The sequence below is a fragment of the Streptomyces sp. NPDC107500 genome, from assembly GCF_055582785.1.
On record NZ_JBVJPF010000008.1, the window covers coordinates 505,233 to 559,729 of the forward strand.

The window sequence follows — 54,497 nt, forward strand, 5'->3', positions numbered from 1 at the left end:
TGCTCAGCGACGACCCGGGCGACTTCCTGGACGGCAGCGGCCGGGTGCTCCAGGGGCAGCGGGCGACCAAGGGCCTGCTCGGCGAGTTGTCCCGCGCGCAGGAGGACCTGAAGACCTACGCGGCGGACGCCTCCGCCCGCTTCAAGAAGCTGGAGGCGAACCGCAAGGCCAAGGCCACCGCCCAGAAGAAGATCGAGAAGCAGATCGCGGCGGCCGAGAAGCTGGAGTCCGAGCTGGCGAAGGAGGAGAAGGAGCGCCTCGCCAAGCTGGAGCGGGAGGCCCAGGCCAAGGCCCAGACCGCGTGGCTCGACTCCGGCATCCTCAAGGACCTCGACCGCGAGGCGACCGAGCGGGGCCGCAAGGCGGTCGAATACGCCACCGCCCAGATCGGCAAGCCGTACCAGTGGGGCGCCGAGGGCCCCAAGTCCTACGACTGCTCCGGCCTGACCTCCCAGGCCTGGATCGCGGCCGGGCAGACGATCCCGCGCACCTCGCAGGAGCAGTGGAGGCAGCTGACGCGGGTCGACGTCGAGGACATGCGCCCCGGCGACCTGATCATCTACTTCGACGACGCCAGCCACGTCGGCATGTACGTCGGCGACGGCTCCATGGTGCACGCCCCGCGCCCGGGCCGCTCGATCACGATCGCCGGAGCGGGCACGATGCCGATCCTCGGGGTGGTCCGGCCGGACCCGGCAACAGCGGATCAGTGACGCGTGCCACGCGCCCAGCGCCGGGGACGTGAAGCGGGCCACGTGACCCACCGCACGCCCCGGCGCACCCCCCGCGTGACGTTCGTCATCCCCGGTCGGGGGGCGACCTGTCCAACTGCGGCCGATAACGCGGCATATGACAGTGGCCGATGGCGGACCGGCGTGTGCTGGACCATTCCGCAGCGGCGCCGTCACCCGTTATGGTCCCCGTCGGTGGGTCGAGGTCCCTCGCCCCGCCATGCCCTCGGGGGGAGGGAAGGAAACCAAGACAATGCCCGTACCCGTACCGCGGCAGAGGGCGATCCCGGCCGTGGAGTGTGGTCAGGCGCCCGCCGCGTCCCCGGACAGCGGCCCTTCCAAGGAACAGGCCCCGCCCGGGACGAACCCGGCCGACAACCCCACCAGTCAGCGAGAGAACACGACGGAGAAGAGCGAGAGCCCCACCAGCCGCCGTGGGAGCACCATCCCCACGAACCTGACGCTGCTGCTGATCGAGGACGATCCGGCCGGCTCGCCACTCGTGCCCGACCTGATCGACCAGACCGGCAAGCCGATCCGCGTCCGCACCGCCCGCAACCTCACCGAGGCCGCGCGGCTGCTGACCGACGACGTCCACTGCATCCTGCTGGACCTCGCCCTGTCGGCTCCTGCCCCGGCCCGCGCCAACGCGGACACCGACGGCGACGGGAGCGGGGAGGGCCACGACGAGCTGGCGGTGCTCAGGCACGTACTGGAGCTGGCGCCCCGGCACGCCGTGCTCGCGCTCACCTCCTCCAGCGACGCCGAGCGCGGCGCGGAGGCCGTGGCGGTCGGCGCGCAGGACTACCTGTTCCGCGACGAGCTGGACGGCCGTCTGCTGAGCCGGGCTATCCGCTACGCCGTGGAGCGCAAGCGGTCCGACTTCGCGGAGCGGCGCCTGGCCGAGGGCCGGCTGCGGGCGCAGGAGAACCGCCGTCTCGAGCGCGGCCTGCTGCCGACCCCGCTGCTCGCGGGCTCCTCGCTGCGTTTCGCCGCCCGCTACCGCCCGGGCCGTTCCCGGGCGCTGCTCGGCGGTGACTTCTACGACGTCGTGCGCACCCCCGACGGCACCGTGCACGCCATGATCGGCGACGTCTGCGGGCACGGCCCGGACGAGGCGGCGCTCGGCGTGGAGCTGCGGATCGCGTGGCGCGCGCTGACGCTGGCGGGGCTCTGCGGCGACGAGCTGCTCGGCACCCTCCAGCAGGTGCTGGAGCACGAGCGCGCCGACGACGAGATCTTCGCGACGCTGTGCGCGGTGGACATCTCCCCGGACGGCCGCCGGGCCGGCCTGTGCCTGGCCGGGCACCCGTCCCCGCTGGTCGCCGCCCCGGGCCGGCCCGCACGGCTGCTGCCGTACGACAACAACGGACCGGCGCTGGGTCTGCTGCCGGGCGCCCGCTGGCCGCGCATGCAGGTTGAGCTGGGTGCCGAGTGGAGCCTGATGCTCTACACCGACGGCCTGATCGAGGGCCACATCGGCGAGGGCCGGGAGCGGCTGGGCCAGGACGGCATGGTGGAGATGGTCCGCCGCCAGTTCGCCGAGGGGCTTCAGGGCGAGCAGTTGCTGCGGGCGACCGTCAACGAGGTCCGCGAGCTGAACGGCGGCGAGCTGGCGGACGACCTGGCGGTGGTCCTGCTGGACCGGACGGCCTGAGCCGCCCGATCCCGGTGACCACGCGCCGTGGGGGCGTTCAGGCCCGTCAGCGGCCGCCGTTGTACGGGCCGTAGGGGCCGTCGCTGCTGGAGCCGCGGCGGCTGCTGCGGCCGCCGCCCGGCAGTCCGCGCAGCGCCGGCCGCACGTCGACCATGTACACGATGGTCGCGATGAGGCCGATGATCGGCAGGAACGACAGGATGTTGAAGATCAGGTTCACCACGAAGGCGAGTGCCAGGATGATCAGCCAGAAGGGCTTGGTCTTCTTGTCGGCCGCGCGGTAGGCGTCCTCGCGGCGCGTGGCGGCGTCGATCAAAGCGAAGCCGCTGAAAAGGATCAGGGCGATGCTCAGCAGCCACATGAAGCCTGCGAAACCCTGCATCAGCACAACGTCCACCACCAGACTCGGGTCGTCATTACGCGGTCACCGTACCCGCAGGCGGTCACCGTACCCGTAGAACGGGCCGGACACCCCAAGGGTGCCCGGCCCGCTCCCGGTGACCGGTCCGTCGCCTACTTGGCGGGCGGGGTCGTCTTCTTGGCGGCGGGGCTCTTCTTGGCCGGGGCCTTGCGCGGAGCCGGGGTCTTCTTCGCCGCGGCGGCCTTGTCGTCCGTGAGGCGGACGGGCTCGGACGGGGCGGGCTTGGGCTTCGCCGGCTCGACGGCGACGGCCAGCTCCTCCACCTCCTCGGCGATGTCCTCGATGCCGTCGGCGGCCTGGCCGCGCCAGGTGCGCACCGCGTGCTCGCCGCGCTCGGCGACCTTCTCGTAGGTCTCGCGGGCCTTGACGGCGTACTCGGCGGCCACGCCGACCGAGCGCAGCGCGAGGTCCTGAGCGGTCTCGCCGAGCTTCTTGAAGTCGGCGTCGAGGTTGCCGAACAGCTCGTTGGCCTTGGCCTGGAGGCTGCCCTGGGTCTCCTTGACGCGGGCGGTCGCCTTCTCCTGGACGGCCTTCGGGTCGGTGTTGCGCACGGCGTCGATACGCGCCGGCGCCTCGGTGCGCAGCTGCTCCACCAGCACCGGCACCTTCTTGGCCTGCTGGAAGGCCAGGTCGGCGGTGCCCGCGGCGAAGTAGAGCGGGGTGGGGTCGCTGAGGGTCTTGCGCAGGTCGTCGGTGATGGCCATGGTGCTGGTCCTCCGGAATGACGTATTACTGAGGGTTTTGTGGTGCTTTGGCGGTCGGCGGGCCCGGTATGACGGAGCCCTCGCCGTCCGCGTCGGTCCCGAACCCGTTCTCCCTGCGGAACGACTCGTAGACCTGGAGCAGGACCTGCTTCTGTCCCTCGTTCAACGAGGGGTCGGCGAGGATGACCGCGCGGGTCTCCACGTCGTCCCGGTCCCGCTCGGCGTCGAGGATCCCCGCGCGGACGTACAGCGTCTCGGCGGAGATGCGCAGCGCCTTGGCGACCTGCTGGAGCACCTCCGCGCTCGGCTTGCGCAGCCCGCGCTCGATCTGACTCAGGTACGGGTTGGACACGCCCGCGGCATCGGCGAGCTGCCGCAACGACAGCTGCGCGTTGCGCCGCTGCTCGCGCAGGTACTCACCGAGATTGCCGACGTTGAGCGAGGCCATGCCTCCACCATGCCCGACCGTGCTAACTATTGCAAGCAAGCTGCTTGCAATAGTGCGCCATTCGGCCCACGCACCCACTTTTTTGTGCGTACTTGGCAGCGGCGCCCCCCGCGCCGAAGCTGATGAGGCGGGTGGACGTCAGGAGGTCGCGCGGGCGGCGGCGTCCGGGCCGGCCTCTCTGGCCATGCGCCGGTAGCCCCAGTCGGAGAGAGGAGAGAGAGCCTCGGCGAGATCACGGCCGAACCCGGTGAGGGAGTACTCGGTCTTCAGCGGAAGCACGTCGTACACCCGCCGGTCCACCAGCCCGTCCGCCTCCATCTCGCGCAGCGCCTGGGTCAGCACCTTCTCGCTGAGGCCGGGCACCAGCCGCCGCAGTTCGGCCGGGCGGCGCGGGCCGGACTCCAGCAGCCACAGCAGCGTGGTCTTCCACCTGCCCTCGATCACGGCGATCGCGGCGGCCACTCCGCAGACGTTCGCGTCCTGACGCCGGTGCGCCATGCCGTACCCCTTCCGTCGGCCTTCGGCCGTCAACCGCCGCCGCGGCATGTGCGGCACGAGCCTCACGTGCACCAATTTCTCATCACATCACGGGAGTTCATCCAATGACCATGCACACCGACCAGTCTGCCGCCGCCGTCACCGTTCTCGGGCTCGGTCCCATGGGCCGGGCGCTGGCCGGCGCGTTCCTGGACGCCGGGCTGCGCACCACCGTCTGGAACCGCACCCCGGGCCGGGACGGCGACCTCGCCGGCCGCGGCGCGGCCGTGGCGGCGTCGGCCGAGGAGGCGGTCGCCGCCTCGCCGCTGACCGTCGTCTGCGTGGTGAACTACGACGCCTCGGACGCCGTCCTGCGCCAGGAGCCCGTCGCCGCCGCGCTCAAGGGCCGTACGGTGGTGAACCTGAGCGCCGACACCCCCGAGCGCGCCCGGGACACGGCCGAGTGGGCCGGGCGGCACGGCGTCCGCTACCTGGACGGCGCGATCATGACGCCGACCCCGGCCATCGGCACGGACGACGCGGTGTTCCTGTACAGCGGCACCGAGGAGCTGTACCGGAAGCACCGGCCCGTGCTGGCCGCGCTCGGCGGCAGCCACACCCACCTGGGCGAGGACGCCGGGCGGGCCGCCGCCTACGACGTCGCCCTGCTCGACATCTTCTGGACGGCGATGGCGGGCTACGCGCACGCGCTCGCGGTGGCCCGGGCGGAGGGTGTCACCGGCGCCGAACTCGCCCCCTTCGCGCACGGCATCGCCGCGATCCTGCCGCCGCTGTTCACCGAGTTCGCCGCCGACACCGACGCCGGCACGTACTCGGGCGAGCTGAACCCGATCACCTCGGCCGTGTCGACCATGGCGCACATCGTCCACGCCTCCGAGGCGCACGGCATCGACGCGAGCCTGATGCGCGTGATCGAGGGGCAGGCCCGGCGGGTCGTCGCGCTCGGGCACGGCACCGACGGGTACACCCGGGTCGCGGACGTGATCACCCGGCGCTGACTCCGGCACCAGGGCGTTCAGAACGGCAGGGGCCGCCCGTGCACCACGTCCAGCCGGGACACCGCGCGGGTGAGCACCACGTAGAGGCGGTGCAGGCCCCGCCCCGAGGGGCCCTCCGCCGCGATCGCCGCCGGTTCGACGGCGACGACGTGGTCGTACTCCAGGCCCTTGACGACGCTCGCGGGCAGCAGGGCCGCACGGGCGCTGGGCACCTCAGGACCGGCCGTTTCGATCCCGGCCGCGTCGAGGGCCTCCCGCAGGCGGGGCACGTCCGCGTCGGCGGCGACGACACCCACCGAGCCCTCCCGGGTGAGCGCGTGCCGCACGGCTTCCACGACCGCCCCGGGCACCGCGCCGGGCGCCACCTCACGCAGGGTCAGCTCGCCGTCCCCGCGCAGCGAACGGGCGGGCGGTACGTCCACGTCCAGCCGGGCCAGCAGCCGGTTGGCGAGGCGCACGACCTCCCGGGGCACCCGGAACCCGGTGGTCAGCGGCACCACGGCGGCGTCCGGCCGGCCCAGGTGGGCGAGGGTCCCGGTCCAGGACCGCGCGGCCCACGGCGTGGTCCCCTGGGCGAGGTCGCCGAGGACGGTGAGCGAGCCGAAGGCGCAGCGGCGGGCGATCGCCCGGCACTCCATCGGGGAGAGGTCCTGCGCCTCGTCGACGACGATGTGGCCGTAGCCCTCGGGATGTTCGAGGAGCCCGGCCACCTCGTCGAGGAGGACCAGGTCGGCGGCGGACCAGCGCGCCGACCTCCACGACCGCGGCGCCCCCGCGGGCCACAGCAGCGCCCGCTGCTCGTCGTCGTCCAGCAGTCCTCCGGCGGCCCGCGCCAGCGCGCCGGGGTCGCCGAGCAGCCGTGCGACGACCTCCTCCGGACGCACCCGGGGCCACACCGCGTCGAGGTGGGCGCCGACCGGCCGGGCCCGTTCGACGCGCCGCACCCAGGCGTGCGGGCGGGGTCCGGCGCGGCGTTCGGCCTGGTCCTGGACGTACCGCACGATCCGGGCCCGCACCCGCTCGCGCCCCACGGTGTACGGCGGCTCCTCCTGGCGTACGTCCGCGACGATCCCGGCCAGCGCGTCGGCGGGGACGCGCCAGCGGTAGGACCCGTCCGGCACGACGAGGTCGCCGGCCTCCTCGGGCGCCACGCGCGCGTACAGGGCGCGGCGCAGCACCTGTGCCGTCCGGGCGTCGTGCTTGACGGCGGCGGCCCGCTCGCCGTCGGTGCCGGTGACCGGGTGCCGGGCGATCTCCGCCAGGAGGGTGGACTGCCGTACGCCGGTCTCACCGAGGGCGGGGAGCACCTCGGCGATGTAGGAGAGGAAGGCGGGGTTGGGACCGAGGATCAGCATGCCGCCGCGCCGGATGCGCTGCGGGTGGGTGTAGAGCAGGTACGCGGCCCGGTGCAGGCCGACGGCGGTCTTGCCGGTGCCCGGGGCGCCCTGGACGCAGACGGTGGTGGTGAGGCCGGCCCGGACGAGGTCGTCCTGCTCGGGCTGGATGGTGGCGGCGATGTCCCGCATGGGCCCGACGCGGGGCCGCTCGATCTCCCGGGCGACGAGGGCGCTGGCCCGGGACTCGCCCCGCCCGAGGTGCTCGTCCTCCAACCCGGTGAGGTCGGCCGAGTCCCCGCGACTGCCGGGCGCCCAGCCGAAGCGGCGCCGGACGGCGACGCCCCGGGGGTCGCCGGCGGTGGCCTGGTAGAAGGCGCGCGAGACGGGGGCGCGCCAGTCGACGACGAGGGGCGGGGAGGCGGGATGCTCACTGATCCGCAGCCGCCCGAGATGCAGCACCCGCACCTCGGCCTCCGACGCCCCTGCCCGTCCTGCCGCCGCCGCGAAGTCCAGCCGCCCGAAGAACAGCGGGCCCTCGGGCAGCTCGCGCAGTTCCTTGGCCCGGCTGCGCAGCCGGTACCCCAGCACCTCGGCGTCGGCGCCCGAGGCGGAGACGTCCTCGCCGGTGACGACGTGCTCCCGGGCCCCGTCGATCATGGCGGCGAGGACGTCCCGGCAGCGCTCGTGGTGGGCGCGTTCGAGGGCGAGGGCGTGCTGGAGGGCGGGCTCGGTCGACGTCATTCCAGCAACCGTACCGGAAGACGTAACCGAGTTACATTTATTACTGAGTAATGACCAAACCCGGCAGCCCGGCCGACAGCCCTCGGAACGCCCGCTCCGCCGCCGCCACCGCGTCCGGCCGCACGTCCGCCACCCGCTCCCCGGCCGCGATCCGCCGCCAGTTCTCCAGCGCGAGGATCCGCTGTACGGCGATGATCTGACCGGCGGCCAGCCGGGCCTCCAGGTCACCGCCGAGCACCCGCGCGAGCGCGGCCTCGGACCGTTCGAGCTGCGTGTGCATCCGGGCGACGAGGGCGGGCGTGCCGTAGAGCAGCCGGTGGAAGTCCAGTACGGCGGGATGGTCGTTGAGCCCGGTCACCGGATCACCCTGCTCCAGACCCGCCAGGAAGTGCCGCCGCAGCGCGTCGAGCGGGTCCGGCCCCTGCCCCGCGACCCGGGCCGCCTCGTCCTCGTGGTCGGCGATGCGGTGCAGGACGAGGTCCTCCTTCGCCGGGAAGTACCGGAAGAGCGTCGGCTTGGACACCTCGGCCGCGGCGGCCACCTCCGCGACGGACACCGCGTCGAACCCCTTCTCCAGGAAGAGCCCGACGGCGACGTCCGACAACACCTGCAACGTCCGCTGCCTCTTCCGCTCCCGCAGCCCGCTCTCCGCCATGCGACGACCCTACGCCGGGGGCGCCGCCCTCCCGCTCACGCGGCGGGCCGCCGCCCGCCGGGGACTGCCGGACATACGCGACCCCCCGTGGCCGTCGCGTCGGGAGCGGCTCAGACGTCCGCCGGGAACCTGGACGCTCGCGACCTCCCGTGGTCGCCGTGGGGCAACGCGCGGGCAAGGTAGGGATTGGCCATGGACTTGTCGGGCAGGCCCAGGGCCGCGGTGGCCTCGGCGAGGGTCATGGCGTAGCTCTGGACGGCACGTTTGACGTTCGGGGCGCCCAGACTCACGCCGCCCACCAGACGGTCGAGGTCGACGTAGGCGGACCGGACGGTCTCGATCCACCGGTACACCCGCCAGTCGTCCCGCCAGTGATGGGTGCAGTCGGGCGGGAGCAGGCGCTCCCAGCGGCGGAACATCCGGTCGCGGATCTCCGGCCGGGTGGGTGTGAGGTGCATGTGGCGGACGAGGTCGTACAGGGGATCGCCCACCATCGCCATCTCCCAGTCGATGAGCGTCAGGCCGCCGCCGTCCGGGCGGCGCACCAGGTTCCACGGGTTGAGATCGCCGTGCAGCAGCACGGATCGCCGTCGGCTCAGGGTGTGGCGGGCGAGGATCTCGGCGAGCCGCACGTTGTCCGGCAGACCCAGTTCGCGGGCGAGTTCCATCGTGGCCTTGGGCAACTCGCTCACCAGGCGGACCAGCTCGCTGCGCAGCCAAGGGTAGAAGGCGGCCCCCTTCAGCGGGTCCAGCCGCCCGCACCCCACCCGGGTCAGCTCGCCCAGCTGGTCCACGAGATCGTCCGCCTCGTACGGCCGCAGCCCGTGCGCCGGATGTTCGGGCGGGGCGAAGCCGTCCGCCGGCCCCTCGTAGGAGTGGATGGCGAACTGTTCCCGCAGCCCGCTCCTGCCCAGGGCCAGCACGCGCGGAGCCTTGACGCGGGCCCCGGAACTCTCGATCTCCCTCAGGACGGCGTGTTCGCTGAGGAACCTGCGCTCCCGGGAGTCCGCGGCGCCCACCTTGCGGCGCACCACGACCGGGAAGTCGATGCCCTCCACGTCCACGGCCGTGTTCAGGTGGGCCGTGCCCTTGAAGACCCGGTCGGCGGAGGCGGCGCCCTCCTCCAGCAGGGCCCGGTTGACGGCCCACAGCGGGAAGTCGCTGCGGACCGGGAGCCTCGAATCGCGCTGCCACACGATCTGCGACAGCTTCCGTTCGCGGCTGGACCGCACCCCCCGGGACTCGTGCCACCGGAAGAGGATGCGCTCGATGGCCGGCTCGTCCGGCACGCTCTTGAGGCGCAACGGTTCTTCGGCCGCCAGCAGCGCCCTGCGCACCGCCCGGGTCGCGGCGTCCAGGTCCCGCTGGTCGAAGGAGTCCCCCAGCGACTTCGCCGCCCGCATGACGTCCGGGTAGACCGACTGGGCCCGCTCGAAGGCGACGTAGTGCCTCAGGTCCCGGTCCAGGCCGTTGACCGCCTTGCCGCGCCGCTCCCCCATCACCTTGCGCCAGGCCTCGACGACCTCCGGCCACTGGTGATCGGGGTAGCGCATCCGCACCAGGTGCGTGGCGAGGTCGTGCAGGGGGTCGCCGTAACTGGCCAGCTCCCAGTCGACGCAGATCAGCGGCGGGTCCCCGGCGTAGGACACGATCACGTTGTCGCGGTGCAGGTCCGTGTGGACCAGGCTGAACGGCCGGCTGACCAGCGTGGGCACCCGCTCCGCGAACCGGACCAGGGCGTCCTCCGGAATGCCCAGCATGGCGAACAGGCCCCCGAAGTCGGCCCGGTTGCGCCGCCTGATCTGTTCGTCCGCCGCGAACGCCAGCGCCCTCAGGAAGGCCCCGCCGTCCCGGCTCGACCGCGGCCAGTACGCGGGCAGCGGCGGCAGGTGCTGCCGGCGTACCTGCGTCATGTCCGCCAGCAGCCCGGCCAGCGCGACGATCAGGTCGTAGTCGACCGGCGTGTCGTTGGGGCAGATGGTCGACAGGGGCACGCCCTCGACATAGCTCAGGACGACGACGTCGCGGTGCTTGGCCAGGCAGCGCGGCACGTTGTGCAGCACTCCCCAGATCCGGTTGAGCAGGTCGGCCTCGTCCTGCCAGGTGCGGATCACCACGGGCAGCGCCGAGGGGATGCGCTTGCGTACGGTGACCCGCGCGCCGCGCTCGGCGGCGACCAGCCTGGAGTCCCCGTCGGTCAGCGGCCGCACCATGTAGTTCAGGTTGTGGTGCCCGCGGCCGAACTTGCCGAGCGCCGTCGCCGAGGCCAGGAACCGGTCGAACGCGTCGTCCGCCGCCCGCTCCAGCGCCGGATTGCCAAGCGGGGAGGGACGACTCACAGAGTGCTCCAGGAGGGACGTGCCACGCGCCAGATCTTCGCTGCGACGAAGAAAGTGGCCACACAGTACAGCCACGTCCCACGGTCCGCTGTGAGTACTCCAGTATTCGGGACGCCCAGGGGCAACTCGGGTGACCGGAACGGGCGAACCACTGCTCCCAATGGCCACTCCGCCTATCAGACCGGGTCGGCCGGCAGCTCCCGGCACGAGTGCCGTCGTCCGGCAGGACCGTCCTCTCCACGACTTGGCGCGGCCTGTGGCCTACGACCGCAGCGACCGCGGCTCACACGTGTACCCGCCCCGCCGCGTCCTTCCACAGCAGTCGCAGGACCGGCTGGAGGGAGTCGACGACCGTCTCCGCGCCCGCCTCCCTGAGGGCCTTCGCCTTCTCCTCGTTGCGCGCGTAGCCCAGGAACGGCACCCCGGCCCGGCGGGCGGCCGTGAGGTCGGAGGTGGTGTCGCCGACCATCAGCGCCTGCTCGGGGGCCACCCCCATGGCGCTGAGGGCGCGGTTGAGGCAGTAGGGGTCGGGCTTGAGCAGGTGCAGGTCCTGGGTGCGGCCGTAGATGTGCGGGGCGAAGCAGTCCAGCAGGCCGCGCGTGGCGAGGTACTCGCTCACCACGCGGGGCGAGTTGTTGGTCGTCACCGCCAGCCCGACCCCGAGCGCCGACCAGGTGCGGATCAGCGGGTCCGCGTACGCGGTCGGCCACGCGGTGGGTACGGCGCGCAGCTCCTCCCGGGTCAGCCGCTCCTCGAAGTCGGCGACCAGGTCGCTGTCGTGGCGCCGGCGGTTGACCGCGCCCAGCAGGACGTGCGGGTCGGGGTGGACCTGCTCCTCCTGGGTCAGCATCCCCTTGAGGCCCAGCCGTTCCAGCCAGTCCACCAGTTCGCCCGCCACCCGGTCGGCGGAGTAGCCCGCGAACAGTCTGCAGACGGGGCCGTCGAAGTCCCACAGGACGACGCGGGCACCCCCGATCAGGTCCCGCAGGCCGGCCTCCTCGGTCACCGCTTCCGCCGGGTCCGTGGGGCCCGCCTGGTCCGCCCGGTCCATCTGATCCGTCTGGTCCGTATCAGGAGTCACTAGGAGAGTGTCATGTCAGTGGTGATGGTTTCCCAGAGGGCGTCGAACCACTTCTGTGATTCCTCCACGAACACGGCGTCCCGATGACCCGCCCGCTTCAGGAAGGAGAAGAGCAGCGACTGGGAGCCGAGGGCGTCGTACATCTCCAGCGTCCGGCTCTCGTACTCCTCCTCGCGCCGGGTCAGCATGTAGTAGCCGAGGAGCGCCTCCTCGCCGTTGAGCAGGTAGAGCTTCATCGGCGGGGTGAACGGCAGGGCACGGAAGGCGATGTGCACGTCGACGCGGTGGGTGGAGCGCACGGCGTGCAGGTTGTGCTGGAGCACCCGGGCCTGGGCGTTGCGCATCTGGAGCCAGCGCTGGTGGACCGGGTCGTCCTCCTCGTCCTCCACCAGGACGGGGAAGGCCAGCTCGATGTCGCGCGAGGGCATCAGGACGCGGAAGTCGATGGCCTCGGGCCGGATGCGGCCCTCGTGGATCAGACGGAGCGGCTCGCTGAGGGCCAGCATCAGCGTCTCCGAGGTGTGGCACACGACGTCGACGCGTACGCGCGGTGCCGCGAACGCCGCCGCCAGCCGCGGCCCGAGCGAGACCATCGTCGGCTGCGGCTCGCCCCGGGAGGTGGCGGGCTCGGCGATGCGCGGCGGGCTGCCCTTGCTGACGTTGGTGAGGAGACCGTCCTCCTGGAGGGCGCGCAGGGCCTGGCGCACCGTGCCGCGCTCCACGCCGAACTCGTCGGCCAGCTCGGCCTGGGTGGGCAGGCGGTCGCCCGCCTTGAGGTCTCCCCCGCGGATCCGCTCCCGCAGGACGTCGGCGATCTCCTGGGCCGAGAGTCTTCTGCTGCCGTTCACGGACACGTTCTCCTGAGTCACGACCAAACGCTACAACTCCGACCTACCTACGGGGAGTTGTTTGAAACTTGTTTATAGGTAGTCGCCAAGTGGGGACAACATAGACAGAGTTGGTTGCCAACTTAGTCCAGTTGGCGGAAGTTTACCTTCCAGAACTTGCCGGACTTCCCGAAGGGGGGAGAAACACCATGCCTGTCCTCGCCCTGGTCTCCACGGTCTTCGTCATCGCCTTCGAGCAGTTCGTCCAGTGGCGGTACGGCGCCACCGGGATCGTCGGACTGCTCATGCTCACCATAGGCATCAAGGCCAAGAGCCCGTCCGTCAGCTCCGCCGGCGCGGTACTGCTGGCCCTCCTGGTCGCGGGGCCCGCGCTGTGACCGGGGGCGGTCAGCCCGTGAGCGATAGCTCCGAGCTGATCGTCCCCCACAGCGCGTCGAACCACAGCCGGGACTGCTTCACGAACACGCCGTCGCGCAGGCCACCGCGCTGGTCGAAGGCGAACAGCGTCGAGCGGACGCCCTCCGCGTCGTACATCTCCAGTTGCTCGTGACCGATCTGCTGCTCGCGCCGGCTGAGCGTGTAGTACGCGAAGAGCGCCTCCTCGCCGTTGAGCAGGTAGAGCTTCACCGGCGGGGTGAAGGGCAGCGCGCGGAAGGAGACCCGCACGTCGATGCCGTGCGTGGCCCTGAGGCTCAGCAGGTTGTGCTGGAGCACCTGGCCCTGGGCGTTGCGCATGGCCAGCCACCGCTCGTGCACCGGGTCGCCGGCCCCGCCGCCGCCCACCGGCACCGGGAAGGCCAGGTCGATGTCGCGGCTCGGCAGCAGGACGCGGACGTCGACCTTGGCCGGTTTCAGTCGCCCCGCGTGGATCTGGCGCAGCGATTCACCGAGGGCGAGCGTCAGGGAGACGGAGGTCAGGCACAGGGCGTCGATCTCCACGTGCGGGGCGGCGAAGGCCTCCGCGATCCGGGGCGCGAGGGCGACGGTGGTGGGCATCGGCGGCGCCGGAGGGCCGGTCGGGGCGCCGTGGAGGTCGGGCGCGACGGTCGCGGGGCTCCCCTTGGACACATTGGTGAGCAGACGTTCCGACTGGAGGACGCGCAGGGCCTGGCGTACGACGCCGCGCTCCACGCCGAACTCGTCGGCCAACTGGGCCTGGGTGGGCATGCGCTGGCCCGGCCGCAGCCGACCGGACCTGATCCGGGCGCGCAGCTCGTCGGCCACCTCGCGATGTGTTGTCTGTGGCCGCTGCGGTCTCTTCCGCCCATTGACGGAGGCATGTTCCCGCTCCACGACCAAACACTACAACTTCTCGCCATCTTTGGGCAGTTCACGGAAAGGTGGTTATGAGACGCGTCCAAGCGGAGATAAGTACAGTGAAGTTGGCAGCCAACTTGAGCAACGTGGTCGGACCTCACGGGGGTTGGCCACCACGGTGAACAGGGGGTCCACCATGCCGCTCATCGCCATCGTCGTCGCCGCTCTGGCCATCGGCTTCGAGCAGCTCGTGCAATGGAAGTACGGGCCGATGGGCATCATCGCGTTCGTCGCGCTGTCCGTCGGCATCAAGGCGAAGAACACCATGATCGGCGGTGTGGGCGCGGTGATCCTCGTGATGCTGCTCGCCCAGTCCGGCTGACAGCGACGTACCGACCGGCCGGGCCCCCTTCCGGAGGGGAGCCGGGAGCCCGACCGGTCGGTAAGCACCACGCACAACAACCACAACTGAAGAGCACGTTGAAAAGCACGCGCTACGGATGCGCACGTCCACCGTCACCGGCAGAAGGGAGCCTCCTCAGAACACGTCCGGGCACCAAGGCCGCCTGGAGGTACGCAGCAGGGCGTCGACCACACGGGCGGCGCCCGCTCGTTCTTCCCGCACCCGGCCGAGCGCCGCCAGCCGCACCGCCGACTCGTCGCCCAGCCACAGCGCCCCCAGCTCGCCCACGTCGAGCACGAGATGGGCGCTCTCGGTGGTCGGCGCGCAGGACGCCCCGTCCGGCCCGGCCTCCAGCCGCCACAGCCCGCCGGTCAGCCCTCCCCGGTCCACGGTCTCCAGCACCACCGACCCGTGCCCCTCGTACGTCCGCGCCTCCAGCGCCCGCGCGACGTCCAGGATCCGCACCCACAGCCAGTCCGCCTGCGTGACGACCCTCGCCGCGCGCGGGTCGGGGAGGAGGTGCGGGAGCAGGTCGTCGGGGGCCCGCCAGCCGCTCTTCACCGTCGTGATCCAGTCGATCGAGCACAGGTAGTGCCACAGCGAGCGCTCGGCGGCGGGCGTCGCGGCCAGCAGCCAGTCGACGGTCGCCGTCTCCATCGGCTGCTTGGCGTCGCCCCAGTGGTCGTCCGCCCGGTACGAGACCATGCCCTCGACCTCGCCGTCCGCCGCCCGGTACACGGCGTAGAAGGGCTCGGTCCACGGGGCGCCGTCCGTGGAGACGACACCGGTCCGCGTCCGCCACCACAGCTCGGGCCGGCTGACCGCGCCCGGCTGGGACCGGCGCACCCGCTCGTGCAGCCCGGGACCGAGCTTGCGCACGTCCTCGCCGTCCACCAGGTCGATCCGCCCGCCGTCCGCCGGGCCCGCCCAGCGCGGGTCGAGACCGGCCCGCGGCACGTCGACCGCCCACTCGGTCATGGTGGTGGCGGGCCCGAAGCCGTACCGGCCGTAGATCGGGTACTCGGCCGCGATCAGCGTGGCGACGACGTCCCCGCGCTCCTTCGCCGCCGCCAGGTCCTGCGCCATCATCCGGGTCAGCAGGCCGCGGCGCCGGTGGGTCGCGGTGACCGTGACGTTGGAGACCGCGTCGGCCTGGACGAGGGCGCCCCCGACGGCGGTGACCTCCTGGCTGAAGGACCGGAAGGTCGCCACACAGCGCTCCCCGTCGAAGGCGCCGAGCGACCGGCCCGGCACGAACAGCTCGCGACGGGCCTCCACCTGCGCCGCCGCCACCGCGGGCGGCATGAGGAAACCGGTGTTCAGGGCGCGGTTCCAGTCGGCGAAGTCGGCCTCGGTGATGGGACGTACGTCTATGTCGGTGCGGCGGGTCATGGGCTCACCGTAGGTCGGCCGGCGCACCGGCGTCGCGCCAATTTGCGGCCGGTGCGGGCGGCCGGCGAGAGCCTCAGAAGGCCGCCCTGATCTCCCCCACCTCGCGCCCGCCGCCCAGCAGCGGCGTACGGCCGACGCGGTCGACCACGTCCCCCTCCACACCCAGCAGCCGCAGCGCGCGGGCCAGGACCGGGCCCAGGGCCCGCGTCGCGCCGTCCTCGACCTTGAAGGCCAGGGCGCGGCCGTCCGGCAGGGCCACCGCCTGGACGGCCTCGGCGCCCATCTTGGAGAGGCTGCCGGGCACCTCCCGCATCAGCCAGGTGTCCGCGCGGCGGGTGCCGGCGACGTACTCGGGGTGGGCGCGCATCGCGTCGGCGACCCGGCGCTCCGCCGTGCCGGGCTCGGCGCCCACGAAGGAGCGGAAGGCGCGGGCGAGACCCACCAGGCTGATCGCCATCAGCGGCGCCCCGCACCCGTCCGTGCCGACGGCGGCGACCGGCTCGCCCGCCGCGTCCTCCACAACCCTGTGGATGGTGCGCTGGAGCGGGTGCTCGGGGTCGAGGTACGTCTCCAGCGGCCAGCCGCGCTGCGCGCAGACCGCGAGCATCGCGGTGTGTTTGCCGGAGCAGTTCATGGTGACCCGGTCGGGCACCGCGCCCGAGGCGAGGTAGGTGTCCCGCTCCTCGGCGTCCAGCGGCAGGTCGGGCGGGCACTGGAGCTGGGCCGGGTCGAGGCCGTACTCGGCGAGCATCTTGCGGACCAGGTCGCGGTGAAACGGTTCTCCCGAGTGGCTCGCGGAGGCCAGCGCCAGCCGCTCCTCCGCGAGGTCGAGACCGGCCCGCAGCACGCCCGCCGCCTGCATCGGCTTGTTGGCGGAGCGCGGGAAGACCGGCGCCGTCACCTCGCCGAGTGCCAGCTCCACGGCCCCGTCCGAGCCCAGGACGACCAGACTGCCCCGGTGCCGCCCCTCGACGAAGCCGGACCGGACGACCTCGGCGAGGACGGGCGGCACGACGGGCGAGAGGGCGGAGGTGGGGGCGGGCTGGGACGGTTGCGACGGCTGGGGCGCGGGCATCGGCGGTGGCCTTCCGGACGGGTGACCCGCCGCGGCGACGGCCCGGGATCACCGGACCGGCGGGCGGCGCGGATGGCCGCCCCCCGCGTCACACGAGCAGGTCGTCGACTTGTGCTTCCCCCTCACGGTACCGGCGCGCGATCTCCGCGCTGCAGCCGTCCGCCGTGCGCTGAAGCCGCTGCCGGTCCCGGGAGACCCGCTGCTCGTAGCGGACGAGCCGGCCCATCCCGTTGGTCAGCTCGGTGTCGGTGCGGGCCGTCAGGTCCGACAGCTCCACCTCGCCCAGCATCTCCGCCGCCAGCCGGCTGCACTCCTCGCTCCGCGGTGTGCCCAGCGTCACGTGCCGGGCGGAGGAGCGCTGCCGCGCCGGGGCGTCGGCCAGGATCTCCGACAGCCGTTCCACCACGGAACCGGTCACCGCGGTGGTCACCACGGCCGCCGGTCCCCTCCCCGCCAGCTCGGCGCGGAGGATGTCGATACGCCCCTGGAGCAGTCGGCGTACATAGCTGAGGTCCGCCTCCTCGCGCTGCGCGTCCCGGCGGAGCGTGCGCAGCTCCGGCAGGCTCAGCGCGGTCAGGTCGTGCTCCGGGGGCTCGGCCGGCAGCTCCGGGCTGTCCGTGCGCTGCACGGGCGGCCGGGGCGCCTCCAGGCCACCCGGACATGTGAAAGCGACTGTCCCCAGGGACCGTCCCGTACTCGGTGTGCTCATGTGCCCTACCGTCCCCTCGCCCGGCGTCTGGGAAGCATCGTGCCACCCCGGATGGACGCTATGTGACCGAGTGCCCACGATCCGCCCCAGATGGGGGGTTAGGTGACAGAAAAAGGCCCCGTACGGGCCCGCCCGTCCCGGCCCTGGGGGCGCACGGCATCATGGCGGGATGCGTGCAGTGGTGCAGAGGGTGGACGGCGCGAGTGTCGTCGTGGACGGCGAGACCGTGGGGGCGATCGACGGCGCGGGGCTGTGCGTCCTGGTCGGCGTCACCCACGAGGACACCAAGGAGAAGGCGGCCCAGCTGGCCCGCAAGCTCTGGTCGGTGCGGATCCTGCCCGACGAGAAGTCGTGCAGCGACCTCGGCGCACCGCTCCTGGTGATCAGCCAGTTCACCCTTTACGGCGACGCCCGCAAGGGACGCCGCCCCACCTGGAACGCGGCGGCGCCCGGCGACGTCGCCGAACCGCTCGTCGACGAGGTCGTCGCACAGCTGCGCTCGCTGGGCGCGACCGTGGCGACGGGCCGGTTCGGCGCGCAGATGCGGGTGTCGCTGACGAACGACGGCCCGTTCACGGTCCTGGTCGAGGTCTGAGCGCCAAGGCTCAGGGTTCCACGACCGTCTCCTGGGCGGCGGCCGTGCCCTCGGCCGTCAGCCGGGCGTCCACCGGCACGTTCCGCTTCACCAGGGCGAGGGCGACCGGGCCCAGTTCGTGGTGGCGTACGGACGTGGTGACGAAGCCGATCTTGCGGCCCTCGGGCCCGTCGTCCGCGAGCCGGATCTCCGCCCCGGCCGGCGGCAGGTGCACCTCGCTGCCGTCCAGGTGCAGGAAGACCAGGCGGCGAGGCGGCTTGCCGAGGTTCTGCACCCGGGCGACGGTCTCCTGGCCGCGGTAGCAGCCCTTCTGGAGATGCACGGCCGTGCCGATCCAGCCCAGCTCGTGCGGGATGGTCCGGTGGTCGGTCTCGAAGCCCAGCCGCGGCCGGTGCTGCTCGACCCGCAGCGCCTCGTGGGCGAGGATCCCGGCCGCGGGTCCGGCGCCGTCGGCGAACGCCTCGAGCCGCTCCCTCGGCAGGAAGAGATCACGGCCGTACGGCGTCTCGCGGACGGCGACGCCCGCGGGGACCTCGGCGATGGAGCCGGCGGGCAGGTGCACGACCGCGGTGTCGGCGGTGCGGTCGGCGACCTCGACCCGGTAGAAGAACTTCATCGACTCCAGGTAGGCGGTCAGCGCCTCCTGGCTGCCGGGCTCCACGTGGGCCCAGGTGGTGGTGCCGTCGTCGACGAGGTACAGGGCGTGCTCGATGTGGCCGTTCGCGGAGAGGATCAGCGCCTCGGTGGCCTCGCCGGCCGGCAGGTCGCTGACGTGCTGGGTGAGCAGCAGGTGCAGCCAGGCCAGCCGGTCGTCGCCCGTGACGGTGAGGACACCGCGGTGGGAGAGGTCGACGAAGCCGGTGCCGTCGGCGAGGGCACGCTGCTCCCGGAACAGGTCGCCGTAATGGGCGGCGACGCCTTCGTCCACACCCTCGGCGGGGACCGCGCCGGGCAGGGACAGCAGGGGGCTCTTCATACGCCTAGCCTACGACTCGGTAGTTGAACCCTTCAGGGAGCAGTCGCGGCACCGGCCGAAGATCGCGAAGTGCTTCATGTCGGTGTCGAAGCCGAACTCCTCGCGGAGCTTCGCGGTGAAGTCGGCGGCCACCGAGACGTCGGCCTCGATCACCTCGGTGCAGTCCCGGCAGACCAGGTGGAGGTGGTGGTGCCGGTCGGCCAGGTGGTAGGTGGGCGCGCCGTGCCCGAGGTGGGCGTGGCTGACCAGCCCCAGCTCCTCGAGCAGCTCCAGCGTGCGGTAGACGGTGGAGATGTTGATACCCGACGCCGTCTTCCGCACCTGGCCGAGGATGTCGTCGGGTGTCGCGTGTTCGAGGGTGTCGACGGCTTCGAGCACCAGCTGCCGCTGCGGGGTCAGCCGGTAGCCGCGCTGTCTCAGGTCGCTCTTCCAGTCGGTGCTCACCACACCCATGAGTCTAGGACTACTTGAAGAAAGCGATCCCGTCGTCGGGCATGTCGTCCGGCAGGGCCTTGGCCCAGCGCTCGACGTCCTCCGGGGTGACGACCTTCTTCAGGTGCGCCGACATGTAGGGGCGCAGCTCGACCTCGGGGGTCTGCTTCTCGCCGACCCACATCAGGTCGCTCTTGACGTAGCCGTACAGCCGCTTGCCGCCGGTGTAGGGGCGGGAGGCGGCGGTGCGGGCCACGGCGTCGGTGACCAGGTCGATCTGCGGCTTCTGGTCGGCCAGCTCGCCGTACCAGATCTCGATGACGCCGTCGTCGCGGGTCATCGTGGCCTCGACCCTGCGGTTCGCGTCGATGCGCCAGAAGCCGTACTCGGACTCCAGCGGGCGGACCTTGTTGCCGTCCTGGTCGAGCACCCAGGTGTGGGAGCGGTACTCCAGGAAGTCCCGACCGTCGTGGGTGAAGGAGACCTCCTGCCCGAAGTTGCACTTCTCGTCGCCCGGGAAGTCGTGCACGCCCGCGCCGGCCCAGTCGCCGAGCAGGAAGACGAGCGGGACGAGGTCCTTGTGGAGGTCGGACGGGATCTCGATCATGAGCGGTACTTCCTGGCGTCGGTGATCAGCGCTGGCCCTGGTACAGCTTCTTCACGGTCAGACCGGCGAAGGCGAGAACGCCGACGCAGACCAGGACCAGCAGGGCTTCGAAGAAGATCTCCACGGGGTGCTCCTTGAGCGGGGGGCATACGACAGGGCCGGGGCCCAGCTTACGCGGCCGGGCCCCGGCCTTCCCTGCGAGGTACTCCGTCGCGGTCAGGCGAGCAGCCGGCTCTGCAGCGCGACGGTCTGCTGGAAGGGCACGGCCGGGGCGCCCCCCTTCCGGCTCTGCAGCACGAGGGCCAGCACGTCCCCGGCACCGAGGTAGGCCTGCCGGACCTGCTCGGCGCCGTAGGGCTCGGGTTCGGCGTAGACGGAGTACAGGATGTCGTCGACCAGCGCCCGCTCGGGGAAGTCCTTGTCCGGCAGCACGGCTTCCTCCGTGCCCCGCGTGGCATAGGCCGGCTTGTCGTACGGTGCGAAGACCAGGCTGTGCAGCCCGTCCACGACGGCGGCGGTGTCGAACTGGAGCAGGTAGATCCGAGTGTGCGTGCCGTCCGGGGTGGTCCAGCCGCGGGCGGCGATGTGGCGCAGTCCTTCGTCGGCCAGGGTCCGCCGCAGACCGTCGTACTCCTCCTCGTCCCGGTACTCCTTGAGGAAGACGTCCGTGGCCAGCCAGCCCTCGGTGCCGCGCAGCGACTTGGCGGTCGTGGCGCCCTCGGGCGCCGGCGCCAGAAGTGCCCGCAGGTCGGCGTAGTGCGCTCCGGCGGGGTTGGAGTCGGCGAACGGCCCCGGGCTGCCGGAGGGCAGTGGCGCGGCGGTGGCCTCGGGAAAGGCCCAGCGCCCGTCGGACTCCGTCGCGAGACCCGGCAGATCCGTGCGCTCGACGCTCGTGACGCCGTACGCGGTGGCCGACCCGACCGCCGCGAACACGGCGACGGCGGCGGTCCAGCGCAGGACGGTCCGCAGCAGCCTCCGGTCCTTGCGCGCGGGCACCTCCGTGGCGGTCGGGGGCGCGGCGGGCAGCGCCTTGGTGACGACGGGACTCACGGCGGACGGCTCCTCCATGAGAGGCCGCGGTGCGGTCTGCTCGCTCACACGGCCTCCCCGGTCTCGGCGATGCGATTCAACTGCTGGGTGAAGAGCGCCGTGACGCTCTCCGTGGCGAAGGGCCGACCGCCGTCGGCGGAGACCGTGATCAGGACGTCGTCGCGGTGGGCGGTGCAGAACATCGCGTCGAGACCGCCCTCGGACTCGGCCGGCACACGGAAGCACTTCGCGTCCTTGTGCCCCTTGATGCGCGGACCGCGGGCGACGTCGAAGGCCTCGAGCAGCCCGCTCTGTCCCTCCGAGAGCGCACGCGCGGCCGACCGGTCCGCCATGCGCGTCAGAGCGACGGTCGCGGTGACCGCGCCCGTCTCCGTGTCCGGGTACTCTCCCGCACCCCTGGAGTAGCTGCGCACGGCCGCCTCCTCGACGGGCCGGCGGTCGAGCGCCTTCTCGAGTTCCTTGCGCTGGGAGCGTGGCAGACCGCTCAGCGACTCCTTGCGCAGCGCGTTGGCCCGGGCGCCGCTCATCGTGATGTCCGAGCCGTACTCCTCGATGTCGGGGCCGCGCTTCCAGCCGTCGGCCCGGTACGGCGTCAGGAACCCCGCGAGCCCGGTGGGCGGGGCCGCCTCGGTGCGCGGCATCTGCTTCGGCGGCGCCCACACGGGTGCGCCGGCGTCGCGGTCGGCGTCGTTCACGGACAGCACGGTGTATCCGGTCGTGCCGGCCACCGCCCCGGCCAGCAGCAGCCCGCCGGCCGCCCGGGCGAGACGCCGGCCGTTCCACCACCGCTCGCGGACAGCGGTCCCCGCCGGGCGCGCACCGGTGTCCGCGGGGACCGCCCGGACCTCTTCCGCATCCGTATCCGTGCTCACAGCCGCTCCAACTGACGCTCGGCCAGGTCGAGGATCGTCTTCTTGGCGATTCGCTCGGGCCCGGTCACCCATATCGTGAGGACGAGGTCGCCCCGCCGAGCGTGCGCCTCGGCCATGTACCGCGATGAAGCGCCCGGCTCGCCCCTCGGCTGTTCATGGCTGTACGCCCTGCCGTCGCCCGTTCCGGGGATCGGCGAGCCGCTGTCCACCTCCCCGGGCCTCCAGTACGCGCCTTCCTGGACGTAGTCGGCCGCCGCCAGCACCTCTTCGTGCCTGAACTGGGTCACCCGGATCTCCACGGTGCGGCCGTCGTCCTCCTTCCACGCGACCGTGGCCGCCCGGCGGAACTCGTTCTCCACCAGGTACGCGAAGTCGCCGCTCGCCTGGTCGGCGAGACCGGCGAAGGTGAGGAGGTCCAGCCAGCCTCCGCTTCCCTCGGGCCACTCGACATCCACCGCTCCGCGCGGCTTCTTCAGGAGGAGTTCCCGCAGGTCGCCGTCGGTCCGTACCTTGCGGTCCTGGGCTGCCGGCAGCCGCTTCGGGGTCTCGTCCCCGGCGGGTGCGAGCAGCGGCTGGGACAGCGACGGGAGCCTCGTAGGCTCTCGGTCGGCCTGGACCAGGTAGCCCGCGCAGGTGCCCGCGACGAGTCCCAGGGCAGCGGCGGCGCCGAGGAGCGGGGCCGTGCGGCCGCGCCGGCGCGGACGGGGCGCGGTCTCTTCGGCCCCCGCGGATCTCTCCGCTCCCTCTTCCGAATCCGGTTGCAAATTCGTCCCCCCACGGAACGTGTAATACGCAATCGATCAAGCGTGCGCACAGGAGACCCGCGGTACCCGTCCATGGTTGCGGCGGCGTTGATTACGATTCGGCCATGGCGAAGAAGCTCGTGATCAAGGTGACGGCGGGGGCGGACGCGCCCGAGCGGTGTTCTCAGGCGTTCACGGTGGCGGCGGTGGCCGTGGCTAGTGGGGTCGACGTCTCGCTGTGGCTGACCGGCGAGTCCGCGTGGTTCGCGGTGCCGGGCCGGGCCGCGGAGTTCGAACTGCCGCACGCCGCGCCGCTGCCCGACCTGCTCGACTCGCTGCTGGCGGGCGGCCGGGTGACGCTGTGCACCCAGTGCGCGGCCCGCCGCGACCTCACCGAGAAGGACGTCATCGAGGGCGTACGGATCGCGGGCGCGCAGGTCTTCGTACAGGAGGCGCTGGGCGACGAGACGCAGGCGCTGGTCTACTGACCGACCCGCGCCCGCGTCCCGTCCGCTCACTGCCCCATGACGTACGCCACCGTCGGACCCGTGGTCCAGCCGCCGTCCACCGCGAGTTCCGCGCCGGTGACGTAGGACGCGGCGTCCGAGAGCAGGAAGACCACGGCGCCGGCGATCTCGTGGGGCTCGCCGACGCGGCCCATGGGTGTGTTGGGGTACTTGCCCTCGCCCTGCTCGATGCCGACGGCCGCGGTCATCGGGGTGTACGTCATCCCGGGGTGCACGGAGTTGACGCGGATGCGGGCGGTGCCCAGTTCGACCGCGCCGATCTTCGTGAGCCCTCGTACGCCCCACTTGGAGGCCCCGTAGCCGGCGGTGAGGGCGAGTCCCATCAGGCCGGCGGCCGACGAGATGTTGACGATCGATCCGCCGCCGGCCTCCTTCAGCGCGGGGATCACGGTCTTCATGCCGATGAAGACGCCCGTGAGGTTGATGTCGAGCACCCGGCGGAAGTGCTCGACGGACTCGGCCTCCAGCGGCGTACCGGTCGAGATGCCGGCGTTGTTCACCAGGCCGTGCAGCGCCCCGAACTCGGTCACGGCGAAGTCGGCGACCCGCCGCCAGTCCTCCTCGGACGTCACGTCGTGGTGCAGGAAGCGGGCGCGGGCGCCGAGTTCCCGGGCGGTGTCCTCGCCCTCGCCGTCGAGGACGTCGGTGAGGAGGACGTGCGCGCCGGCGGCGACCGCCTGCCGGGCCGCCTCCGCGCCCAGGCCCCGGGCGCCTCCGGTGATGATCAGGTTCTTGCCGGCCAGGTCGTGCGGGGTGTGCTCGTGCATGGTGGGCTCCTTCCAGGGGTGTTGCCGGGGCGAGGTCAGAAGTGGGTGCCGCCGTCGACGCGGATCTCGGTACCGGTGATGAACCGGCCGTCCTCCGAGCCCAGCATCGCGACCACCGAGGCCACCGTCTCCGGGCCGGCGAATCCGCGTCCGAGGGCGGGCGAGAGCTTCGCGTAGAGGCTCATGTCGGCGTCCGCGGGCAGTCCGGGACCGTTGCTGAGTCCGCTGGCGCCGCTGCCGTCCGTCATGCCGGAGGAGATGGACCCCGGCTGCACGGCGGTGAAGCGGATGCCGCGGCCCGCGTACTCACTGGCGAGGGCGTGGGTCATCGACTGGACGCCGCCCTTGCTCGCCGCGTAGGCCGCCATGTAGGGGTGCGCGAACGCCGCCGAGGTCGAGCTGAAGTTGACCACGGCCGCGTCCCGGCCCTCCAGGAGCGCCGGGATCGCCTCGCGGATCACCAGGAAGGTGCCGACGAGGTTGACGGTCAGGACGTGGGTGAAGTCCCTCAGGCTCGTGTCGGCGGTGTGCGACGAGCGCAGGACGCCGGCCGCGTTGACGAGGACGTCGAGGCCGCCGAGCGCCTCGGTCGCGGCCCGGACGCCCGCGCGGACCGAGGTCTCGTCGGCGATGTCCACGACGAGGGTGGTGAGCCGGCCGGCGTGGGCCGCCGCCTTCTCGGCCGTGTCCTTCAGGCCCGGCTCGCTGACGTCGGCGGCCACGACGGTGCCGCCCTCCGCGAGCAGCCGCACCACGGTGGCCTGGCCTATGCCCGAGCCGGCGCCGGTGACCAGGACGCGACGGCCTTCGTAACGGTTCATGCGTGTGCTCCAACCCGGCCCGTCACGTGCAGCCGGGCGGGCCCTTGCGGCGCCGGCTCTCTTCCGCCGAGCGCCCCGAATCCGTTTCACGGTACGCCTAGGTGGCACGGTTTGCCACTACGTCACGACATGCCATCAGATGGTCGCGGGTCGTATTCTTCTGGGGTGAGCACCGAGCCGCCGCCCCTGTCCCTGACCGAGCGCCGCAAGGCCGCCACCCAGCTCGACCTCGCGCATGCGGCGGCCGAACTCTTCGCCACCCTGGGCCCGGACGCCACGACGGCCGAGGAGATCGCCCAGCGCGCGGGGGTCGCGCTGCGCACCTTCTACCGGTACTTCCGCTCGAAGCAGGACGCGGTCAGCCCCCTGCTGACGGTGGGCGCGGACCGCTGGCGCGGGCTGCTCTCCGAGACGGAACCGGGCAGCCCCCTCCTCCCCGCGCTGCGGCACGCGGCCGAGCGGGCGCTGGCGGTCCCGGACGCGCAGGCGGCCGAGGCGCTGCTGCGCACGCGCGGGCTCCTGCGGGCCGGCGCGGACGATACGGCGCTGCGTGCCGTGTGGTACCGGGTGAACCAGGAGTCGGAGGAGCGGCTCGTCCCGGTGATCGCGGGCCTGACGGACGGCGCCGTCGATCCGCTGGAGGTCCGGCTGGTCGCGGCGGCCGCCACCGACGCCATCCGGATCGCCATGGAGACCTGGGCCGGCACCGAGGCGGGCACCGAAGGCCCCGGCTCCCCCGCCGACCTGGCGGTCCGCTGCCTGGAACGCCTCCTGGGCGGCGCGGAGAAGATCTAGCGGCCGCTACGGACGGTCCTGGTGCCGCGGCCCTTTCTTGCCGTCCAGCTCGTCCCACCACTCGTCGGACTTCGGGTCGCCCGACGGGTCGTCCCACCAGCGGTCGTCCGGGCCCCGGCGGTTGGCGACCATCGCGGCCAGCGGCGGGATGACCATGGCGACCACGCACATGCCCACAGCCACCGGCACGGACCACAGACGCACAACACCCCAGGCCAGGACGAAGAGCGCGATGCAGATCCCCATCATGGCGAAGTAGACGTGCCGCCGCCGCGCGTACATACCTTCAGGGTAGATCCGGGCGCGGGATCCGGACATGCCGAAGGGCCGCACCCCAGGCGTCCAACCCGGTGGGTGCGGCCCCTCGCCCGTCGCGTGGCGCGGGTGCCGTCAGACGGCGATCGCGACCTCCGCGAGACCGCCCTGCTGGGCGACGACGGTGCGGTCGGCGGTGCCGCCGGGGACGAGCGCCCGTACGGTCCAGGTGCCCTCGGCCGCGTAGAAGCGGAACTGGCCCGTCGCGGACGTCGGGACCTCCGCCGTGAACTCGCCGGTGGCGTCCAGCAGACGGACGTAGCCCGTCACCGGCTCGCCGTCACGGGTCACGTGACCCTGGATGGTGGTCTCACCGGGCTTGATCGTCGAGGCGTCGGGGCCGCCGGCCTTCGCTCCGCACATGTCGTACTCCTGAGGGGTTGGGGGGCGGACTTACTTGTTGGCGCCGAGCTCGATCGGCACGCCGACGAGGGAGCCGTACTCGGTCCAGGAGCCGTCGTAGTTCTTGACGTTCTCCACGCCGAGCAGCTCGTGCAGGACGAACCAGGTCAGGGCGGAGCGCTCACCGATGCGGCAGTAGGCGATGGTGTCCTTCGCCAGGTCGACCTGCTCGTCGGTGTAGAGCTGCTTCAGCTCGTCGTCCGACTTGAAGGTGCCGTCGTCGTTGGCGTTCTTCGACCACGGGATGTTGCGGGCGGACGGGACGTGACCCGGACGCTGCGACTGCTCCTGCGGCAGGTGGGCCGGGGCGAGCAGCTTGCCGGAGAACTCGTCGGGCGAGCGGACGTCGACCAGGTTCTGCGCGCCGATCGCCTTGACGACGTCGTCGCGGAAGGCGCGGATCGCGGTGTTCTGCGGCTTGGCCTTGTAGTCGGTGGCCGGGCGCTGCGGGACCTCGTCGCCGGCGACCAGCTCGCGGGCGTCCAGCTCCCACTTCTTGCGGCCGCCGTCGAGGAGCTTGACGTTCTCGTGGCCGTAGAGCTTGAAGTACCAGTAGGCGTACGACGCGAACCAGTTGTTGTTGCCGCCGTAGAGGACCACCAGCGTGTCGTTGGCGATGCCCTTCTTCGACAGGAGCTTCTCGAAGCCCTCCTGGTCGACGAAGTCGCGGCGGACCGGGTCCTGGAGGTCCTGGGTCCAGTCGATCCGGATCGCGTTCTTGATGTGGTTCTTCTCGTAGGCGGACGTGTCCTCGTCCACCTCGACGATCGCGATGCTGGGGTCGTCCAGGTGGTCCTGCACCCAGTCGGCGTCGACCAGGACGTCGCTGCGGCTCATGTTTTCTCCTCCGGGGCAGTTGCGGCGGGGCGAGCGGTGAGAGGGTGCGCGCGCTCGGGCCGTGCGGCGGCGCGCGGGTGCCCTGGGCAGGGCGGATGAGGGGAACGGACGGCGACGGCGCCGGCCGGTCAGAAGGAGCGACAGAGCATGGCGGCAACGCGGCACAGGTCCACTGCCCGCCGCTTCGTGAGGTCCGCCTGTCGCTTCATGGGTACCGATCGTAGGGACGGATACCGGGGCATGTCACCGGCGTGTCGCATCCTGAGACGGGATCGTCCGCACTGTGGGATCGATGGTGGGTCCGGGGCGCCGCGGGACACCGGGCGACCGCGGGGCCCGCCGTCGCATCTGCGGTACGGACAGCGCCGTCTCGCCTGTCGGACTTCCGGCGCCCTGGTACCCCTACCCGGCCAGTTTGACGTTCGAACCCTTCACCGTGATCTCGACGCCGTCCTTCGCCGCCTCGACCTTGTCCAGCTCGATGCCGCCCGGCAGCTCGTCGATGGTCTGCTGGAAGTCGGTGATGGCCCGGATCCGGGACTCGGCGAGCTGCCGGCCGCCGATCTCCGGCAGGCCGTCGGCGACGACCTCGACGTCGTTGTCCTTGACCTTGACCGAGCTGAGCACCTCGACCGGCTCGGGCAGGTCCACGCCCAGGACCGTGGCCTGAAGGGACACCTTGATCTTGCCGCTGCCTCCGTCGGAGAGGCCGATGACCTTGGCGGTGATGCCGGGAGCGATGTCCGTGGGCTCGGACTTGGCGGCCTTCATCAGCTCGTCGTAGGCGACGGTCGCGGTGCCGGTGGCGGTGGCCGCGGTGGCGGAGCTGTAGTCTCCGGAGAAGGCGACGCCCTTCATGTCCGCGTGCAGCTCGGCGATGCGGATCTTCTCGTCGCCCTTGCCGGTGGACGCCTCGTAACCGTCGATGCCCACCTGGACGTCGTCCAGCTCACCGCCGGCGACCTGGGTGAGGAACGGGAAGCCGTTGATGGACACGTCCGGCGTCGACGGCAGGTTCTCGGTGCTGCGCACCTTGTCCGCGACCTCGTCCTCGGCGAAGTTGACGGCCACACGGTCGGCGATCACGAAGAGGCCGCCCAGGATCACGACGACGACCAACAGTATTCGCAGTGCGCGCATGTGGAGTTCCCCAACCCTGGACGGTCGACGACAGCGGTCCCCCGACGGCCGGTGGCCGTCCAGGCGCGAGCGTAACCCGGGCGGGTGGCGCCGCCCGGGTTCTGTAGACCACCTGTGACACCCGGCGCCGGGCGCCCGGCGGTCAGGCCAGCGCCCGGCCCAGCAGGTACACGGCCGGCGCGGCGGCGGCCAGCGGCAGGGCCACGCCCGCAGTGAAGTGGACGAAACGGGACGGGTAGTCGTACGCCGCCACCCGGAGGCCGACCAGCGCGCACACCGCCGCGCCCGCGCCGAGCAGCGCTCCCGACGCCCCGAAGTCCGTCGCCGAGCCGACCGCGATCCCCGCTCCGGCCGCCGCGAGCAGCGCGACGACCACGGAACCCGCCGTGGGCAGCGGCAGGGCGCGGGCCACGACCGCCACGGCCACCGCGACCGCGCCGACCGTCACCGCGTCCGCGTCGGCGGCGAGGTACCCGCCCGCGATCACGGCCATGGCCGCCGCGGCGACGGTCGCCATCAAGCCGTACATCCGCTCGTCGGGGTCGGCGTGCGAGCGCAGTTGCAGGACGAGGGAGAGCAGCACCCACACCCCGAGCGTGCCGAGGATCGCCGCCGGGGAGCGGTCCGACACCAGCATCGCCGCGTCGGCGGCCAGCGCGCCCGCGAAGCCCAGCGCGATGCCCTGCCTGGCCGGCCACATGCCGTTCAGGCGGAACCAGCCCGCCGCGGTGACGGCCTGGAGGGCGACGAGCGGGACGAGGAGGGCGTACGTGCCGAGCGCCGCCGCGCCGGCCAGCAGCAGCCCGAGCAGCGCGGTGAGCCCGGCCGGCTGCATCCCCGGGTCGATGATCGGCGAACGCCCTTCGGCACGGGCCCGCTGCGCGTCGGTCACCCGCGTGTTCCCGGCGAGGGTGGCCGGACCGTAGCCGGCGTCGCCGGGGGAGGCGGGTGAGGCGGGCGAGGCGGAGGCCGCGGGGGCCGCGGGAGCCGCCGGGGCCGCGGGAGCGTAAGGCTGGGGCTGGGGCTGGGGCTGGGGCTGCGGCTGCGGCTGCGGCTGTGGCTGGTACTGAGGTGCGTACGTCTGTGCCGGAGGCTGCTGGTACTGCTGCTGCGGGTACTGCTGCTGCGGCTCGGCCCCGTACGGCGGCAGGTACGCCGTCTCCTCCGCCTGGACCGGCGGCTGGGTCTGGTGCACCTGCGTCTCCCAGGTCTGACCCTGCCACTGCTGCGTGTACTGGCCGGCGTTCGGGTCCTCGTACCCCTGAGGAGCCTGGTGGGTCTGGTGGCCCTGGTGGGCCTGTTGATCGGGCCACTGGGCGTCGTACCCGCCCCGCCCGACCCATCTCCCGTGCTCGTCGTACCCCTCGTACCGCTGATGCGGCTGATGCGGCTGATAAGGCTGGTCGGTCATCGCTCACCCTCCTGCGAACGGCGGGAGCACCTCGACCGTGCCGCCGTCGGCCAGCCGTACCGTCTCATGCCCGCGGGTGCCCACCGGGTCGCCGTCGACGAGGAACGAGCAGCGCAGCAGCACGCGCGTGAGCTCGCCGGGGTGCCGCTCGCGCACCCCGGCGAGCGCGTCGGCGAGCGTGGCCGCGTCGTACGGCTCCTCGGCCACTCCCGCGGCGGCCTTCGCGGCGGCCCAGTAGCGCACCGTGACCTTTGCCATCTGGTTCCTCAATCAGTTGACGGTGAACACCGTCAGGCTAGCCCGCCCTGGAGACCGCCCAGGCGCCGATCCGGTCCAGCAGGGCCTCGTCCGACGCGTGCTCCGCGTGGCCCATCCCGGGTTCCAGCCAGAGTTCGCCGTGGTCACCGGCGGCGCGGGCCAGCATCCGGGGGTGGTCGAGGGGGAAGTAGCCGTCCCGGTCGCCGTGCACGAGGAGGAGCGGGGTCGGGGCGATCCGCGGCACCGCGTCCACCGGCGACAGCGGCTCCGGGTCCCAGGCCAGGTGGTGGATGCGGGTGCGGAAGCCGTAGCGGCCGACGAACCGGCCCTCGGGGCGCGTCACCATCCAGTGCAGCCGGCGCATCGGCGCCGTGCCCCGGTAGTACCAGCGGGCGGGCGCGCTCACCGACACCACGGCGTCCGTCCGCGCCGCGCTGTCCGGGCCGTACAGCGCCGCGTGCCGCAGCACCACCGAGCCGCCCATGGAGAAACCGACGGTCACCACGCGCGCGTGCCCGAAGCCGCGCGCCCACTCGACGGCAGCGGCCAGGTCCAGGACCTCGCGGTCGCCGACCGTCGACCGTCCGCCGGATTCACCGTGGCCCCGGAAGGAGAAGGTGACCACGGCGCCGTACCGGGCGAACGTCCGCGCGATGCGTCGCACGTGCGCCTCGTCCGCGCCGGCGGTGAAGCCGTGCGCGACGACGAACACCAGGTCAAAGGGGTCGCCGTCGGTCGCCGCCGGCTTGTACACCGCGTCGATCCGGACCCCGTCGGCGCTGCGCAGGAAGGTGCGTGCGGGCATGCGGCGGGGCGCTCCCCCGGGCGTCTCGGAATGCGGACGATTCCCTGGACGAGGGGTGGAACGCGCCACATGACCTGACGGTCGGTAGCTCATGTCGGCTATTCTGCTGCGTAGAGGACTCGGGCAAAGTAGCCCCCGGGTCCTTTTGTGCTTCCAGGAGCGTGGCCGATCGTTCACCTCCCGGACGCGCGGCGGACCCCACGGGCACGGGATCCGCACCGTACGAAGCAGTGCCGTAAACGTCCTCGCAGGGACCGAGGAGGAACCAGACGTTATGGGCGAGCGAAGCGTGCACGACCGTAGGACGACCCAGGCAGGTGGGGCGCGATGAGCTCTCTGCTGCTCCTCACCAACGCCCTTCAGCCGTCGACGGAGGTGCTCCCCGCCCTCGGCCTGCTGCTGCACAACGTCCGCGTGGCTCCGGCGGAGGGCCCGGCCCTCGTCGACACCCCCGGCGCCGACGTGATCCTCGTCGACGGGCGCCGTGACCTTCCCCAGATCCGCAGCCTGTGCCAGCTGCTGCGGTCCACGGGGCTCAGCTGTCCGCTGGTCCTCGTGGTCACCGAGGGCGGCCTCGCCGCCGTCACCGCCGACTGGGGCATCGACGACGTACTGCTGGACACCGCGGGACCGGCGGAGGTCGAGGCGCGGCTGCGGCTGGCCATGGGCCGCCAGCAGATCGTCGGCGACGACTCCCCGATGGAGATCCGCAACGGCGACCTCTCGGTGGACGAGGCGACATACTCCGCCAAGCTCAAGGGCCGGGTCCTGGACCTGACCTTCAAGGAGTTCGAGCTGCTCAAGTACCTCGCCCAGCACCCGGGCCGGGTCTTCACCCGGGCCCAGCTGCTCCAGGAGGTGTGGGGCTACGACTACTTCGGCGGCACCCGCACGGTCGACGTGCACGTACGGCGGCTGCGCGCCAAGCTCGGCCCCGAGCACGAGTCGCTGATCGGCACCGTCCGCAACGTCGGCTACCGCTTCGTCACGCCGGAGAAGCCGGAGAAGGCGAAGTCCGAGAAGACGGAGCGGGAGATGCCGGAGCGCGAGAAGGCGGCGCCGGCCGGGGCGGAGGCCGCGGACACGGCAGCGGCAAGGTCATCCAAGGTGTGATACGCCCTGCCCGGGGCGGGTCCATCCGCGTAGACTCCGCGCGTGGCCAAGGTGACTCGGGATGATGTGGCGCGGCTGGCGGGAACTTCCACCGCCGTCGTCAGTTATGTCATCAACAACGGACCCCGGCCGGTCGCCCCGGCCACGCGCGAGCGTGTCCTCGCCGCGATCAAGGAGCTGGGGTACCGCCCGGACCGGGTCGCCCAGGCCATGGCGTCGCGGCGCACGGACCTCATAGGCCTGATCATCCCGGACGCCCGCCAGCCCTTCTTCGGGGAGATGGCGCACGCCGTCGAGCAGGCCGCCTCCGAGCGCGGGAAGATGGTCCTGGTCGGCAACACGGACTACGTCGGCGAGCGCGAGGTCCACTACCTGCGGGCCTTCCTCGGGATGCGCGTCTCCGGTCTGATCCTGGTCAGCCACGCCCTGAACGACCTGGCCGCCGCCGAGATCGACGCCTGGGACGCCCGGGTCGTCCTGCTCCACGAGCGGCCCGAGGCCATCGACGACGTCGCCGTGGTCACCGACGACCTCGGCGGCGCCCAGCTCGCCGTGCGCCACCTGCTGGAGCACGGCTACGAGTACGTGGCCTGCATGGGCGGCACCGCCGAGACGCCGTCCGTCGGCGACCCCGTCTCCGACCACGTCGAGGGATGGCAGCGCGCGATGCAGGAGGCCGGGCTGTCCACCGAGGGCCGGCTCTTCGAGGCGCCGTACAACCGCTACGACGCCTACAAGGTGGGCCTGGAGATCCTGGCCGGGCCGCGCCGCCCGCCGGCGATCTTCTGCTCCACCGACGACCAGGCGATCGGCCTGCTGCGGGCCGCCCGCGAGCTGCGCATCGAGGTGCCGGGCGAGCTGGCGGTGGCCGGCTTCGACGACATCAAGGAGGCGGATCTCGCCGACCCGCCGCTGACGACCGTCGCCTCGGACCGTCCGGCGATGGCGCGGGCCGCCGTCGACCTGGTCCTGGACGACGGCCTGCGGGTGGCGGGCTCCCGGCGCGAGCGGCTGAAGGTGTTCCCCTCGCAGCTGGTCGTACGGCAGTCCTGCGGCTGCCTGTAGCACCCGCCCGGAGCCGTCTTTATATCGGGCATACGAGGTTCTGCCGGGCTTCTCAGGCAGCACTCAGGCCGCTCTCATCCTCGGGCGCGAAGCTCATGGACATGACCGAGAGCCTCCGCCGCAACGGCGAGTACGAGCACGCGCAAGAGAACCCGTACGGGAACCCGTACCAGGGCGCCCAGCAGCACGCCTCCTCTCCCGTCAACCCCGAGTGGCCGCCCCCGCCCACCCAGCCGCCCTCGGCGCACCACGCCGGGTTCGCCGCCGACGGGCAGCCCGAGCAGCCGCGGCAGAGGCGCCGGGCCCGTCGCGGCCCCGTCGCGCTGCTCGCGGCCGTGGCGATCGTCGCGGCGGCCATCGGCGGCGGCACCGCCTACGGCATCCAGGAGCTGACCGGCGGCGACACCGTCGCCTCCGCCACCAGCACGAACGTGGTGCCGTCCAGCCAGAAGGGCACGGTCTCCGGGGTCGCGAAGGCGGTCAGCCCCAGCATCGTCGAGATCAGCGCCACCTCGAACGCCGGCTCCTCCACCGGTTCCGGCGTGATCATCACCGGCGACGGCGAGATCATCACCAACAACCACGTCGTCTCCGGCGCCTCGTCGGTCAAGGTGCGGACCAGCGACGGCAAGCAGTACACCGCCGAGGTCGTCGGCACGGACAGCAAGAAGGACCTCGCGCTGATCAAGCTGGAGAACGCCTCCGGCCTGAAGGCCGCGAGCCTCGGCGACTCGGACGCCGTCGGGGTCGGCGACCAGGTCGTCGCCATCGGCTCGCCCGAGGGCCTGACCGGCACCGTGACCAGCGGCATCGTCTCCGCCCTCGACCGTGACGTGACCGTCTCGACCGACGAGGGGCAGCAGCAGCAGCAACAGCAGGGGCAGGGCGGCGGCCAGTGGCCGTTCGAGTTCGGCGGCCAGGAGTTCAACGGCGACACCGGCTCGTCCACGACGACGTACAAGGCGATCCAGACCGACGCCTCCCTCAACCCGGGGAACTCCGGCGGCGCGCTGATCGACATGAACGGCAACATCATCGGCATCAACTCCGCGATGTACTCGGCGACCGAGGCGTCCGCGAGCGCGGGCAGCGTCGGCCTCGGCTTCGCCATCCCGGTCAACACCGTCAAGGCCGACCTGCCCGACCTGCGCGCGGGTGCGAGCAGCTGAGCGGTCACGAGTACCCGCGACGAACGTGCGACGCTGATCCCATGAGCCCCGCAGACGCCGACCGCGACCGTGACGTCCAGCGCATCCTGATCGTCGACGACGAGCCGGCGGTCCGCGAAGCCCTCCAGCGCAGCCTCGCCTTCGAGGGCTACGGCACCGAGGTCGCCGTCGACGGCGCCGACGCCCTGGAGAAGGCCGCGGCGTACCGGCCCGACCTCGTCGTCCTCGACATCCAGATGCCCCGCATGGACGGCCTGACCGCGGCCCGCCGGATCCGCGGCGGGGGCGACACCACGCCCATCCTGATGCTGACCGCCCGGGACACCGTCGGCGACCGGGTCACCGGCCTGGACGCCGGCGCCGACGACTACCTGGTCAAGCCCTTCGAACTGGACGAACTCTTCGCCCGCATCCGCGCGCTGCTGCGCCGCAGCTCCTACGCGGCGGCGGTGGAGGCCACCGCCGAGGACGACGACACCCTCACCTTCGCCGACCTGACCATGGACCTGGCGACGCGGGAGGTCACCCGGGCCGGGCGCCCGGTGGAGCTGACCCGCACGGAGTTCACCCTGCTGGAGATGTTCATGGCGCACCCGCGCCAGGTCCTCACCCGGGAGCAGATCCTCAAGGCGGTCTGGGGCTTCGACTTCGAGCCGTCGTCCAACTCCCTCGACGTGTACGTCATGTACCTGCGCCGCAAGACCGAGGCGGGCGGCGAGCCGCGCCTGGTCCACACCGTCCGGGGCGTCGGCTACGTGCTGCGGCAGGGCGGCGCGGAGTGACAGGCCCGGTACGCCGCTATCGCGCGCTGCCGCTGCGTTCGCGCCTGGCGCTGCTGGTGGCGGGGGCGGTGGCGTTCGCCGTGACGGCGGGGGCGGTGGCGTGCTGGTTCGTGGTGAAGAGCGTCCTGGTGAGTTCGCTGGACGAGGCCCTGAAGGCGAACCGGATGGACAGGGCCCAGGTGAGCCGGTACGTGGACCTGCGCACCGGTCTCTGCTCCCACGACCCGCTCACGCACGAGCAGAACCCCTACGGTTCGTCCGTGCAACTCGTGGCCCGGCAGAACACGAGCTGCCTCATCATCGGCACCGAGGAGGTCCCGCTCACGGACGCCGACCGCGCCGTGGCCGAGGGCTCGTCCGCCAACGCCCTGCACGACGCCACCGGCTCGGACGGGACCCAGTACCGCGTCTTCACCTACACCGTGCCGGGCCTGTCCGACGTGGCCGTCTCCGCCGCGCGCCCGCTGAGCGAGGTGAACAGCTCACTCAACAACCTCGCGCTCGTCCTCGTCTTCGTCGCGGGCGCGGGCGTCGTCGGCGCCGGCGCGGCCGGCCTGTGGGTGGCCCGGACGGGACTGCGTCCCGTCGACGAACTCACCCGTACCGTCGAACACGTCGCCCGCACCGAGGACCTGACCGTCCGTATCCCCGTCGAGGACGACAGCGACGACGAGATCGCCCGCCTCTCCCGCTCCTTCAACAGCATGACGGCGTCCCTGGCCAGCTCCCGCGACCTCCAGCAGCAGCTCATCGCCGACGCGGGCCACGAACTGCGCACCCCGCTCACCTCGCTCCGTACGAACATCGAACTCCTCACCCGCAGCGAGGAGACCGGCCGCCCGATCCCGGAGGCGGACCGCAAGGCGCTGCTCGCCTCGGTGAAGGCGCAGATGACGGAGCTGGCCGCGCTGATCGGCGACCTCCAGGAGCTGTCCCGCCCGGACACCGGCCAGCACGAGGGCCGCACGCGGATCCTCCCGTGGCACGACGTCGTCGAGTCCGCGCTGCGCCGCGCCCGCCTGCGCGGCCCCGAGCTGACCATCACGGCCGACGTCGAGCCCTGGTACGTACGGGCGGAGCCGTCGGCCCTGGAGCGCGCGGTCGTCAACATCCTGGACAACGCGGTGAAGTTCAGCCCGGAGTCCGGCACCGTCGACGTACGCCTCGCCGACGGCGTCCTCACCGTCCGCGACCACGGCCCCGGCATCCCCGCCGACGAACTCCCGCACGTCTTCGACCGCTTCTGGCGCTCGCCGTCGGCCCGCGCCCTGCCGGGATCCGGCCTGGGTCTGTCGATCGTGGCCCGCACGGTCCAGCACGCGGGCGGCGAGGTGGCCCTGACCCCGGCGGAGGGCGGCGGCACGACGGCGACCGTCCGGCTGCCGGGGGCACCGAAGCCGCCGCCGGAGGTGCCGTAGGGGCCGGTCGCCACGAGCCGTCAGCCGGCCGTGACGACCTTCACGCCCAGGCCGGTGAGCCGTCCCACCACGGCGTCCTCGGGGGCGGCGTCGGTGATCAGCGCACCGATCCGGTCCAGGTCCAGGACGCGGTACCGCGAGGCGGTGCCGATCTTCTCGGACGAGGCCAGCACCCAGGTCTCCGCGGCCCGCGCGGACAGGGCGCGCTTCATCGCCGCCTCCTCGGCGTCGCCGGTGGTCAGCCCCGCCTCGGGGTGGACGCCGGTGACGCCCAGCAGGCACAGGTCGGCCGAGACGTTCCGCGCCGCCTCGATGGCGGCGGCTCCGCAGGCCACCGCCGAGTGCTTGAAGACGCGGCCCCCGATCAGGAACAGCTCCGCCCGCGGATGGTCGAGCAGGGCCGCGGCGATCGTCGGACTGTGGGTGATCACCGTGCAGTCGAGGTCGTGCGGGAGGGCGTGGGCGACGGCGAGGGCGGTGGTCCCGCCGTCCAGGATCAGCGCGCTGCCCGGCCGCACCAGCCCGGCCGCCACCTCGGCGACCCTGCGCTTGCCGTCCGGGGCGATGGTCTGCCGGGCGGCGTAGTCCGCCACCGCGGGCGAGACGGGCAGGGCGCCGCCGTAGACCCGCTGCACCAGCCCCTCGGCGGCGAGGTCGCGCAGATCCCGGCGGACGCTGTCCTCGGAGATCCCCAGCCGCACGGCGACGTCCTTGGCGACGATCTTGCCCTCCCGGGCGAGCAGTTCCAGCAGGTGATCCCGCCGTTCAGCAGCAAGCATGCACAATCTCTCCTGTTCTTGCACGGTTCTGCATGTATCGTAGCGCGTCATGACCGACAAACCCCTGCTGATCCTGATCGCCGGCCCCTACCGCTCCGGCACCGGCGGCGACCCCCGCGCCATGGCCGCCAACCTCGCCCGCCTGGAGGAGGCCGCCTGGCCCGTCTTCGCCGCCGGGCACCTGCCCGTGATCGGCGAGTGGATCGCCCTGCCGGTGCTCCGCTCGGCCGGCGCGGGCCCCACCGACCCCCTCGCCGACCAGGTGCTCTACCCGGCCGCCGACCGGCTCCTCGCCCACTGCGACGCCGTACTGCGCCTGCCCGGGGAGTCCGCCGGGGCCGACCAGGACGTCGCCACCGCCCGCCGCCGGGGCCTGCCCGTCTACCACGACGTGGCCGAACTCCCCCGCCGCGTCCCGCAGGAGACCGCGTGACCGGCCGCCCCGGCGTGGACGTCCCCGACCACCGCGGCCGCACCGGCCTCGACCGCGCGGGACGCGGCCTGGACCGCAACCCCGGTGTCGTGGTCCAGGACGTCGAGCTGACCTCCCGGGGCTGGCACGTCCTGCGCCGCACCACCTTCGACTACCGGCGCCGCGACGGACGCTGGGAGACCCAGCAGCGCGAGACCTACGACCGGGGCAACGGCGCCGTCGTCCTCCCCTACAACGCCGAACGCGGCAAGGTCCTGCTCACCCGTCAGTTCCGCTACCCCGCCTACGTGAACGACCACCCCGACGGCATGCTGATCGAGGCCGCCGCGGGCCTGCTCGACGCGGACGACCCGGTCACCGCCATCCGCCGCGAGGCCGCCGAGGAACTCGGCGTCACGCTCGGCCCGCTCACCCACGTCCTGGACGCCTACATGAGCCCCGGCTCCGTCACCGAGCGCCTGCACTTCTTCGCCGCCCCCTACACCCCGGCCGACCGGACCGGCACGGGCGGCGGCCTGGAGGAGGACGGCGAGGACATCGAGGTCCTGGAGATCGCCCTCACCGACGCCCTGGCCATGATCCGGGACGGCCGCATCACCGACGGCAAGACGATCATGCTCTTGCAGTGGGCGGCCCTGGACGGCCCGTTCGCCCCGGCCGGATGACGACAGACGGGTGGGGTGCGTCCGCCCGCGTTCCGGACGGGACGCACCCCACCTGCGCCGGCGTACCCCGCTACTTGACGACCGTGATCCGGTCCGCGGCCGGCGGTTCGATCGGGTCGCCGGCCGACGAGTTGGCCGTCAGGTACTGCTCCAGCGCGGCCAGGTCGTCGCCGCCGACCAGTTCGTTCGCGCCCTCGTTCAGGGTGGGGAAGCCGTCGCCGCCGCCCGCGAGGAAGCTGTTGGAGGCGACGCGGTAGGTGGCCGCCGGGTCGAGCGGGGCGCCGTCCAGCCGGATCGAGTCCGTCACCACGCGGTCCGCGCCGGACTTCGTCAGGTCCAGGGTGTAGGTGAGGCCGGACGAGACCTGGAGGATCTTCGGGGCCGCCTCGTTCGGGCCGCTGACCTGCTCCTTGAGGACCTGGACCAGCTGGGCGCCCGTGTAGTCCTTGAGGTTCACCGTGTTGGCGAAGGGCTGGACGGTGAAGCCCTCGGCGTAGGTGACCACACCGTCGCCCTCGGCGCCCGAGGCCGCGTAGGTCAGCGGGGCACGGATGCCGCCCGGGTTCATCAGGGCCAGGTCGGTCTCCGGGTCCTGGGTCCTCCCGTACGCGAGCTGCGCGTCGGCGATCAGGTCGCCCAGCGGGGACTCGGTGCCGTCACGGGAGATGTCGGCGGAGATGTGGCCGACCGCGCGGTTGCCGATCGGGGCGGCCAGCGTGCCCCACTTGTCGATCAGCCGGGTCATGTCGGGCGCCTTCGGGACGTCCCGCGTCACCACGTGGTTCGCCGACTTCACCGACGTACGCGCGATGTCGCCCGTGCGCCGGTCGTAGGTCAGCGTGGTGTCCGTGTAGAGGCGGCCGAAGGACGCGGCCGAGGTGACCATGCGGGGGTTGCCCGCCGGGTCCGGGACGGTGCAGACGTAGGCGTTGTGCGTGTGGCCGGTGACCAGCGCGTCGACCTGGGGCGTGACGTTCTTCGCGATGTCGACGATCGGGCCGGAGATGCCGTCGCCGGCGCCCGGGGCGTCGCAGTCGTAGTTGTAGGACGTCGACGCCGGGAAACCGCCCTCGTGGATGAGGGCGACGATCGACTTCACGCCCTGGCGCTGGAGCTCCTTGGCGTACTTGTTGATCGTCTCGACCTCGTCCTTGAAGGAGAGGCCCTTCACGCCCTCCGCCGAGACGATGTTCGGGGTGCCCTCCAGGGTCACGCCGATGAAGCCGACCTTGACGCCGTTCTTCTTCCACACCCAGTACGGCTTGAGGATGGGCTTGCGGGTCTTCTCGTCCAGGACGTTGGCGGCCAGGTACGGGAAGTCGGCGCCCTTGAACCTCTTGTCCGTGTAGCAGCCCCCGGTGGGGTGGCAGCCGCCCTTCTGGAGGCGGGCCAGCTCCTTCGCGCCCTCGTCGAACTCGTGGTTGCCGACCGACGTCACGTCCAGGTCGAGCTTGTTCAGCGCCTCGATGGTCGGCTCGTCGTGGAAGAGGCCGGACAGCAGCGGGGACGCGCCGACCATGTCGCCGCCGGCCGCGGTGACGGAGTAGCGGTTGCCCTTGCGGGCCTCGCGCAGATGGGTGGCGAGGTACTCCACACCGCCCGCGTCGACCGTCTTCGTCGTGCCGTCCGGCTGGACCTCGGTGACCCGGCCGGAGGAACCGGCGGGCGGCTCCAGGTTGCCGTGCAGGTCGTTGAAGGAGAGCAACTGGACGTCCTGGTAGCGGCCGTGCCCGTGCCCGTGCCGGCTCGCGTCCGCGTCCGCGTTCGCCGACGCCGGCAGGGCCGCGGCGGCGAGCGCCCCGGCGGTGACGGCCGTGGCGGCGGCGAGAAGAACGCCCCTGCGGCGTCTGCGGCGCGACTGGTGCGGCTGTGCTGTGGCTGGCATGCGCCCCCCTGTGGGTGTGCGTGGCGCGAGCCGCTGAGGGACGGCCCGTCGGAGCGGCAGCCTAGGGTCAACGCGCGTAGCGCGACAGGGGGTTCCTGGTTACATCCTGGTTTACCTTGCCGTCCGCACCTCGCCCGCGCGGCGCCCGAGCGCCCCCGGCCGGGTCCCGCACGCGCGGCGCCCGCACCACCGGCCGAGCCCGCCGGCACGGCGCCCGCACCGCTGCCCGCACGTCCGCGCCGCCCGCTCCCGCGACTGCCGCCGCTTTGCCCCACCCGCCCCTTACCCTCGTACGCATGACCAGCGACGACACCGCGCGGCCCGGCCGCCCCCGCTCGATCGAGACCCTCGCCGAACTGACCCCGGAGCAGACCGGCGCGGTCCTCGCCCTGCTCGGCGAGGCGGCCCGGAACGACGGGCAGCACGCCGTGTCCGAGCAGGGCCGGCTGCACCTGCGCGGCCCCGCGCGGGAGGGCATCGCGCACCTGCTGCTCACCGTCGACGGCGAACTCGTCGGCTACGCCCAGCTGGAGGGCACCGACCCGATCGAGCCGCCGGCCGCCGAACTGGTCGTCCACCCCTCGCACCGGGGCCAGGGGCACGGGCGCGCCCTGGGCTCCGCGCTGCTCGCCGCCTCCGGCAAGCGGCTGCGGGTCTGGGCGCACGGCGGCCACTCCGCCGCCCGGCACCTCGCGCAGGTGCTCGGCCTGACGCTGTTCCGCGAACTGCGGCAGATGCGACGGCCCTTGGCCGGCCTCGACCTGCCGGACCCGCGGCTGCCCGAGGGGGTCACCGTCCGCGCCTTCGTACCCGGGCGGGACGACGCGGCCTGGCTCGCGGTGAACGCCGCCGCCTTCGCCCACCACCCCGAGCAGGGCTCCCTCACCCAGCGGGACCTCGACGACCGCGAGGCCGAGGAGTGGTTCGACCCGGCCGGTTTCTTCCTGGCCGAGCGGGCGGGCGAGCTGATCGGCTTCCACTGGACCAAGGTGCACGCGCAGGAGCGCCTGGGCGAGGTGTACGTCCTCGGTATCCGCCCCGACATCCAGGGCGGCGGCCTGGGCAAGGCCCTGACCACCATCGGCCTGCGGCACCTGGCCGGACAGGGACTGCCCACGGCGATGCTGTACGTGGACGCGGACAACAAGGCCGCGGTGTCCGTCTACGAGCGCCTGGGTTTCGTCACCCACGAGACGGACCTGATGTACCGCACGGAGTCCTGAGCCCGCCTCACACGGCCCGGCGCACCCGCCGCCGCCCCAGCGGCTCCGGCCCGCACCACGCCCCCGCCACGGCCACCGCCGCCAGCAGCACCGCCCACCGGTCGTGCCCGGCCGCCCACCGGGGATCGTCGGGCGTCACGAACAGCGCCCAGCCCTCCGGCAGCGACAGCGGCGCGAGGACGGCCGCCAGGAGCAGGGCCGCGGCGACGAGCGGTCCCGGACGGGCCTCGTCCGTCAGCCGTACCGCCGCGGCGGCACCGGCGAGCGCCAGCAGGGCCGCCACCGCCGCCTCCAGGGTGACGTCACCGGCCGGGGGCCGGGACTCCGACGGGGTGAGCAGCAGCGCGGCCGTCCACCACAGGGCGGCGAGCGGTGCGACCAGCGCCACCCGCAGCGCCTGCCGGACCGGCCGCCGGGTGGGGACGGGCGCGGTGAGGTGCCGGGCCGGGTCGTCCAGCAGGAAGGCCAGTGCGAGGGCGCCGGTCAGGGCGACGCCCCGCAGCAGCACCAGCGTCTCCCAGGGACCGGGCTCGGCACCGGTGACGACCGGCGTGGCGGCGATCAGCAGCCCGAGCGCCCCCGCCGCCGCCAGTACCCGCCACGGCAGAGTGCGCCACACGGCGCCCACGAGATCCGCCGTCACTCCTCGCACGAGTCCGCCTTCTCCGGCCCGGCCACGCCGAGCAGTCCGGCGGCGCGGGCGGTGGTGACGCCCGGCGCGGTCAGCTCGGACCAGTGCGCCTTCACCCGCTCGCCGACCCCGGCGGGCGGGTTCTCCAGCAGCCGGCGTACGACGTCCGTCTGGCCCGCCGTCATGGAGAGTGGCTCGGTGGGCGACAGCACGATCGCGGACCCCCGCACACTGTCGTCCACCCGGACCCGGCGCAGGGCGTCCACCGGGTCGTCCTGCCAGCTCAGGGAGAGCCACATGAGGGTGACCATCCGCCCGTCGCAGACCTCGCTGCCGGCCTTCTCGCTGCCCGCGACGAGCACGGCGGCGACGGCGCTGGAGAACTCGGGCACCCGGTTGCCGCCCCAGGCGGTACCCACCGTCACCTGTCCGGCTTCGGTCTGCGGTGCCATCGCGGCGTCGTTGACCAGCCCGTACGTGGCGACGACCCGCTGCCGTACGTGGAGCCGCCGTTCGTGCGCGGAACCCCCGGCCAGCGCCTGGACCCGGTCCACGACCCCGGCCCAGGTGCCGACGCGGGGCGTCCACTCGGGGAAGGCGCAGTACGTCGACCGGCCGCGCTCGGCGCAGTTCAGTTCCGGGTCCGACACGGCACGCTCGCGGGCGGCGGTCAGCTCCGGCGACGGCGCGGCACCCCGGGCCTGCAGGACGCCCCCGGTGACCGCCACGACCAGCCCCAGGACGACGCCCGTCCGGACGGCGATGCTCCGGCCGCCGGAGAGGAGCACCGCCAGGAGGGCCAGGCACAGGGCCACGCCGGCCAGGTAGAGGGCGTGCCAGGCGGCGGGCCGCCCCAGCAGCTCGGACGGCAGGGCGCCGGCACCGCTCTGCACGACGACGGGCGCCAGCCAGGACACGCCGTCCGCGCCGTCGCCGCCCGCACCGAAGGCGAACGTGTACAGCAGCAGCACCACGACCAGCGGCCCCGCGAGCGCCGACCGGACCACCCGGGCCAGCAGCACCCCGAACATCCCGAACACCAGCACCACCAGGGGACCGACGGCCAGTTCGGCCGGCGAACCGTGCCCGACCGCGCCCGGCATGAGCGCCTCCCAGGTGAACTGCCCGCCCACGCACACCGCGGTGAGCAGGACGGCCGGTACGACGGACAGCGCGTGGGCCGCCGTACGGTGCGCGCGCGGCAGCACCAGCACCCCGAAGTGGTGCTCGGTGCCGTGCCGTCCGGAGCGCAGCACGGCGAAGTCGGCGCACACCAGGACGGCCAGCCCGACGAGCATCGGCATCGTCTGGGTGCTCCGGTCGGTGTCCTGGAGGGCGGGATACCCGTCCCAGGCGCCGGGCGTACGCCAGACGATCCAGGCGAGGTACGCCGCGAAGGCGACGACCACGGGAGCACTCGTCAGCAGCCGCCGCGCCTCGAACCACGCCAGCGCGAGCACGGCCCCGTTCGCGGAGCCCCGCATCCCGGTCTCCTCATCCGCCGGAGCGTCGGCGACCAGGGCACTCACGCGGCCACCTCCGCACCGTTGCCGTCACCGTCGAGGACGAGGAGGTAGCCGTCCTCCAGAGTGGGTTCGGCCGGCTCCGCCCCCGCGGGCGGGTCACCGACGTTCCGGAACGCGCCGGTCCCGGTGCGCCACCCGGCCCTCGCCCCCGGATCCCGCTCCGCACTGCTCCAGACCCGCCCCTCGGCGCGGGCGGTCAGCTCGGCCGGTGTCCCGTCGAACCGCACGGCTCCCCCGGCCATGACGACGACCCGGTGGCAGAGCATCGCGACGTCCTCGGTCTGGTGGGTGGAGAGCAGCACGGTCCGCCCCTCGCCCGCCCCGGCGATCAGCTCCCGGAACCGCATCCGCTGCTCGGGATCGAGCCCCACGGTCGGCTCGTCCAGCACCAGGAACCCGGGGTCGCCCACCAGGGCGGCGGCCAGGGCGACCCGCTGCCGCATCCCCCCGGACAACTTCTTGATCTTCCGTCCGCGTACGTCCCCGAGCCCGACGTCCTCCAGCACCCGCCGCACCTCGCGATGGCGTTCCCGGCGCCCCGCCAGCTCCTTGAGGATCGCGACGTAGTCGACGAACTCGAAGGCGGTGAAGTCCTGGTGGAAGCCGGGCGTCTGCGGCAGGTACCCGAGCCGCCGGCGCACCTCCTGCCGCCCGCGCGAGGTACCCGGGTCGTGCCCGAGCACGGTGAAGACCCCGCGGTCGGCGGGCACGGCGGTGGCGAGGACGCGCAACAGGGTGGTCTTGCCGGCCCCGTTGGGTCCGAGCAGCCCGGTGACGCCCGGGGTGAGCCGCAGCGACACGTCGTCGAGGGCCCGGGTGCGCCCGTAGTGAAGGCCGAGCCCGGACGCGGAAACAGTGGGGGTCATACGCCACTCCCGTACAAGTAAAAGATCAAGGAACCGGCCGACGACCTCACACGGCCCCCCGCCCGAGTACGTCGAACCGGTCCCGGAAGACGAACAGCAGCCCGGCACCCAGCAGCGCGAGCCCCGCGGACACGCCCTGCCCGGCCGCGGTGAACGGCGCGAGCGGAACGTCCTCGCCCCGCCCCGCACTGGCCACGACCAGCAGCACCACCCAGGCCCCGGCCACCGCCGCCGGCCCCGCCACCGGACCCAGCCGGGGCGTCAGCGCGAGCCCGGCCGTGGTGAGCGCGAGCCCCGGCAGCAGCCAGGCCAGCGCGGTCAGCCCGTACCCGGGCATGGCGAGGGAGGCCAGCCCGTTCACCCCGAGGGCCACGACCAGCACGGCGACCGTGCGGATCATCAGCAGCCGGAAGCCGTGCATGGGCGAGACGACGGCCATCTCGTACGTCGGGTCCAGGACGGGCCCGTAGGCGAGGGCCACGCCGGCCAGCGGCAGCAGCGGGGCGAGGGCGAGGAAGAGAGTGGGCCGCTCGGCGGCACCGGCCGAGAAGGCGACGAAGAAGGTCGTGACCAGTACGGCGGCGACGGCACCGAGCCAGGAGCGGCGCAGTACCGGCGTGGCCGCGAGCAGCCGGGCGGTGCCGTCCCCGACGCCGCACCGCACCAGCAGCCTCTCGAACCACCCCGGCCGGGGCGCGTCCAGCTCGGCGTCGAGCCGCTCCCACCCCAGGTCCAGGGCAGCGCGGTCACTCAGCCCGGCGAGTACGCCCCGGCACGGTGCGCAGGCGCCGAGATGGGCGTCGGCGGACCACAGCAGGGGTGCCGCCAGCTCCCCCCGGGCGTAGGCCCGAAGATCACCCTCGTCCACGTGCCACCCCTGCCGGCGGCTGTCCTCGTCACTCATGCCAGCGCCTCCCGCAGCTGCCGGCGGGCCCGCATGGCCCGCGTCTTGACCGTGCCCGGCGGGATGCCGAGCAGGACGGCCGCCTCGCGGGTGGTCAGCCCGTCGACGACGGTGGCCTGGAGTACCGCGCGCAGCTCCGGCGACAGCCGAACGAGCGCGCCGGCGAGGTCGCCGTGCTCCACCCCGGCGAGCACCCGCTCCTCCGCCGAGACCTCGTCCCGGTGCCGCAACCGCGCCAGCGCCTGCCGCAGGCGTCCGCGCGCTCCGTCGCCGCGCAGCACGTCGATGAGGCGCCGCGACCCGATGCGCCACAACCACCCGGCGACATCCCCGTCCTCCCGGTACCGCGCGCTGCCGCGCCACACCGCGAGGAACGTCTCCTGCACGACGTCGTCGACGACACCGGCGTCGGAGCAGCGGCTGCGCATGCGGGCGGTCAGCCAGGGGGCGTACCGGCGGTACAGCTCCTCGAAGGCCCGCCGGTCACCGTCCCCCGCGACGGCCCGCAACAGCTCCCCGTCGCTTCTCGTTTCGCTCACATCTCCTCATCGCACGAACCCCACGCTTCGGTTCACACGATCGCAGCGAGCCTTTCGTGCGGGTGCACCGGCGTGGACGCGGGCCGGACGGCAGCGGAGGCCCCACTGAAGCGGCCACGGGCCGCCGCGGGCATCCCACCCGGTGACCCCCCGCTATCCCACACGTCATGTCCCCGTAACCATCGATTCAGACAGCCTTGCGACCCTCACCGAATGAAGCCCACCGAGCCAGAGCCTTCCGTGCCCTCCGACGCGCCTGTCCGGCGCGTGGCGCGGAAGAATGGGTTCATGAGGCAGCCGAACACCCAGGCAGAGGTCCAGCACACGCAGCCCTCCGTGGGCTCCATCGCCGCGCACCGCTCGCACACCGTGGCCGCCACGGTCTCCGACCTGGAGCCGGACATCGACGCCGACCTCGACGCGTACGAGGAGTCGGAGGAGTCCCAGGCCGGCGGCGCCCAGCTCCCGCAGGGCCGCTTCCTGGACCGCGAACGCAGCTGGCTCGCGTTCAACGAACGCGTCCTCGAACTCGCCGAGGACCCCGCCACCCCCCTCCTCGAACGTGCCAACTTCCTCGCGATCTTCGCCAGCAACCTGGACGAGTTCTTCATGGTCCGCGTCGCCGGCCTCAAGCGCCGCATCGCGACCGGCGTCGCCACCCGCTCCGCCTCCGGCCTCCAGCCCCGCGAGGTGCTGGACATGATCTGGGCCCGCTCACGCGAGCTCATGGCCCGCCACGCCGCCTGCTTCCACGAGGACGTCGCCCCGGCCCTCGCCGAGGAGGGCATCCACCTGGTCCGCTGGAGCGAACTGGCCGAGAAGGAACAGGCCCGCCTGTTCACCCTCTTCCGGCACCAGATCTTCCCGGTCCTCACCCCCCTCGCCGTCGACCCGGCCCACCCCTTCCCGTACATCTCGGGCCTCTCCCTCAACCTCGCGGTCGTCGTCCGCAACCCCGTCACGGGCCACCGCCACTTCGCCCGCGTCAAGGTCCCGCCGCTGCTCTCCCGCTTCCTGGAGGCCTCCCCGGGCCGCTACGTCCCCATCGAGGACGTCATCGCCGCCCACCTGGAAGAGCTGTTCCCCGGCATGGAGGTCCTGGAGCACCACGCCTTCCGCCTCACCCGCAACGAGGACCTGGAGGTGGAGGAGGACGACGCGGAGAACCTCCTCCAGGCCCTCGAGAAGGAGCTGATGCGGCGCCGCTTCGGCCCGCCCGTCCGCCTGGAGGTCGAGGAGAGCGTGGACCGCGAGGTCCTGGACCTCCTCGTCCGCGAGCTGAAGATCGGCGAGGCGGAGGTCTACCCGCTCCCCGGCCCGCTCGACCTCACCGGCCTCTTCCGCATCCACAGCCTCGACCGCCCCGAGCTGAAGTACCCGAAGTTCGTCGCCGGCACCCACCGCGACCTGGCCGAGGTGGAGTCCGCCTCCGCGCCTGACATCTTCGCCGCGCTGCGCAGCAGGGACGTGCTCCTGCACCACCCGTACGACTCCTTCTCGACCTCGGTCCAGGCCTTCCTGGAGCAGGCGGCGGCCGACCCGGACGTCCTGGCGATCAAGCAGACGCTGTACCGCACCTCGGGCGACTCCCCGATAGTCGACGCGCTGATCGACGCGGCCGAGTCGGGCAAGCAGGTCCTGGTCCTGGTGGAGATCAAGGCCCGCTTCGACGAGCACGCGAACATCAAGTGGGCCCGCAAGCTGGAGGAGGCCGGCTGCCACGTGGTCTACGGCCTGGTCGGCCTGAAGACCCACTGCAAGCTCTCCCTGGTGGTCCGCCAGGAGGGCGAGACCCTGCGCCGCTACAGCCACGTGGGCACCGGCAACTACCACCCGAAGACGGCCCGCCTCTACGAGGACCTCGGCCTGCTCACCGCGGACCCGCAGGTCGGCGCGGACCTCTCCGACCTGTTCAACCGCCTCTCCGGCTACTCCCGCCGCGAGACCTACCGCCGTCTCCTGGTCGCACCGAAGTCCCTGCGCGACGGCCTGGTCTCCCGGATCCACAAGGAGATCCAGCACCACCACGCCGGCCGCCCCGCGTACATACGCATCAAGGTCAACTCGATGGTCGACGAGGCCGTGGTCGACGCCTGCTACCGGGCGTCCCAGGCCGGCGTCCCGGTCGACGTGTGGGTGCGGGGCATCTGTGCGCTGCGCCCGGGCGTGGAGGGCCTGTCGGAGAACATCAGCGTCCGCTCGGTCCTCGGCCGCTTCCTCGAACACTCGCGGGTCTTCGCCTTCGGCAACGGCGGCGAGCCGGAGGTCTGGTTCGGCAGCGCCGACATGATGCACCGCAACCTCGACCGCCGGATAGAGGCCCTGGTCCGGGTCACCGACCCGGCCCACCGGGCGGCCCTGAACCGGCTCCTCGAGACCGGCATGTCCGACGGCACCGCCTCCTGGCACCTCGGCCCGGACGGCGAGTGGACCCGGCACGCGACCGACGCGGACGGCCAGCCCCTGCGCAACATCCAGGAGATGCTCATAGACGCCCGGAGGCGCCGGCGTGGCACAGCGACACCTTGACCCGACGGACCGGGCCCCCGCGGAAGCGGTGGCGCCCCCGGCCTCGGACACCGACGCCCTGGCGTCCTACCTGCGGGCCCAGGCCACGGAGTTCCTCCGAGCCCTGCGCAGGCACCGCGAGTCGGGCGCGTCCCCGAACGGCGCGTCACCGGCGACCAGGTCGGCGGCGCCCCCCGCCGCGCCCACGGCCCACGTGGACACGGCCCGCGCCCTGCGCCGAGCAGCCCGCCGTCTCAGCGGCACACTGCACACGTTCCAGCCCCTGCTGGACGCCGACTGGGCGGAGGGCATGCGCCCCGAGCTGGCCTGGCTGTCCGGCACGCTGGCGATGGAACACGCGTACGCGTCCCGCCTGGACCGCCTGCTCCAGGCCCTGCACCGGCTCTCGGGCTCCGCACCGCTCCCGTCCCCGCGCCCGGTGAGCGGCAGGACCGGGGCGACGGCGCCACCCACCACGCCCCCCACCGCCCACCCCGACCGGGGCAACCTCACCGTGGGCGCCGCCAAGGCGGGCGCGCTGCTCGACCGCCAGCTGACCCTGGCCCGCACCCGGGCCCACTCCACCGCCCTCCAGGCCCTGGGCAGCAGCCGCTTCCACGCGGTCGCCGACAAGGTCGCCTTACTGGCCAGCGAGGTCCCCCTGCGGACCACCGGCCCCCTCACCGCCCCCGCGACCGCCGCCCCCACCGACCTCCGCCCCCTGGCCACCGCGGCCGAGGACCGTCTGACCGACGCCGTGGCCGCCCTCCCGCTGGTCACCGCGGGCAGCCCGTACAACGCCCAGGCGCTGGTCCACGGCCTCTCCCCCGACCCGTCGCCGCACCCGCAGGACGCCCCCTGGCACCAGGTCCGCCTGCTCCTGCGCCTGCACCGGTACGCCCTCGAGGTGCTGGCCGGCGGGGCCACCGCGGGCACCGAGACCGGTGACGACTGCGCGGACGTACGCCTGCTCGCCGCGGGCGAGGCCCTGGACCTGCACCGCGACGCCTCGGAGGCCGCGGCGGCCGCTGCCCAGGCGGCCCGTACGCCGCGCATCGCACCGGCGACGGCGTACGCGCTGGGCGTGCTCCACGCCGACCAGCGGCATGAGGTGGAGGCGGCGAGGTACGCGTTCCAGCACAGCTGGCACAAGGAACCCATCAGGCTGCCGTAGCCGCTGCCGCAGGACTCTCCTCGGACCCGGGACAGGAGGCGCGAGCGCACAGTGGTGATCCCCGCGGACACCGTCCAGGCGGCCGGCTGCGTCCTGTGGCGCTCCGCCCCCGAGCACCCCTCCGCCCTGGAGCTGTGCCTCGTCCACCGCCCGAAGTACGACGACTGGTCGCATCCGAAGGGCAAGCTCAAGCCCGGCGAGGACCATCTCGCGGCGGCGCTGCGCGAGGTCGCGGAGGAGACCGGCTACGCCGCCCGGCCCGGCGTCGAGCTGCCCACGGTGCGCTACCTGGCGAACGGCCGCCCCAAAGTGGTCCGCTACTGGGCGGCGACGGCCACCACCGGCGCCTTCGCCCCGTCCGACGAGGTCGACCGCATCCTGTGGCTGGAGCCCGCGGCCGCCCGTGCCCGTCTCACCCAGCCCCGCGACCGGACCCTCGTGGACGCCCTCCTCGCGACCCTCCCGCCCGGAACCGCTCCGTGTCCTTGACGTGAGCGTTCCGTGACCTCACCGCACCGTCCACAGGGGTTCACCCCGCGTTCATTTACGCCCATCGGCGGCTTCACCTGTTCTGCCTAATTTCGGCCTTAGCCGATACGGGTCGCACCCGAAAGCGCGTCCGTATCCCAAAGCTCGCAGTCCTCGCACGCCGCCGGATTCAGGACGGCGGCTCCTGGAAGGAACTCCCTCAAGTGAAGCTTCAGCGCATGAACCGGCGGGCCCTCGCTCTCGGTGCTCTCGCCGTCTCCGGCGCCCTGGCCCTCACGGCGTGCGGCTCCGACGACACCGGCGGCAACGGCGGCAGCGGGGACAGCAGCAACGCCGCCAGCAACAGCAACATCAAGTGCGAGGACGCCAAGGGCCAGCTCCAGGCCTCCGGCTCCTCCGCCCAGAAGAACGCGATCGACGCCTGGGTCAAGCAGTACGTCGCCGCCTGCCAGGGCGTGCAGATCAACTACAACCCGACCGGTTCGGGCGCGGGCATCACCGCGTTCACGCAGGGCCAGACCGCGTTCGCCGGTTCGGACTCCGCGCTGAAGCCCGAAGAGGTCGAGGCCTCCAAGAAGGTCTGCAAGGACGGCCAGGCCATCAACATGCCGATGGTCGGCGGCCCCATCGCGGTCGGCTTCAACGTCCCCGGCGTCGACACCCTGACCCTGGACGCCGCGACGCTCGCCCAGATCTTCGACAGCAAGATCACCAACTGGAACGACCCGGCGATCGCCAAGCTCAACCCCGACGCCAAGCTGCCCGACCTGAAGATCCAGGCCTACCACCGCTCGGACGAGTCCGGCACCACGGACAACTTCACCAAGTACCTGAAGGCCGCCGCGCCCAAGGACTGGAAGTACGAGGGCGGCAAGTCCTGGCAGGCCAAGGGCGGCCAGTCCGCGCAGGGCTCCTCCGGTCTGGCCGGCGGGGTGAAGCAGACCGCCGGTGCCATCTCGTACTTCGAGCTGTCGTACGCCAAGGAGGGCATCAAGACCGTCGACGTCAAGACCGCCGCCGCGGAGCCGGTTCCGGCCACCGTCGAGAACGCCACCGCCGCCATCGGCGCGGCCAAGGTCGTCGGCACCGGCAAGGACCTCGCGCTGGAGCTGGACTACACCCCGGACGCCGCCGGCGCCTACCCGATCGTCCTGGTGACGTACGAGATCGCCTGCGACAAGGGCAACAAGGCGGAGACCCTGCCCGCCGCCAAGTCCTTCCTGAACTACATCGCCTCGGAGGACGGCCAGGGCCTGCTGGCGGACGCCGGCTACGCCCCGATGCCCACCGAGATCATCACCAAGGTCCGCGAGACCATCTCGGGCCTGAGCTGACCCGAGTGCGGTCCGGCCCCCGTCCGGGGACCGGACCGCACCGTCCGGTGCACCGCCGCCAGGAGCCCCCGACGGGCTCCGCCCGAGCCGCCGCGTACGACGGCTCCGCAGACCGGAGAACCCGATGGACATAACCACGGACACCCAGAAGCCGACACCCTCCCCCACGCCACCGCCCACCACCCCCGGGGACAAGCGCGCCGCCCGCGGCGCCACCCGCCCCGGCGACCGGATCTTCCTCGGGCTCTCCCGCGGGTCCGGCATCCTGGTGCTGGTCATCATGGCCGCCATCGCGGCCTTCCTCACCTACCGCGCGATCCTCGCGATCAGCAAGGACGAGGCCAACTTCTTCACCACCTTCGAGTGGAACCCGAGCGGCGTCCCCGCCGAGTTCGGCATCGCGGTCCTGGCCTTCGGCACCATCGTGTCGTCGATCATCGCCATGGTCATCGCGGTCCCGATCGCGGTCGGCATCGCGCTGTTCATCACGCACTACGCACCGCGCAGGCTGGGCGGCCCGATCGCGTACGTGATCGACCTGCTCGCCGCCGTGCCCTCGATCGTCTACGGCCTGTGGGGCGCGCTCGTCCTCGTGCCGCACCTGAACGGGCTCTACGGCTGGCTGGACCAGTACCTCGGCTGGACCGGGATCCTGGAGTGGAACGGCGGCGCGCCGCGCTCGCTGTTCACCGTGGGCATCCTGCTCGCGATCATGATCCTGCCGATCATCACCAACGTCAGCCGCGAGGTCTTCCGGCAGGTCCCGCGCATGCACGAGGAGGCCGCCCTGGCCCTCGGCGCCACGCGCTGGGAGGTCATCCGGATGTCGGTGATCCCCTTCGGCCGCTCCGGCGTCATCTCCGCCTCGATGCTCGGCCTCGGCCGCGCGCTCGGCGAGACCATGGCCGTCGCGATGGTCCTCTCGCCGACCTTCGACATCAGCCCCAGCCTGCTCGACCCGGGCGGCGGCACCTTCGCGCAGAACATCGCCAGCAAGTTCAACGAGGCGACCGTGATGGGCCAGGACGCGCTGATCGCCTCCGGCCTGGTGCTCTTCGTGATCACCCTGGCCGTCAACGGCGCGGCCCGCATGATCATCGCCCGCCGCAAGGAGTACTCGGGGGCCAACGCATGAGCCACGCAACCCTTACCCCCAAGAGCCGCAGCTCCCTGCGCGGCGCGACCCTGCCCAAGTGGTTCCCCTGGGCGGTCGCCGGCGGCTCGGTCCTGGCCGGCCTGGGTATCAGCGCCGCGGCCGGGCTGAACAGCAGCATCCAGTGGGCGCTGATCGCCGCGGTGCTCTTCGTCGCCGGCTCGTACGGCATCTCGGCGCGCGTCGAGGGCGTGCGCCAGGCCAAGGACCGGGTGGCGACCAGCATGGTCTGGGTCGCGTTCCTGATGGCGCTGATCCCGCTGCTCTCCCTGATCTGGGAGACCGTGAAGCAGGGCGTGAAGGTCCTCGACGGCTACTTCCTCAGCCACTCGATGGGCGTGGTCGCCGACAGCGAGCCCGGCGGCGGCATCTACCACGCCATCCTCGGCACCCTGGAGCAGGTCGGCCTCGCCACCCTGTTCTCCGTGCCGATCGGCGTGCTCACCGCGATCTACCTGGTCGAGTACGGCCGCGGCCGGCTCGCCAAGGCCGTCACCTTCTTCGTCGACGTCATGACGGGCATCCCGTCGATCGTCGCGGGTCTGTTCGTCCTCAGCCTGTGGGTCCTGATCCTCGACATGGGCCCGTCCGGCATCGCCGGCTCCTTCGCCCTGTGCATCCTGATGATCCCGGTGGTCGTCCGGTCCACCGAGGAGATGCTCAAGCTCGTCCCGAACGAGCTGCGCGAGGCGTCGCTCGCCCTGGGCGTGCCCAAGTGGCGCACGATCATCAAGGTGGTCCTGCCGACGTCGATCGGCGGCATCGTCACCGGTGTCATGCTGGCCGTCGCCCGCATCACCGGCGAGACGGCCCCCGTGCTGCTGCTGGTCTGGGGCACCGACTTCATCAACGCGAACCCGTTCCAGGATCCGCAGGAGTCGCTGCCGATGTACATCTACCTCCAGTACAGCGCGGGCTCCGACCCGGCCTACGACCGTGCCTGGGCGGCGGCCCTGACGCTCATCGCGTTCATCATGATCCTCAACCTGGCGGCCCGCGGCATCGCCCGCTGGAAGGCCCCGAAGTCCGGTCGCTGACGCGGCCAAGGCGACAACAGTCAGCGACCCGAAAGAAGCAGTGATTTCCATGGCCAAGCGCATAGATGTCAGCGGCCTCAACGCCTACTACAGCTCCTTCCTGGCCATCGAGGACATCTCGATGACCGTCGAGCCCCGCTCCGTGACGGCCTTCATCGGCCCGTCCGGCTGCGGCAAGTCCACCTTCCTGCGCACGCTCAACCGCATGCACGAGGTCACCCCGGGCGGCCGGGTGGACGGCAAGGTCATGCTGGACGACGAGAACCTCTACGGCGCCGGCATCGACCCGGTCGCCGTGCGCCGCGAGGTCGGCATGGTCTTCCAGCGCCCGAACCCCTTCCCGACGATGTCGGTGTACGACAACGTGGCGGCGGGCCTGCGCCTCAACGGCAAGTACAAGAAGTCCCAGCTGGACGATGTCGTCGAGAAGTCCCTGCGGGGCGCGAACCTCTGGAACGAGGTCAAGGACCGCCTGAACAAGCCGGGCTCCGGGCTCTCCGGCGGGCAGCAGCAGCGCCTGTGCATCGCGCGGGCGATCGCGGTCGAGCCGAACGTCCTGCTCATGGACGAGCCCTGCTCCGCCCTCGACCCGATCTCCACCCTCGCGATCGAGGACCTGATCGGCGAGCTGAAGGAGCGCTTCACGATCGTCATCGTGACGCACAACATGCAGCAGGCGGCGCGCGTCTCCGACCGCACGGCGTTCTTCAACCTGGCGGCCGTCGGACAGCCCGGCAAGCTGATCGAGATCGACGACACGGAGCGCATCTTCTCCAACCCGTCGGTCCAGGCCACGGAGGACTACATCTCCGGCCGCTTCGGCTAGACACGCCTCCCGATCCCCTCGCGGTGCTGCATGGCGGTGCCACCGCGAGGAGCACAAGGGCCCGCCCCCGAAAACGGGGGCGGGCCCTCCTACAAGAGCGCCCAGCTGCGGGCAGTCGTGCCGCTGGGGCGGCACGGGTGGGCGCAGCGGCACCCGGCCAGCGCCGGCCCGCGACACCCACCCCGGGCGCCACGCACGCGGCTTCACGCCCTACAGAAACGCCCAATTCACCAGCCAGAACGACACCGCGGCCACCACCGCGGCGGCCGGCATGGTGATGAACCAGCCCATGATGATGTTGCGCGCCACGCCCCAGCGCACGGCGTTCACC

59 protein-coding genes (2 of these 59 cut by a window edge) are annotated in these 54,497 nt (G+C 72.6%); 23 read left to right on the forward strand and 36 right to left on the reverse strand.

Features of this window, described 5'->3' with window-relative positions; genetic code table 11:
- Window positions 1-713 carry the 3' portion of a C40 family peptidase gene (locus ACZ67M_RS31550; RefSeq protein ID WP_469853765.1) on the forward strand. The gene continues 391 nt to the left of window position 1, outside the view, so only the last 713 of its 1,104 coding nucleotides appear in the window; the start codon falls outside the window, past its left edge; it ends in the stop codon at window positions 711-713.
- Between the two features lie 271 nt (window positions 714-984).
- Entirely contained in the window at window positions 985-2,388 is a 1,404-nt protein-coding gene (locus ACZ67M_RS31555; RefSeq protein WP_361366443.1) for a PP2C family protein-serine/threonine phosphatase, read from the forward strand.
- Window positions 2,389-2,434: 46 nt separating this feature from the next.
- Here ACZ67M_RS31555 and ACZ67M_RS31560 read toward each other — a convergent pair whose 3' ends face one another.
- From ACZ67M_RS31560 to ACZ67M_RS31575, 4 genes are all read right to left on the reverse strand, one after another.
- On the reverse strand, window positions 2,435-2,770 hold the full coding sequence (locus tag ACZ67M_RS31560) for a DUF2516 family protein (protein WP_185832480.1): 336 nt from the start codon (window positions 2,768-2,770) through the stop codon (window positions 2,435-2,437).
- A 131-nt stretch (window positions 2,771-2,901) separates the two neighbouring features.
- Window positions 2,902-3,513: a hypothetical protein gene (locus ACZ67M_RS31565; protein WP_392016004.1), complete on the reverse strand. Its 612-nt coding sequence runs from the start codon at window positions 3,511-3,513 to the stop codon at window positions 2,902-2,904.
- 25 nt (window positions 3,514-3,538) lie between these two features.
- Window positions 3,539-3,961: a helix-turn-helix domain-containing protein gene (locus ACZ67M_RS31570; protein ID WP_360895554.1), complete on the reverse strand. Its 423-nt coding sequence runs from the start codon at window positions 3,959-3,961 to the stop codon at window positions 3,539-3,541.
- A gap of 138 nt (window positions 3,962-4,099) precedes the next feature.
- Window positions 4,100-4,459, reverse strand: coding sequence for a winged helix-turn-helix transcriptional regulator (locus tag ACZ67M_RS31575; protein ID WP_361366437.1), 360 nt, complete (start codon window positions 4,457-4,459; stop codon window positions 4,100-4,102).
- A gap of 104 nt (window positions 4,460-4,563) precedes the next feature.
- Between ACZ67M_RS31575 and ACZ67M_RS31580 the strand changes: the two genes are divergently transcribed.
- Window positions 4,564-5,457 (forward strand): NAD(P)-dependent oxidoreductase, encoded by an 894-nt coding sequence (locus ACZ67M_RS31580; protein ID WP_469853766.1) that lies wholly within the window; start codon window positions 4,564-4,566, stop codon window positions 5,455-5,457.
- 17 nt (window positions 5,458-5,474) lie between these two features.
- Here the strand turns inward: ACZ67M_RS31580 and ACZ67M_RS31585 are convergent, their stop codons facing one another.
- The 5 genes from ACZ67M_RS31585 to ACZ67M_RS31605 form a co-directional block, all read right to left on the reverse strand.
- Window positions 5,475-7,535: a HelD family protein gene (locus ACZ67M_RS31585; protein ID WP_469853767.1), complete on the reverse strand. Its 2,061-nt coding sequence runs from the start codon at window positions 7,533-7,535 to the stop codon at window positions 5,475-5,477.
- A 40-nt stretch (window positions 7,536-7,575) separates the two neighbouring features.
- Window positions 7,576-8,190: a TetR family transcriptional regulator gene (locus tag ACZ67M_RS31590; RefSeq protein ID WP_392016013.1), complete on the reverse strand. Its 615-nt coding sequence runs from the start codon at window positions 8,188-8,190 to the stop codon at window positions 7,576-7,578.
- A 110-nt stretch (window positions 8,191-8,300) separates the two neighbouring features.
- The gene (locus ACZ67M_RS31595; protein WP_469853792.1) at window positions 8,301-10,403 is read right to left on the reverse strand and encodes a phosphotransferase family protein; all 2,103 of its coding nucleotides are present in this window, start codon (window positions 10,401-10,403) and stop codon (window positions 8,301-8,303) included.
- 409 nt (window positions 10,404-10,812) lie between these two features.
- The gene (locus ACZ67M_RS31600) at window positions 10,813-11,610 is read right to left on the reverse strand and encodes an HAD family hydrolase (protein ID WP_392102393.1); all 798 of its coding nucleotides are present in this window, start codon (window positions 11,608-11,610) and stop codon (window positions 10,813-10,815) included.
- Window positions 11,610-12,485 carry a winged helix-turn-helix domain-containing protein gene (locus ACZ67M_RS31605; protein ID WP_307013426.1) on the reverse strand — a complete coding sequence of 292 codons (876 nt, stop codon included), beginning with the start codon at window positions 12,483-12,485 and terminating at the stop codon, window positions 11,610-11,612. Before ACZ67M_RS31605 ends, ACZ67M_RS31600 begins: the two co-directional genes overlap by 1 nt.
- Window positions 12,486-12,646: 161 nt before the next feature.
- Here ACZ67M_RS31605 and ACZ67M_RS31610 point away from each other — a divergent pair, with 161 nt between their 5' ends.
- A complete protein-coding gene (locus ACZ67M_RS31610; protein WP_122621116.1) occupies window positions 12,647-12,835 on the forward strand; it encodes a hypothetical protein in 189 nt (62 codons plus the stop codon).
- Between the two features lie 10 nt (window positions 12,836-12,845).
- On the opposite strand, the gene ACZ67M_RS31615 is transcribed toward ACZ67M_RS31610, so the two are convergent.
- Window positions 12,846-13,757 carry a winged helix-turn-helix domain-containing protein gene (locus ACZ67M_RS31615; RefSeq protein ID WP_453440476.1) on the reverse strand — a complete coding sequence of 304 codons (912 nt, stop codon included), beginning with the start codon at window positions 13,755-13,757 and terminating at the stop codon, window positions 12,846-12,848.
- A 154-nt stretch (window positions 13,758-13,911) separates the two neighbouring features.
- Here ACZ67M_RS31615 and ACZ67M_RS31620 point away from each other — a divergent pair, with 154 nt between their 5' ends.
- A complete protein-coding gene (locus ACZ67M_RS31620; protein ID WP_030403580.1) occupies window positions 13,912-14,097 on the forward strand; it encodes a hypothetical protein in 186 nt (61 codons plus the stop codon).
- A 156-nt stretch (window positions 14,098-14,253) separates the two neighbouring features.
- Here ACZ67M_RS31620 and ACZ67M_RS31625 read toward each other — a convergent pair whose 3' ends face one another.
- From ACZ67M_RS31625 to ACZ67M_RS31635, 3 genes are all read right to left on the reverse strand, one after another.
- The gene (locus ACZ67M_RS31625; protein ID WP_469853768.1) at window positions 14,254-15,510 is read right to left on the reverse strand and encodes a GNAT family N-acetyltransferase; all 1,257 of its coding nucleotides are present in this window, start codon (window positions 15,508-15,510) and stop codon (window positions 14,254-14,256) included.
- A 73-nt stretch (window positions 15,511-15,583) separates the two neighbouring features.
- Window positions 15,584-16,585, reverse strand: a complete 1,002-nt coding sequence (locus ACZ67M_RS31630) for an asparaginase (RefSeq protein ID WP_361366417.1) — start codon at window positions 16,583-16,585, stop codon at window positions 15,584-15,586.
- A gap of 88 nt (window positions 16,586-16,673) precedes the next feature.
- Window positions 16,674-17,294: an RsiG family protein gene (locus tag ACZ67M_RS31635; RefSeq protein ID WP_125493856.1), complete on the reverse strand. Its 621-nt coding sequence runs from the start codon at window positions 17,292-17,294 to the stop codon at window positions 16,674-16,676.
- A gap of 169 nt (window positions 17,295-17,463) precedes the next feature.
- On the opposite strand from ACZ67M_RS31635, the gene dtd reads away from it, so the two are divergent.
- Entirely contained in the window at window positions 17,464-17,889 is a 426-nt protein-coding gene (gene dtd, locus ACZ67M_RS31640) for a D-aminoacyl-tRNA deacylase (RefSeq protein WP_361366414.1), read from the forward strand.
- A gap of 10 nt (window positions 17,890-17,899) precedes the next feature.
- Here dtd and ygfZ read toward each other — a convergent pair whose 3' ends face one another.
- The 6 genes from ygfZ to ACZ67M_RS31670 all read right to left on the reverse strand — a co-directional run bounded on the left by ygfZ (window position 17,900) and on the right by ACZ67M_RS31670 (window position 22,590).
- Window positions 17,900-18,865: a CAF17-like 4Fe-4S cluster assembly/insertion protein YgfZ gene (gene ygfZ, locus ACZ67M_RS31645; protein WP_125493854.1), complete on the reverse strand. Its 966-nt coding sequence runs from the start codon at window positions 18,863-18,865 to the stop codon at window positions 17,900-17,902.
- Window positions 18,866-18,874: 9 nt separating this feature from the next.
- Window positions 18,875-19,312, reverse strand: coding sequence for a Fur family transcriptional regulator (locus ACZ67M_RS31650; RefSeq protein WP_122621166.1), 438 nt, complete (start codon window positions 19,310-19,312; stop codon window positions 18,875-18,877).
- 16 nt (window positions 19,313-19,328) lie between these two features.
- Window positions 19,329-19,904 carry a heme-binding beta-barrel domain-containing protein gene (locus ACZ67M_RS31655; RefSeq protein WP_122621124.1) on the reverse strand — a complete coding sequence of 192 codons (576 nt, stop codon included), beginning with the start codon at window positions 19,902-19,904 and terminating at the stop codon, window positions 19,329-19,331.
- A 216-nt stretch (window positions 19,905-20,120) separates the two neighbouring features.
- A complete protein-coding gene (locus ACZ67M_RS31660) occupies window positions 20,121-20,972 on the reverse strand; it encodes a hypothetical protein (RefSeq protein WP_469853793.1) in 852 nt (283 codons plus the stop codon).
- Window positions 20,973-20,998: 26 nt separating this feature from the next.
- Window positions 20,999-21,826, reverse strand: coding sequence for a hypothetical protein (locus ACZ67M_RS31665; protein WP_469853769.1), 828 nt, complete (start codon window positions 21,824-21,826; stop codon window positions 20,999-21,001).
- Window positions 21,823-22,590: a hypothetical protein gene (locus ACZ67M_RS31670; protein ID WP_469853770.1), complete on the reverse strand. Its 768-nt coding sequence runs from the start codon at window positions 22,588-22,590 to the stop codon at window positions 21,823-21,825. Before ACZ67M_RS31670 ends, ACZ67M_RS31665 begins: the two co-directional genes overlap by 4 nt.
- 104 nt (window positions 22,591-22,694) lie before the next feature.
- Here ACZ67M_RS31670 and ACZ67M_RS31675 point away from each other — a divergent pair, with 104 nt between their 5' ends.
- Entirely contained in the window at window positions 22,695-23,057 is a 363-nt protein-coding gene (locus ACZ67M_RS31675; RefSeq protein ID WP_114531938.1) for a DsrE family protein, read from the forward strand.
- 26 nt (window positions 23,058-23,083) lie between these two features.
- On the opposite strand, the gene ACZ67M_RS31680 is transcribed toward ACZ67M_RS31675, so the two are convergent.
- Both ACZ67M_RS31680 and ACZ67M_RS31685 read right to left on the reverse strand, forming a co-directional pair.
- The gene (locus ACZ67M_RS31680) at window positions 23,084-23,863 is read right to left on the reverse strand and encodes a glucose 1-dehydrogenase (protein ID WP_385800999.1); all 780 of its coding nucleotides are present in this window, start codon (window positions 23,861-23,863) and stop codon (window positions 23,084-23,086) included.
- A gap of 35 nt (window positions 23,864-23,898) precedes the next feature.
- Window positions 23,899-24,684 (reverse strand): SDR family NAD(P)-dependent oxidoreductase, encoded by a 786-nt coding sequence (locus ACZ67M_RS31685; RefSeq protein ID WP_469853771.1) that lies wholly within the window; start codon window positions 24,682-24,684, stop codon window positions 23,899-23,901.
- Window positions 24,685-24,849: 165 nt separating this feature from the next.
- Here ACZ67M_RS31685 and ACZ67M_RS31690 point away from each other — a divergent pair, with 165 nt between their 5' ends.
- A complete protein-coding gene (locus ACZ67M_RS31690; protein ID WP_469853772.1) occupies window positions 24,850-25,479 on the forward strand; it encodes a TetR family transcriptional regulator in 630 nt (209 codons plus the stop codon).
- A gap of 6 nt (window positions 25,480-25,485) precedes the next feature.
- Here the strand turns inward: ACZ67M_RS31690 and ACZ67M_RS31695 are convergent, their stop codons facing one another.
- From ACZ67M_RS31695 to ACZ67M_RS31725, 7 genes are all read right to left on the reverse strand, one after another.
- The gene (locus ACZ67M_RS31695) at window positions 25,486-25,761 is read right to left on the reverse strand and encodes a DUF3099 domain-containing protein (RefSeq protein ID WP_392239135.1); all 276 of its coding nucleotides are present in this window, start codon (window positions 25,759-25,761) and stop codon (window positions 25,486-25,488) included.
- Window positions 25,762-25,869: 108 nt separating this feature from the next.
- Entirely contained in the window at window positions 25,870-26,157 is a 288-nt protein-coding gene (locus ACZ67M_RS31700; protein WP_031047895.1) for a DUF1416 domain-containing protein, read from the reverse strand.
- 30 nt (window positions 26,158-26,187) lie between these two features.
- Window positions 26,188-27,033, reverse strand: coding sequence for a sulfurtransferase (locus tag ACZ67M_RS31705; protein WP_122621126.1), 846 nt, complete (start codon window positions 27,031-27,033; stop codon window positions 26,188-26,190).
- Between the two features lie 402 nt (window positions 27,034-27,435).
- Entirely contained in the window at window positions 27,436-28,173 is a 738-nt protein-coding gene (locus ACZ67M_RS31710) for an LmeA family phospholipid-binding protein (protein WP_469853773.1), read from the reverse strand.
- Between the two features lie 142 nt (window positions 28,174-28,315).
- The gene (locus ACZ67M_RS31715) at window positions 28,316-29,584 is read right to left on the reverse strand and encodes a hypothetical protein (RefSeq protein ID WP_469853774.1); all 1,269 of its coding nucleotides are present in this window, start codon (window positions 29,582-29,584) and stop codon (window positions 28,316-28,318) included.
- Between the two features lie 3 nt (window positions 29,585-29,587).
- On the reverse strand, window positions 29,588-29,842 hold the full coding sequence (locus ACZ67M_RS31720) for a MoaD/ThiS family protein (RefSeq protein ID WP_469853775.1): 255 nt from the start codon (window positions 29,840-29,842) through the stop codon (window positions 29,588-29,590).
- Window positions 29,843-29,879: 37 nt separating this feature from the next.
- Window positions 29,880-30,740 (reverse strand): alpha/beta hydrolase, encoded by an 861-nt coding sequence (locus ACZ67M_RS31725; RefSeq protein ID WP_361366382.1) that lies wholly within the window; start codon window positions 30,738-30,740, stop codon window positions 29,880-29,882.
- A 234-nt stretch (window positions 30,741-30,974) separates the two neighbouring features.
- Between ACZ67M_RS31725 and ACZ67M_RS31730 the strand changes: the two genes are divergently transcribed.
- From ACZ67M_RS31730 to ACZ67M_RS31750, 5 genes are all read left to right on the forward strand, one after another.
- Window positions 30,975-31,760, forward strand: a complete 786-nt coding sequence (locus ACZ67M_RS31730) for a response regulator transcription factor (RefSeq protein ID WP_361366379.1) — start codon at window positions 30,975-30,977, stop codon at window positions 31,758-31,760.
- A 42-nt stretch (window positions 31,761-31,802) separates the two neighbouring features.
- Window positions 31,803-32,825, forward strand: coding sequence for a LacI family DNA-binding transcriptional regulator (locus ACZ67M_RS31735; RefSeq protein WP_361366376.1), 1,023 nt, complete (start codon window positions 31,803-31,805; stop codon window positions 32,823-32,825).
- Between the two features lie 101 nt (window positions 32,826-32,926).
- Window positions 32,927-33,994, forward strand: coding sequence for a S1C family serine protease (locus ACZ67M_RS31740; protein WP_469853776.1), 1,068 nt, complete (start codon window positions 32,927-32,929; stop codon window positions 33,992-33,994).
- A gap of 41 nt (window positions 33,995-34,035) precedes the next feature.
- The gene (locus ACZ67M_RS31745) at window positions 34,036-34,776 is read left to right on the forward strand and encodes a response regulator transcription factor (protein WP_307013469.1); all 741 of its coding nucleotides are present in this window, start codon (window positions 34,036-34,038) and stop codon (window positions 34,774-34,776) included.
- Window positions 34,773-36,194 carry a sensor histidine kinase gene (locus ACZ67M_RS31750; protein ID WP_361366370.1) on the forward strand — a complete coding sequence of 474 codons (1,422 nt, stop codon included), beginning with the start codon at window positions 34,773-34,775 and terminating at the stop codon, window positions 36,192-36,194. The genes ACZ67M_RS31745 and ACZ67M_RS31750 overlap by 4 nt, the downstream gene beginning before the upstream one ends.
- Window positions 36,195-36,214: 20 nt before the next feature.
- Here the strand turns inward: ACZ67M_RS31750 and ACZ67M_RS31755 are convergent, their stop codons facing one another.
- Complete coding sequence (locus ACZ67M_RS31755) at window positions 36,215-36,973, reverse strand: DeoR/GlpR family DNA-binding transcription regulator (RefSeq protein WP_469853777.1); 759 nt, start codon at window positions 36,971-36,973, stop codon at window positions 36,215-36,217.
- A gap of 49 nt (window positions 36,974-37,022) precedes the next feature.
- Between ACZ67M_RS31755 and ACZ67M_RS31760 the strand changes: the two genes are divergently transcribed.
- Together ACZ67M_RS31760 and ACZ67M_RS31765 are read left to right on the forward strand one after the other, a co-directional pair.
- Complete coding sequence (locus ACZ67M_RS31760; protein ID WP_161331191.1) at window positions 37,023-37,406, forward strand: DUF4406 domain-containing protein; 384 nt, start codon at window positions 37,023-37,025, stop codon at window positions 37,404-37,406.
- Window positions 37,403-38,071 (forward strand): NUDIX domain-containing protein, encoded by a 669-nt coding sequence (locus ACZ67M_RS31765; protein WP_469853778.1) that lies wholly within the window; start codon window positions 37,403-37,405, stop codon window positions 38,069-38,071. The genes ACZ67M_RS31760 and ACZ67M_RS31765 overlap by 4 nt, the downstream gene beginning before the upstream one ends.
- A gap of 70 nt (window positions 38,072-38,141) precedes the next feature.
- Here ACZ67M_RS31765 and ACZ67M_RS31770 read toward each other — a convergent pair whose 3' ends face one another.
- On the reverse strand, window positions 38,142-39,956 hold the full coding sequence (locus tag ACZ67M_RS31770; RefSeq protein WP_469853779.1) for a bifunctional metallophosphatase/5'-nucleotidase: 1,815 nt from the start codon (window positions 39,954-39,956) through the stop codon (window positions 38,142-38,144).
- 296 nt (window positions 39,957-40,252) lie between these two features.
- Between ACZ67M_RS31770 and mshD the strand changes: the two genes are divergently transcribed.
- Complete coding sequence (gene mshD / locus ACZ67M_RS31775) at window positions 40,253-41,179, forward strand: mycothiol synthase (RefSeq protein ID WP_469853780.1); 927 nt, start codon at window positions 40,253-40,255, stop codon at window positions 41,177-41,179.
- 7 nt (window positions 41,180-41,186) lie between these two features.
- On the opposite strand, the gene ACZ67M_RS31780 is transcribed toward mshD, so the two are convergent.
- Genes ACZ67M_RS31780 through ACZ67M_RS31800 form a run of 5 tightly spaced genes read right to left on the reverse strand, consistent with a single transcriptional unit; the run spans window position 41,187 to window position 45,645 of the window.
- Window positions 41,187-41,831, reverse strand: coding sequence for an ABC transporter (locus ACZ67M_RS31780; protein WP_385800972.1), 645 nt, complete (start codon window positions 41,829-41,831; stop codon window positions 41,187-41,189).
- Complete coding sequence (locus ACZ67M_RS31785) at window positions 41,819-43,294, reverse strand: ABC transporter permease (RefSeq protein WP_469853794.1); 1,476 nt, start codon at window positions 43,292-43,294, stop codon at window positions 41,819-41,821. The genes ACZ67M_RS31780 and ACZ67M_RS31785 overlap by 13 nt, the downstream gene beginning before the upstream one ends.
- A 41-nt stretch (window positions 43,295-43,335) precedes the next feature.
- Window positions 43,336-44,202: an ABC transporter ATP-binding protein gene (locus tag ACZ67M_RS31790; protein WP_392102370.1), complete on the reverse strand. Its 867-nt coding sequence runs from the start codon at window positions 44,200-44,202 to the stop codon at window positions 43,336-43,338.
- A 46-nt stretch (window positions 44,203-44,248) separates the two neighbouring features.
- Window positions 44,249-45,106, reverse strand: a complete 858-nt coding sequence (locus tag ACZ67M_RS31795; RefSeq protein WP_385800969.1) for a zf-HC2 domain-containing protein — start codon at window positions 45,104-45,106, stop codon at window positions 44,249-44,251.
- Window positions 45,103-45,645, reverse strand: coding sequence for a sigma-70 family RNA polymerase sigma factor (locus ACZ67M_RS31800; protein WP_161331184.1), 543 nt, complete (start codon window positions 45,643-45,645; stop codon window positions 45,103-45,105). The genes ACZ67M_RS31795 and ACZ67M_RS31800 overlap by 4 nt, the downstream gene beginning before the upstream one ends.
- 288 nt (window positions 45,646-45,933) lie before the next feature.
- Here ACZ67M_RS31800 and ACZ67M_RS31805 point away from each other — a divergent pair, with 288 nt between their 5' ends.
- The 7 genes from ACZ67M_RS31805 to pstB all read left to right on the forward strand — a co-directional run bounded on the left by ACZ67M_RS31805 (window position 45,934) and on the right by pstB (window position 54,166).
- Window positions 45,934-48,174, forward strand: coding sequence for an RNA degradosome polyphosphate kinase (locus ACZ67M_RS31805; RefSeq protein WP_361366345.1), 2,241 nt, complete (start codon window positions 45,934-45,936; stop codon window positions 48,172-48,174).
- Window positions 48,155-49,327 (forward strand): CHAD domain-containing protein, encoded by a 1,173-nt coding sequence (locus ACZ67M_RS31810; protein WP_469853781.1) that lies wholly within the window; start codon window positions 48,155-48,157, stop codon window positions 49,325-49,327. Before ACZ67M_RS31805 ends, ACZ67M_RS31810 begins: the two co-directional genes overlap by 20 nt.
- Before the next feature lie 54 nt (window positions 49,328-49,381).
- Entirely contained in the window at window positions 49,382-49,816 is a 435-nt protein-coding gene (locus ACZ67M_RS31815; protein ID WP_469853795.1) for an NUDIX hydrolase, read from the forward strand.
- 203 nt (window positions 49,817-50,019) lie between these two features.
- The gene (gene pstS / locus ACZ67M_RS31820; protein WP_361366340.1) at window positions 50,020-51,150 is read left to right on the forward strand and encodes a phosphate ABC transporter substrate-binding protein PstS; all 1,131 of its coding nucleotides are present in this window, start codon (window positions 50,020-50,022) and stop codon (window positions 51,148-51,150) included.
- 124 nt (window positions 51,151-51,274) lie between these two features.
- Entirely contained in the window at window positions 51,275-52,285 is a 1,011-nt protein-coding gene (pstC, locus tag ACZ67M_RS31825) for a phosphate ABC transporter permease subunit PstC (RefSeq protein ID WP_361366338.1), read from the forward strand.
- Window positions 52,282-53,340 carry a phosphate ABC transporter permease PstA gene (pstA, locus tag ACZ67M_RS31830; RefSeq protein ID WP_361366335.1) on the forward strand — a complete coding sequence of 353 codons (1,059 nt, stop codon included), beginning with the start codon at window positions 52,282-52,284 and terminating at the stop codon, window positions 53,338-53,340. The genes pstC and pstA overlap by 4 nt, the downstream gene beginning before the upstream one ends.
- Before the next feature lie 49 nt (window positions 53,341-53,389).
- A complete protein-coding gene (gene pstB / locus ACZ67M_RS31835) occupies window positions 53,390-54,166 on the forward strand; it encodes a phosphate ABC transporter ATP-binding protein PstB (RefSeq protein WP_064728640.1) in 777 nt (258 codons plus the stop codon).
- Between the two features lie 210 nt (window positions 54,167-54,376).
- Here pstB and pitH read toward each other — a convergent pair whose 3' ends face one another.
- A protein-coding gene (gene pitH / locus ACZ67M_RS31840; RefSeq protein WP_451854875.1) for a low-affinity phosphate transporter PitH crosses the window boundary here: on the reverse strand, window positions 54,377-54,497 show its end. The gene runs 878 nt beyond the window's last position; the window shows 121 of its 999 coding nt (coding positions 879-999); the start codon falls outside the window, past its right edge; it ends in the stop codon at window positions 54,377-54,379.

Bases quoted from the DNA above. Each gene is read 5' to 3' on its own strand.
- ACZ67M_RS31555 (WP_361366443.1), top strand. From the start codon at position 985: ATGCCCGTACCCGTACCGCGGCAGAGGGCGATCCCGGCCGTGGAGTGT.
- ACZ67M_RS31560 (WP_185832480.1), bottom strand. From the start codon at position 2,770: ATGCAGGGTTTCGCAGGCTTCATGTGGCTGCTGAGCATCGCCCTGATC.
- ACZ67M_RS31565 (WP_392016004.1), bottom strand. From the start codon at position 3,513: ATGGCCATCACCGACGACCTGCGCAAGACCCTCAGCGACCCCACCCCG.
- ACZ67M_RS31570 (WP_360895554.1), bottom strand. From the start codon at position 3,961: ATGGCCTCGCTCAACGTCGGCAATCTCGGTGAGTACCTGCGCGAGCAG.
- ACZ67M_RS31575 (WP_361366437.1), bottom strand. From the start codon at position 4,459: ATGGCGCACCGGCGTCAGGACGCGAACGTCTGCGGAGTGGCCGCCGCG.
- ACZ67M_RS31580 (WP_469853766.1), top strand. From the start codon at position 4,564: ATGACCATGCACACCGACCAGTCTGCCGCCGCCGTCACCGTTCTCGGG.
- ACZ67M_RS31585 (WP_469853767.1), bottom strand. From the start codon at position 7,535: ATGACGTCGACCGAGCCCGCCCTCCAGCACGCCCTCGCCCTCGAACGC.
- ACZ67M_RS31590 (WP_392016013.1), bottom strand. From the start codon at position 8,190: ATGGCGGAGAGCGGGCTGCGGGAGCGGAAGAGGCAGCGGACGTTGCAG.
- ACZ67M_RS31595 (WP_469853792.1), bottom strand. From the start codon at position 10,403: ATGGTGCGGCCGCTGACCGACGGGGACTCCAGGCTGGTCGCCGCCGAG.
- ACZ67M_RS31610 (WP_122621116.1), top strand. From the start codon at position 12,647: ATGCCTGTCCTCGCCCTGGTCTCCACGGTCTTCGTCATCGCCTTCGAG.
- ACZ67M_RS31620 (WP_030403580.1), top strand. From the start codon at position 13,912: ATGCCGCTCATCGCCATCGTCGTCGCCGCTCTGGCCATCGGCTTCGAG.
- ACZ67M_RS31625 (WP_469853768.1), bottom strand. From the start codon at position 15,510: ATGACCCGCCGCACCGACATAGACGTACGTCCCATCACCGAGGCCGAC.
- ACZ67M_RS31630 (WP_361366417.1), bottom strand. From the start codon at position 16,585: ATGCCCGCGCCCCAGCCGTCGCAACCGTCCCAGCCCGCCCCCACCTCC.
- ACZ67M_RS31635 (WP_125493856.1), bottom strand. From the start codon at position 17,294: ATGAGCACACCGAGTACGGGACGGTCCCTGGGGACAGTCGCTTTCACA.
- dtd (WP_361366414.1), top strand. From the start codon at position 17,464: ATGCGTGCAGTGGTGCAGAGGGTGGACGGCGCGAGTGTCGTCGTGGAC.
- ygfZ (WP_125493854.1), bottom strand. From the start codon at position 18,865: ATGAAGAGCCCCCTGCTGTCCCTGCCCGGCGCGGTCCCCGCCGAGGGT.
- ACZ67M_RS31655 (WP_122621124.1), bottom strand. From the start codon at position 19,904: ATGATCGAGATCCCGTCCGACCTCCACAAGGACCTCGTCCCGCTCGTC.
- ACZ67M_RS31660 (WP_469853793.1), bottom strand. From the start codon at position 20,972: ATGGAGGAGCCGTCCGCCGTGAGTCCCGTCGTCACCAAGGCGCTGCCC.
- ACZ67M_RS31675 (WP_114531938.1), top strand. From the start codon at position 22,695: ATGGCGAAGAAGCTCGTGATCAAGGTGACGGCGGGGGCGGACGCGCCC.
- ACZ67M_RS31680 (WP_385800999.1), bottom strand. From the start codon at position 23,863: ATGCACGAGCACACCCCGCACGACCTGGCCGGCAAGAACCTGATCATC.
- ACZ67M_RS31685 (WP_469853771.1), bottom strand. From the start codon at position 24,684: ATGAACCGTTACGAAGGCCGTCGCGTCCTGGTCACCGGCGCCGGCTCG.
- ACZ67M_RS31695 (WP_392239135.1), bottom strand. From the start codon at position 25,761: ATGTACGCGCGGCGGCGGCACGTCTACTTCGCCATGATGGGGATCTGC.
- ACZ67M_RS31700 (WP_031047895.1), bottom strand. From the start codon at position 26,157: ATGTGCGGAGCGAAGGCCGGCGGCCCCGACGCCTCGACGATCAAGCCC.
- ACZ67M_RS31705 (WP_122621126.1), bottom strand. From the start codon at position 27,033: ATGAGCCGCAGCGACGTCCTGGTCGACGCCGACTGGGTGCAGGACCAC.
- ACZ67M_RS31710 (WP_469853773.1), bottom strand. From the start codon at position 28,173: ATGCGCGCACTGCGAATACTGTTGGTCGTCGTCGTGATCCTGGGCGGC.
- ACZ67M_RS31715 (WP_469853774.1), bottom strand. From the start codon at position 29,584: ATGACCGACCAGCCTTATCAGCCGCATCAGCCGCATCAGCGGTACGAG.
- ACZ67M_RS31720 (WP_469853775.1), bottom strand. From the start codon at position 29,842: ATGGCAAAGGTCACGGTGCGCTACTGGGCCGCCGCGAAGGCCGCCGCG.
- ACZ67M_RS31725 (WP_361366382.1), bottom strand. From the start codon at position 30,740: ATGAGCTACCGACCGTCAGGTCATGTGGCGCGTTCCACCCCTCGTCCA.
- ACZ67M_RS31730 (WP_361366379.1), top strand. From the start codon at position 30,975: ATGAGCTCTCTGCTGCTCCTCACCAACGCCCTTCAGCCGTCGACGGAG.
- ACZ67M_RS31740 (WP_469853776.1), top strand. From the start codon at position 32,927: ATGACCGAGAGCCTCCGCCGCAACGGCGAGTACGAGCACGCGCAAGAG.
- ACZ67M_RS31745 (WP_307013469.1), top strand. From the start codon at position 34,036: ATGAGCCCCGCAGACGCCGACCGCGACCGTGACGTCCAGCGCATCCTG.
- ACZ67M_RS31755 (WP_469853777.1), bottom strand. From the start codon at position 36,973: ATGCTTGCTGCTGAACGGCGGGATCACCTGCTGGAACTGCTCGCCCGG.
- ACZ67M_RS31760 (WP_161331191.1), top strand. From the start codon at position 37,023: ATGACCGACAAACCCCTGCTGATCCTGATCGCCGGCCCCTACCGCTCC.
- ACZ67M_RS31770 (WP_469853779.1), bottom strand. From the start codon at position 39,956: ATGCCAGCCACAGCACAGCCGCACCAGTCGCGCCGCAGACGCCGCAGG.
- mshD (WP_469853780.1), top strand. From the start codon at position 40,253: ATGACCAGCGACGACACCGCGCGGCCCGGCCGCCCCCGCTCGATCGAG.
- ACZ67M_RS31785 (WP_469853794.1), bottom strand. From the start codon at position 43,294: ATGCGGGGCTCCGCGAACGGGGCCGTGCTCGCGCTGGCGTGGTTCGAG.
- ACZ67M_RS31790 (WP_392102370.1), bottom strand. From the start codon at position 44,202: ATGACCCCCACTGTTTCCGCGTCCGGGCTCGGCCTTCACTACGGGCGC.
- ACZ67M_RS31795 (WP_385800969.1), bottom strand. From the start codon at position 45,106: ATGAGTGACGAGGACAGCCGCCGGCAGGGGTGGCACGTGGACGAGGGT.
- ACZ67M_RS31805 (WP_361366345.1), top strand. From the start codon at position 45,934: ATGAGGCAGCCGAACACCCAGGCAGAGGTCCAGCACACGCAGCCCTCC.
- pstC (WP_361366338.1), top strand. From the start codon at position 51,275: ATGGACATAACCACGGACACCCAGAAGCCGACACCCTCCCCCACGCCA.
- pstA (WP_361366335.1), top strand. From the start codon at position 52,282: ATGAGCCACGCAACCCTTACCCCCAAGAGCCGCAGCTCCCTGCGCGGC.
- pstB (WP_064728640.1), top strand. From the start codon at position 53,390: ATGGCCAAGCGCATAGATGTCAGCGGCCTCAACGCCTACTACAGCTCC.